Source organism: Streptomyces sp. WMMC500, from assembly GCF_027497195.1.
Taxonomy (GTDB): Bacteria; Actinomycetota; Actinomycetes; order Streptomycetales; family Streptomycetaceae; genus Streptomyces.
Genome location: NZ_CP114905.1, coordinates 4,165,001 through 4,221,229 on the forward strand (window position 1 = coordinate 4,165,001; position 56,229 = coordinate 4,221,229).

General features: G+C 74.7%; 53 protein-coding genes (1 of these 53 running past the window's edge). 23 read left to right on the forward strand and 30 right to left on the reverse strand.

All coding sequences use genetic code 11. The features are described from left to right. Positions 1–205 precede the first annotated feature (205 nt). Complete coding sequence (trpS, locus tag O7599_RS17755; RefSeq protein WP_281623127.1) at positions 206–1,267, forward strand: tryptophan--tRNA ligase; 1,062 nt, start codon at positions 206–208, stop codon at positions 1,265–1,267. Here the strand turns inward: trpS and O7599_RS17760 are convergent. Both O7599_RS17760 and O7599_RS17765 read right to left on the reverse strand, forming a co-directional pair. Continuing rightward, positions 1,245–2,063 carry a DUF4097 family beta strand repeat-containing protein gene (locus tag O7599_RS17760; RefSeq protein ID WP_281623128.1) on the reverse strand — a complete coding sequence of 273 codons (819 nt, stop codon included), beginning with the start codon at positions 2,061–2,063 and terminating at the stop codon, positions 1,245–1,247. The genes trpS and O7599_RS17760 overlap by 23 nt on opposite strands. A gap of 88 nt (positions 2,064–2,151) precedes the next feature. Then, entirely contained in the window at positions 2,152–4,002 is a 1,851-nt protein-coding gene (locus O7599_RS17765; protein ID WP_281623129.1) for a histidine kinase, read from the reverse strand. 109 nt (positions 4,003–4,111) lie between these two features. Between O7599_RS17765 and O7599_RS17770 the strand changes: the two genes are divergently transcribed. Beyond that, positions 4,112–4,927 carry a DedA family protein gene (locus O7599_RS17770; RefSeq protein WP_281623130.1) on the forward strand — a complete coding sequence of 272 codons (816 nt, stop codon included), beginning with the start codon at positions 4,112–4,114 and terminating at the stop codon, positions 4,925–4,927. Here the strand turns inward: O7599_RS17770 and O7599_RS17775 are convergent. The 8 genes from O7599_RS17775 to O7599_RS17810 form a co-directional block, all read right to left on the reverse strand. Next, the gene (locus O7599_RS17775; protein ID WP_281623131.1) at positions 4,861–5,598 is read right to left on the reverse strand and encodes a response regulator transcription factor; all 738 of its coding nucleotides are present in this window, start codon (positions 5,596–5,598) and stop codon (positions 4,861–4,863) included. The two genes, O7599_RS17770 and O7599_RS17775, sit on opposite strands and share 67 nt — an antisense overlap. An 11-nt stretch (positions 5,599–5,609) precedes the next feature. Continuing rightward, a complete protein-coding gene (gene proC, locus O7599_RS17780) occupies positions 5,610–6,437 on the reverse strand; it encodes a pyrroline-5-carboxylate reductase (protein WP_281623132.1) in 828 nt (275 codons plus the stop codon). A 113-nt stretch (positions 6,438–6,550) separates the two neighbouring features. Continuing rightward, positions 6,551–7,288 (reverse strand): ABC transporter permease, encoded by a 738-nt coding sequence (locus tag O7599_RS17785; RefSeq protein WP_281623133.1) that lies wholly within the window; start codon positions 7,286–7,288, stop codon positions 6,551–6,553. Beyond that, entirely contained in the window at positions 7,285–8,103 is an 819-nt protein-coding gene (locus O7599_RS17790) for an ABC transporter ATP-binding protein (protein WP_281623134.1), read from the reverse strand. Before O7599_RS17790 ends, O7599_RS17785 begins: the two co-directional genes overlap by 4 nt. Positions 8,104–8,198: 95 nt before the next feature. Next, entirely contained in the window at positions 8,199–10,331 is a 2,133-nt protein-coding gene (locus O7599_RS17795; protein WP_281623135.1) for an MMPL family transporter, read from the reverse strand. 159 nt (positions 10,332–10,490) lie between these two features. After that, entirely contained in the window at positions 10,491–10,784 is a 294-nt protein-coding gene (locus O7599_RS17800) for a hypothetical protein (protein ID WP_281623136.1), read from the reverse strand. Next, positions 10,781–11,185, reverse strand: coding sequence for a winged helix-turn-helix domain-containing protein (locus O7599_RS17805; protein WP_281623137.1), 405 nt, complete (start codon positions 11,183–11,185; stop codon positions 10,781–10,783). Before O7599_RS17805 ends, O7599_RS17800 begins: the two co-directional genes overlap by 4 nt. A 112-nt stretch (positions 11,186–11,297) precedes the next feature. After that, on the reverse strand, positions 11,298–12,506 hold the full coding sequence (locus O7599_RS17810) for an MFS transporter (RefSeq protein ID WP_281623138.1): 1,209 nt from the start codon (positions 12,504–12,506) through the stop codon (positions 11,298–11,300). Between the two features lie 118 nt (positions 12,507–12,624). Between O7599_RS17810 and O7599_RS17815 the strand changes: the two genes are divergently transcribed. Further along, on the forward strand, positions 12,625–13,224 hold the full coding sequence (locus O7599_RS17815) for a TetR/AcrR family transcriptional regulator (RefSeq protein ID WP_281623139.1): 600 nt from the start codon (positions 12,625–12,627) through the stop codon (positions 13,222–13,224). A gap of 22 nt (positions 13,225–13,246) precedes the next feature. Here O7599_RS17815 and O7599_RS17820 read toward each other — a convergent pair whose 3' ends face one another. Beyond that, positions 13,247–13,750, reverse strand: a complete 504-nt coding sequence (locus tag O7599_RS17820) for a hypothetical protein (protein WP_281623140.1) — start codon at positions 13,748–13,750, stop codon at positions 13,247–13,249. Positions 13,751–13,892: 142 nt separating this feature from the next. Beyond that, positions 13,893–15,746, reverse strand: coding sequence for a dihydroxy-acid dehydratase (ilvD, locus tag O7599_RS17825; RefSeq protein WP_281623141.1), 1,854 nt, complete (start codon positions 15,744–15,746; stop codon positions 13,893–13,895). Positions 15,747–15,940: 194 nt separating this feature from the next. On the opposite strand from ilvD, the gene radA reads away from it, so the two are divergent. Then, positions 15,941–17,395, forward strand: coding sequence for a DNA repair protein RadA (gene radA, locus O7599_RS17830; protein WP_281623142.1), 1,455 nt, complete (start codon positions 15,941–15,943; stop codon positions 17,393–17,395). A 108-nt stretch (positions 17,396–17,503) separates the two neighbouring features. Continuing rightward, positions 17,504–18,628 carry a DNA integrity scanning diadenylate cyclase DisA gene (disA, locus tag O7599_RS17835; protein ID WP_281623143.1) on the forward strand — a complete coding sequence of 375 codons (1,125 nt, stop codon included), beginning with the start codon at positions 17,504–17,506 and terminating at the stop codon, positions 18,626–18,628. A 165-nt stretch (positions 18,629–18,793) separates the two neighbouring features. Here the strand turns inward: disA and O7599_RS17840 are convergent, their stop codons facing one another. Then, the gene (locus O7599_RS17840) at positions 18,794–19,666 is read right to left on the reverse strand and encodes a hypothetical protein (RefSeq protein WP_281623144.1); all 873 of its coding nucleotides are present in this window, start codon (positions 19,664–19,666) and stop codon (positions 18,794–18,796) included. Positions 19,667–19,793: 127 nt separating this feature from the next. Here O7599_RS17840 and O7599_RS17845 point away from each other — a divergent pair, with 127 nt between their 5' ends. Both O7599_RS17845 and O7599_RS17850 read left to right on the forward strand, forming a co-directional pair. Further along, positions 19,794–20,372, forward strand: a complete 579-nt coding sequence (locus O7599_RS17845; RefSeq protein WP_281623145.1) for a phosphatase PAP2 family protein — start codon at positions 19,794–19,796, stop codon at positions 20,370–20,372. 73 nt (positions 20,373–20,445) lie between these two features. Then, positions 20,446–22,272: a sigma-70 family RNA polymerase sigma factor gene (locus O7599_RS17850; protein ID WP_281623146.1), complete on the forward strand. Its 1,827-nt coding sequence runs from the start codon at positions 20,446–20,448 to the stop codon at positions 22,270–22,272. Positions 22,273–22,278: 6 nt separating this feature from the next. Here the strand turns inward: O7599_RS17850 and O7599_RS17855 are convergent, their stop codons facing one another. Then, positions 22,279–23,124 (reverse strand): hypothetical protein, encoded by an 846-nt coding sequence (locus tag O7599_RS17855; protein ID WP_281623147.1) that lies wholly within the window; start codon positions 23,122–23,124, stop codon positions 22,279–22,281. A 19-nt stretch (positions 23,125–23,143) separates the two neighbouring features. Here O7599_RS17855 and O7599_RS17860 point away from each other — a divergent pair, with 19 nt between their 5' ends. The 3 genes from O7599_RS17860 to O7599_RS17870 all read left to right on the forward strand — a co-directional run bounded on the left by O7599_RS17860 (position 23,144) and on the right by O7599_RS17870 (position 25,747). Further along, positions 23,144–24,070: a Ppx/GppA phosphatase family protein gene (locus tag O7599_RS17860; RefSeq protein WP_281623148.1), complete on the forward strand. Its 927-nt coding sequence runs from the start codon at positions 23,144–23,146 to the stop codon at positions 24,068–24,070. A gap of 184 nt (positions 24,071–24,254) precedes the next feature. Beyond that, positions 24,255–25,061 (forward strand): sugar phosphate isomerase/epimerase, encoded by an 807-nt coding sequence (locus O7599_RS17865; protein WP_281623422.1) that lies wholly within the window; start codon positions 24,255–24,257, stop codon positions 25,059–25,061. Positions 25,062–25,099: 38 nt separating this feature from the next. Beyond that, entirely contained in the window at positions 25,100–25,747 is a 648-nt protein-coding gene (locus tag O7599_RS17870; RefSeq protein WP_281623149.1) for a TetR family transcriptional regulator, read from the forward strand. Between the two features lie 43 nt (positions 25,748–25,790). Here O7599_RS17870 and O7599_RS17875 read toward each other — a convergent pair whose 3' ends face one another. Further along, positions 25,791–26,708: a phosphoribosylaminoimidazolesuccinocarboxamide synthase gene (locus tag O7599_RS17875; RefSeq protein WP_281623150.1), complete on the reverse strand. Its 918-nt coding sequence runs from the start codon at positions 26,706–26,708 to the stop codon at positions 25,791–25,793. Between the two features lie 80 nt (positions 26,709–26,788). Beyond that, positions 26,789–27,904, reverse strand: coding sequence for an alkene reductase (locus O7599_RS17880; protein WP_281623151.1), 1,116 nt, complete (start codon positions 27,902–27,904; stop codon positions 26,789–26,791). Between the two features lie 104 nt (positions 27,905–28,008). On the opposite strand from O7599_RS17880, the gene O7599_RS17885 reads away from it, so the two are divergent. After that, positions 28,009–30,708, forward strand: coding sequence for a LuxR family transcriptional regulator (locus O7599_RS17885; protein WP_281623152.1), 2,700 nt, complete (start codon positions 28,009–28,011; stop codon positions 30,706–30,708). Between the two features lie 48 nt (positions 30,709–30,756). On the opposite strand, the gene O7599_RS17890 is transcribed toward O7599_RS17885, so the two are convergent. Together O7599_RS17890 and O7599_RS17895 are read right to left on the reverse strand one after the other, a co-directional pair. Further along, positions 30,757–32,007, reverse strand: a complete 1,251-nt coding sequence (locus tag O7599_RS17890) for a PQQ-binding-like beta-propeller repeat protein (protein WP_281623153.1) — start codon at positions 32,005–32,007, stop codon at positions 30,757–30,759. Positions 32,008–32,121: 114 nt separating this feature from the next. Next, positions 32,122–32,709: a TetR/AcrR family transcriptional regulator gene (locus O7599_RS17895; RefSeq protein ID WP_281623154.1), complete on the reverse strand. Its 588-nt coding sequence runs from the start codon at positions 32,707–32,709 to the stop codon at positions 32,122–32,124. Positions 32,710–32,852: 143 nt separating this feature from the next. Here O7599_RS17895 and O7599_RS17900 point away from each other — a divergent pair, with 143 nt between their 5' ends. Continuing rightward, complete coding sequence (locus O7599_RS17900; protein ID WP_281623155.1) at positions 32,853–33,635, forward strand: SDR family oxidoreductase; 783 nt, start codon at positions 32,853–32,855, stop codon at positions 33,633–33,635. On the opposite strand, the gene O7599_RS17905 is transcribed toward O7599_RS17900, so the two are convergent. Further along, positions 33,622–34,026, reverse strand: a complete 405-nt coding sequence (locus O7599_RS17905) for a nitroreductase family deazaflavin-dependent oxidoreductase (RefSeq protein ID WP_281623156.1) — start codon at positions 34,024–34,026, stop codon at positions 33,622–33,624. The genes O7599_RS17900 and O7599_RS17905 overlap by 14 nt on opposite strands. 102 nt (positions 34,027–34,128) lie before the next feature. Between O7599_RS17905 and O7599_RS17910 the strand changes: the two genes are divergently transcribed. The 3 genes from O7599_RS17910 to O7599_RS17920 are packed head-to-tail and all read left to right on the forward strand — an operon-like array spanning position 34,129 to position 35,397. Continuing rightward, entirely contained in the window at positions 34,129–34,725 is a 597-nt protein-coding gene (locus tag O7599_RS17910; RefSeq protein ID WP_281623157.1) for a TetR/AcrR family transcriptional regulator, read from the forward strand. A gap of 29 nt (positions 34,726–34,754) precedes the next feature. Continuing rightward, a complete protein-coding gene (locus O7599_RS17915; protein WP_281623158.1) occupies positions 34,755–35,180 on the forward strand; it encodes a hypothetical protein in 426 nt (141 codons plus the stop codon). A 22-nt stretch (positions 35,181–35,202) separates the two neighbouring features. Beyond that, positions 35,203–35,397 carry a hypothetical protein gene (locus O7599_RS17920; RefSeq protein ID WP_281623159.1) on the forward strand — a complete coding sequence of 65 codons (195 nt, stop codon included), beginning with the start codon at positions 35,203–35,205 and terminating at the stop codon, positions 35,395–35,397. A gap of 50 nt (positions 35,398–35,447) precedes the next feature. Here the strand turns inward: O7599_RS17920 and fxsT are convergent, their stop codons facing one another. From fxsT to O7599_RS17935, 3 genes are all read right to left on the reverse strand, one after another. Beyond that, positions 35,448–37,922: an FxSxx-COOH system tetratricopeptide repeat protein gene (gene fxsT / locus O7599_RS17925; protein WP_281623160.1), complete on the reverse strand. Its 2,475-nt coding sequence runs from the start codon at positions 37,920–37,922 to the stop codon at positions 35,448–35,450. Between the two features lie 184 nt (positions 37,923–38,106). Beyond that, complete coding sequence (locus O7599_RS17930; protein ID WP_281623161.1) at positions 38,107–38,346, reverse strand: DUF397 domain-containing protein; 240 nt, start codon at positions 38,344–38,346, stop codon at positions 38,107–38,109. A gap of 6 nt (positions 38,347–38,352) precedes the next feature. Then, positions 38,353–38,691, reverse strand: coding sequence for a DUF5753 domain-containing protein (locus O7599_RS17935; RefSeq protein WP_281623162.1), 339 nt, complete (start codon positions 38,689–38,691; stop codon positions 38,353–38,355). Between the two features lie 5 nt (positions 38,692–38,696). Between O7599_RS17935 and O7599_RS17940 the strand changes: the two genes are divergently transcribed. Further along, positions 38,697–39,131 carry an ATP-binding protein gene (locus O7599_RS17940; RefSeq protein WP_281623163.1) on the forward strand — a complete coding sequence of 145 codons (435 nt, stop codon included), beginning with the start codon at positions 38,697–38,699 and terminating at the stop codon, positions 39,129–39,131. Between the two features lie 33 nt (positions 39,132–39,164). On the opposite strand, the gene O7599_RS17945 is transcribed toward O7599_RS17940, so the two are convergent. From O7599_RS17945 to purD, 3 genes are all read right to left on the reverse strand, one after another. Further along, entirely contained in the window at positions 39,165–40,616 is a 1,452-nt protein-coding gene (locus tag O7599_RS17945) for a N,N-dimethylformamidase beta subunit family domain-containing protein (RefSeq protein ID WP_281623164.1), read from the reverse strand. Between the two features lie 136 nt (positions 40,617–40,752). Continuing rightward, positions 40,753–42,792 (reverse strand): hypothetical protein, encoded by a 2,040-nt coding sequence (locus tag O7599_RS17950; RefSeq protein ID WP_281623165.1) that lies wholly within the window; start codon positions 42,790–42,792, stop codon positions 40,753–40,755. 274 nt (positions 42,793–43,066) lie between these two features. Then, positions 43,067–44,338 carry a phosphoribosylamine--glycine ligase gene (purD, locus tag O7599_RS17955; protein ID WP_281623166.1) on the reverse strand — a complete coding sequence of 424 codons (1,272 nt, stop codon included), beginning with the start codon at positions 44,336–44,338 and terminating at the stop codon, positions 43,067–43,069. Positions 44,339–44,605: 267 nt separating this feature from the next. Between purD and O7599_RS17960 the strand changes: the two genes are divergently transcribed. Then, the gene (locus tag O7599_RS17960) at positions 44,606–45,328 is read left to right on the forward strand and encodes an SLATT domain-containing protein (RefSeq protein ID WP_281623167.1); all 723 of its coding nucleotides are present in this window, start codon (positions 44,606–44,608) and stop codon (positions 45,326–45,328) included. 47 nt (positions 45,329–45,375) lie between these two features. Here the strand turns inward: O7599_RS17960 and O7599_RS17965 are convergent, their stop codons facing one another. Together O7599_RS17965 and O7599_RS17970 are read right to left on the reverse strand one after the other, a co-directional pair. After that, entirely contained in the window at positions 45,376–46,026 is a 651-nt protein-coding gene (locus O7599_RS17965) for a hypothetical protein (RefSeq protein ID WP_281623168.1), read from the reverse strand. Positions 46,027–46,154: 128 nt separating this feature from the next. Then, on the reverse strand, positions 46,155–46,835 hold the full coding sequence (locus tag O7599_RS17970) for a GntR family transcriptional regulator (protein WP_281623169.1): 681 nt from the start codon (positions 46,833–46,835) through the stop codon (positions 46,155–46,157). A gap of 189 nt (positions 46,836–47,024) precedes the next feature. Between O7599_RS17970 and O7599_RS17975 the strand changes: the two genes are divergently transcribed. The 3 genes from O7599_RS17975 to O7599_RS17985 all read left to right on the forward strand — a co-directional run bounded on the left by O7599_RS17975 (position 47,025) and on the right by O7599_RS17985 (position 52,313). Continuing rightward, complete coding sequence (locus O7599_RS17975) at positions 47,025–47,546, forward strand: MarR family winged helix-turn-helix transcriptional regulator (RefSeq protein WP_281623170.1); 522 nt, start codon at positions 47,025–47,027, stop codon at positions 47,544–47,546. A gap of 208 nt (positions 47,547–47,754) precedes the next feature. Then, positions 47,755–50,415 (forward strand): serine/threonine-protein kinase, encoded by a 2,661-nt coding sequence (locus tag O7599_RS17980; RefSeq protein ID WP_281623171.1) that lies wholly within the window; start codon positions 47,755–47,757, stop codon positions 50,413–50,415. A gap of 29 nt (positions 50,416–50,444) precedes the next feature. Next, on the forward strand, positions 50,445–52,313 hold the full coding sequence (locus O7599_RS17985) for a DUF4328 domain-containing protein (protein WP_281623172.1): 1,869 nt from the start codon (positions 50,445–50,447) through the stop codon (positions 52,311–52,313). Between the two features lie 30 nt (positions 52,314–52,343). On the opposite strand, the gene O7599_RS17990 is transcribed toward O7599_RS17985, so the two are convergent. Further along, positions 52,344–53,627 carry an adenylosuccinate synthase gene (locus O7599_RS17990; protein WP_281623173.1) on the reverse strand — a complete coding sequence of 428 codons (1,284 nt, stop codon included), beginning with the start codon at positions 53,625–53,627 and terminating at the stop codon, positions 52,344–52,346. Positions 53,628–53,772: 145 nt separating this feature from the next. Between O7599_RS17990 and O7599_RS17995 the strand changes: the two genes are divergently transcribed. The 3 genes from O7599_RS17995 to O7599_RS18005 all read left to right on the forward strand — a co-directional run bounded on the left by O7599_RS17995 (position 53,773) and on the right by O7599_RS18005 (position 55,748). Next, entirely contained in the window at positions 53,773–55,032 is a 1,260-nt protein-coding gene (locus O7599_RS17995; protein WP_281623174.1) for a diacylglycerol kinase family protein, read from the forward strand. A gap of 72 nt (positions 55,033–55,104) precedes the next feature. Beyond that, positions 55,105–55,350, forward strand: coding sequence for a type II toxin-antitoxin system VapB family antitoxin (locus tag O7599_RS18000; protein ID WP_281623175.1), 246 nt, complete (start codon positions 55,105–55,107; stop codon positions 55,348–55,350). Next, positions 55,347–55,748 carry a PIN domain nuclease gene (locus O7599_RS18005; protein WP_281623176.1) on the forward strand — a complete coding sequence of 134 codons (402 nt, stop codon included), beginning with the start codon at positions 55,347–55,349 and terminating at the stop codon, positions 55,746–55,748. Before O7599_RS18000 ends, O7599_RS18005 begins: the two co-directional genes overlap by 4 nt. Positions 55,749–55,812: 64 nt before the next feature. Here the strand turns inward: O7599_RS18005 and O7599_RS18010 are convergent, their stop codons facing one another. Beyond that, a complete protein-coding gene (locus O7599_RS18010; RefSeq protein ID WP_281623177.1) occupies positions 55,813–56,052 on the reverse strand; it encodes a DUF397 domain-containing protein in 240 nt (79 codons plus the stop codon). Beyond that, positions 56,049–56,229 carry the end of a helix-turn-helix transcriptional regulator gene (locus O7599_RS18015; protein WP_348652614.1) on the reverse strand. Its footprint extends 908 nt past the window's final position, so 181 of the gene's 1,089 nt are visible here — the last part of the coding sequence; its start codon lies beyond the right edge, outside the window — the gene reads right to left on this strand; the stop codon is at positions 56,049–56,051. The genes O7599_RS18010 and O7599_RS18015 overlap by 4 nt, the downstream gene beginning before the upstream one ends.

Genomic DNA, 56,229 nt, shown 5'->3' on the forward strand with positions numbered 1-56,229 from the left:
ACCTCAGACGCGGGTCCACGGTACGGTGGGGCGCGTGACAGTACCTACGCGCACCCAGCAGTGGTGGGCCGCCTGACGGCGGCCGACCTCGGGTGCGCGGGTGCGCGCGACTTCAACGGCCGCCGGTTCGGCGGCCGTTTCGCGTGCTCTCTCGCTCGCCGGCCGTCGATGCGGCGGTCTCCGGCAGAGGACGAGAGGGACGACGATGACGGCGTACGGATCGCGGGGCTCGCGGGTACGGATCTTCAGCGGGGTGAAGCCCACCGGGCATCTGACGCTCGGGAACTACCTGGGTGCCGTGCGGCGCTGGGTCGAGGTGGATCAGCATCGGGCCGACGCGCTGTTCTGCGTCGTCGACCTGCACGCCATGACCGTGTCGTACGAGCCCGCGCGGCTGCGGCGGCTGAGTCGGCAGGCCGCGCAACTGCTGCTGGCCGCGGGGCTCGATCCCGCGGTGTGCACCGTCTACGTGCAGAGTCACGTGGACGAGCATGCGCGGCTGTCCTACCTGCTGGAGTGCACGGCCGCGGACGGCGAGATGCGGCGGATGATCCAGTACAAGGAGAAGGCGGCGCGCGAGCGGGCCAGGGGCGGGAGCGTGCGGCTGTCGCTGCTGACGTACCCGGTGCTCATGGCCGCCGACATCCTCGCCTTCGGCTCCGACGAGGTGCCGGTCGGCGACGACCAGGCGCAGCACGTGGAGCTGGCGCGGGATCTGGCGCAGCGGTTCAACCAGCGCTTCGGGCGGGTGTTCACCGTGCCGCGGGTCACCCGGCCGGCGGTCGCCGCGCGGGTCATGAACCTGCAGGACCCGGCGGCGAAGATGGGCAAGTCCGACGACGGCGCCGCGGCGCGGGCCGGGATCGTGCATCTCCTCGACGAGCCCGACACCGTGCGGCGGAAGGTGATGCGGGCCGTGACGGACAGCCGGGCTGAGGTGACGTACGACCGGGAGGCGCAGCCGGGGGTGGCGAACCTGCTGGAGATCCTGGCCGGGTGCGGCGGGCGGAAGCCGGCGGAGCTGGCGGGTGAGTACACGTCGTACGGGCGGCTCAAGCGGGACACCGCCGAGGCGGTGGTGGAGATGCTGCGGCCGGTGCGAGAGCGGCATGCGGAGCTGAGTGCCGATCCGGCGTACGTCGAGGGCGTGCTGGCGCGCGGGGCGGAGCGTGCGCGGGGGATGGCGCGGCCGCGGGTGGACGCGGCCTATGCCGCGGCCGGGTTGCTGCCCGCGTTCGGTGCGGTCAGCCCGTCGGGCGGATCGTGACGCTGCCGTCCGCGGTGGTGGCCTTGATGCGGTGCGGGCTGGCGGGGTCGCGCGGGACGGTGACGTCGGTGCTGCCGTCGCGTACGTCGGTGCTGACCCGGTACGGCCCCTTCGGCACCTCCACCGTCACGCTGCCGTCGCGGGAGTCGGCGGTGACCTCGTCCGGGGTGGCGGCGAAGCCCAGGTGGAGGCTGCCGTCGCCGAGCGCGGCGGTGACGCGGGGGGCGGTGAGGTCCGTGGCGCGGACGGAGCCGTCGCGGGCGTCGAGGTCGACGGGGCCCGCCGCGCCCTCGATGCTGACGGAGCCGTCGCGGGCCTCGATGTTCAGGGGGCCGCCGGCGTCGGCTACCGCCACCGCGCCGTCGCCGCTGGTGATGTCGAGGCGGGTGTCGAAGCCGTTCGCCTCGATGCGGCCGTCGCTGCCGTCGATCTCGACGGCGAGGTGGCGCGGGATCTCGACGCGGTAGCGGGAGTCGCAGCTCACGACGACGCCGCTGCATGTGGTGCGGAAGTGCAGGGTGTCGCCGTCGGCCGACCACTCGGTGCCGACGTCGCCGTTCCACTTCTCCGCCTCGAACCAGCGGGTGACGTCGACCTCGCCGCCCTCGCGGTCGACCGGCACCAGTTCCACCGCGGTGTCGTCGGCGTCGATCGTGAGGGTGGTGGCGTCGTCGCCGATGCTGAAGGTGCGGTGCTCGGCCTTGCCGTCGCCGACCGCCTGGGTGCAGGCGGTCGCGGCGGCGGCGAGGGCCAGTGCGAGCGCGGGGGCGGCGAGGGCCGCGGGCTTCGGCTTCATGTCGTACGACGCTACGGGCGCGGGCGTCCGCGCCCCATCCTGCGGGCCACCGGGCGCGGGTGGGGGTAACCCCCGGGTGGGCGGCGGGCTACGGGTCGGCGTCGACCTTGTCCTTGTGGGAGAGGCGGCCGTCGGTGAAGCAGAGGCGGTAGGACGGGTCGAGGGTGAAGGGGGTGGTGCGGTAGATGAGGCAGTCGTCGGTGCCGGGCGGGTCGGCGGGGGCGGCCGGGGGGCGGGTGTTGACGTCGGCCTCGTAGGCGGGGAGGCGGCGTTCGACGGTGTCGCGGGACTGGCCTATGCGCAGCGTGTCGTAGGTGTCGGCGTCGAGGACGGAGCGGTGGGAGGTGTAGAGGTCGACGCCGAAGAGGAGCACGCCGAGGACGACGGTGCCGACGACCGGGATCCAGATCGCGTCGAGGATGCCGCGGCGCACACGGCGGCGCGCGGCGGCCAGTTCGCGCCGGGCGGCGTACTCGCGCGGTGGGGCGGGGGCGGCGCCGGGGGCGAGGGGGAGGCGGGCGGTGACGGCGAAGCCGCCGTCCACAGGCTGTGCACGGAGGGTGCCGCCGGCGAGGCGGACGCGCTCGTCGAGGCCGACGAGGCCGTAGCCGCCGGAGGTTTGCTGCGCTTTGGCCTCTTTCGCGTCTTTCAGTGTGGTCCGTGGCGGTGGGCCGTTGACGACGGTGACCTCGGCGTGGTCGGCGTCGTGGCGGAGGCGCACGGTCACCGGGGCGCCGGGGGCGTGCTTGGCGGCGTTGGTCAGGGCCTCCTGGACGACGCGGTGGATCGCCCGGTCGGCCGCCGGCGGGAGGGGGGTGGGGGCGGGTGCCGGTGTTGTCGGCGCCGGCGTTGCCGGGGCCGGGTCTCCCCGGCCGCCCGGGGGTTGGTCTTCGGCCGTGCGCGCGTCACGTTCCGCGTCGCGGGCGCGGTCCTCGTCCCGTACGAGCCGCACCCGCATGCCCGACGCCGCCGCCCGCCTGACCAGCTCCTCCACCCTGTCGTCCGCCGGGTGCACCGGCGCGCCCTCGTCGTCCTCGCGCAGCACGCCGATCACCTCCCGCAGCTTCTCGGTGGCCGTCGCCGCGGCCTCGCGCAGTTCGGCGGCCTCCTTGCGGGCGGCGGCGTCGAGGCCCGGGGCGACCTGGAGGGCTGCGGCGCGTACGGCGATGAGGGTCAGTTCGTGGCCGAGCGAGTCGTGCATGTCCCCGGCGATGCGGGAGCGCTCGCGCAGCCGGGTGCGGTCGGCGGTCAGCTCCTGCTCGCGCTCCAGCCGCTCGGCCAGCTCCCAGCCGGTGCCGACGAGCGCGGCGTGCTGGCGCGCGTACCGGCCGAGCAGCCACGGGAGCACCATCGCGAAGAGCACGGTGAGCACCAGCGTCGCCCAGCCGGAGAACGTCGCGCCGGGGACGGTGCGGGCGAGCACGAGGCCGGCCGCGGCGACCGCGCCGAAGAGCAGGAGTGCGCTGCGCGGGCGGTCCGTGCGGCGGCCGAGGAGGAAGGAGAGGGCGACCTGGGCGAGGACGAACTGGTTGGTGAACAGCTCGGGCGTCGCGGACAGCGCCAGCGCGGCGGGGACCGCCGCGGCGAGCAGGGGGCGGTGGCGGCCGACGGCGACGGCCAGGGCGAGGAGGGGGACGGCGGCGGCGCGAATCCAGCTCAGGTCGAGGCCGGCCACCTGCTCGGCGCCGGGGAGACCGCCGGCGGTGACGACGGGGAGGGAGAGGACCAGCCAGAGGAGGAGGTCGGCGGCCCGTTCGCTGCGCAGGACGCGGCGGAGGGTCCCGGTCGTGGTGGGGCGACGCCGCCCGGGCGGTTCGCGGTCGTCGTGGGGGCGGTCGTCCGCGGGGCGGTCCTCGTCGGGGCGGTCGGGGCGGCCGGGGCGGAGCCGGTCGGGCAGGGTGCGACGCGGGGTGCCGGGCAGCCGGTCGGTGCCGGTCATGCGGCCACGGTACGGCGGGCGGGGGCGGCCGGGCACCTGACGAAAGTCAGGGGGAGGTGCTGACTTCCGTGCGCGGTGGCGCGCGGGCCGCGTTCCTAGCGTGAGCGGCATGAACGACGCGATCATTCACGCCGTCGAGGGCGTGGTCAGCACCCCGTGGGTGTACGTGGCGCTCTTCGGCATCGCCGCGCTGGACGGCTTCTTCCCGGTGGTGCCGAGCGAGACGCTGGTGATCACCCTGGGGGTGTTCGCCGCGGCCGACGGGCAGCCGGACGCGGTGGCGGTGGCGGTGGTGGCGGCCCTGGGGGCGCTGACCGGGGATCACCTCTCCTATCTCATCGGCCGCCGCGCCGGGCCGCGGGTCTTCGAGCGGCTGCGGCCGGGGAGCCGGGCGCAGCGGGCGTACGAGCGGGTGGGGCGGATGCTGGCGGAGCGGGGCGGGCTCGTGCTCGTCGTGGCGCGCTACATCCCGGGCGGCCGGACGGCGGCGACGCTCACGACGGGGGCGACGGGCTTTCCGCGCCGGACGTTCACCCGGTACGCGGTCCTCGCGGCGGTGACCTGGGCGGCGTACGGGACGACGCTCGGCTACGCGGGCGGCGCGGCCTTCGAGGACGAGCCGCTGCGGGGGGTGGCGCTGGGGCTGGGGCTCGCGTTCGGGATCACGCTGCTGCACGAGGGCGTGCGGGCCCTGCGGCTCCGGCGCGCGCGTGGCGCCGGAGCGGCGCACCCGGCGGGTGGCGGACCGGGCGGTGCGGATGCGGCCTTCACGACGAGCGGGTCCGCGGACCGGTCGGAGGCTGCCGGGGGTCGGCCCGGAGCGGCGCGGGGACCGGAGGCGGTCGGCGCCGAGGGTGCCTACCGCGAGCCCTGTCCCGGAGCGGGCGACCCGTCCCCTCCGGCGTCCACCAAGCCCGCCTCGTAGGCGAGGATGGCGGCCTGGACCCGGTTCCTCAGCTCCAGGCGCGCCAGCACCTGGCTGACGTACGCCTTCACCGTGCCCTCCACCAGGTGCAGCCGCCCGGCTATCTCCGCGTTCGACAGTCCGGCGCCGACGAGCGCCAGCACCTCGCGCTCCCGCGGGGTGAGCGCCGCGGCGCGCTCGCGCGCCTCCTTCTCGCGGGTCAGCCGGCCGCCGCTGACCCGCTGGATGACGCGGCGGGCGACGTGGGGCGAGAGGTACGAGGCGCCGGAGGCGGCGGCGCGGACGGCGGCCATCAGCTCGTACGGATCACCGGACTTGAGCAGGAAGCCGGCGGCGCCGCTGTCGAGGGCGCCGGCGATGTACTCGTCCTCGGAGAACGTCGTGAGCATCACGACCGCCGTGCCCGGCGCGGCCCGGCGCAGCTCGGCGGCGGCGCCCAGGCCGTCGAGCACCGGCATGCGGATGTCGAGCAGGGCGACGTCGGGGCGGTGCCGCCGGGTCAGCTCGACGGCCTCGCGGCCGTCGCCGGCCTCGGCGACGACCTCGATGTCGGCCGCGGCGGCGAGGATGGCCCGGACGCCGCCGCGGACCATGGCCTCGTCGTCGGCGAGCAGGACCCGGATCGCGCCGGGCCCGGAAGCGGTCGGCCCGGGCGGCGGCTGCGCTGTCATCCCCGGCTCCCCTACGTGCGCTTGGCGCCGGCGGCCGGGCCCGTGCCCAGCTCTCTGCTGCGGTCGCGGGCCGCTTCGATCGCCGCGATCAGGGCCGCCCGCACGCCGTGGTTCTCCAGCTCGCGGATCGCGTTGATCGTCGTCCCCGCCGGGGACGTGACCGCCTCGCGGAGCTTGACCGGGTGCTCGCCGCTGTCGCGCAGCATGACCGCCGCGCCGATGGCGGCCTGCACGATGAGGTCGTGGGCCTTCTCGCGCGGCAGGCCCAGGAGGATCCCGGCGTCGGTCATGGCCTCGACGAGGAAGTAGAAGTACGCCGGGCCGGAGCCGGACAGGGCCGTTGCGGCGTCCTGCTGCGCCTCGGGGACGCGCAGCGTCTTGCCGACGGGCTGGAAGATCTCCTCGGTCCTCACCAGGTGCTGCTCCGCGGCGTGCTTGCCCGCGGAGATGACGCACATGCCCTCGTCCACGAGCACCGGCGTGTTCGGCATGACGCGGACCACCGGCACGCCCTCCGGCAGCCGCTCCTCGAAGAAGCCCGTGGGGATGCCGGCCGCGGCGGAGACGACCAGGCGGTCCGCCGGCATGTGCGGCGCGAGGTCGTCCAGCAGCGTGCCCATGTCCTGCGGCTTGACGGTGAGGATGAGGGTGTCGGCGCGCTTGGCGGCGTCGCCGTTGGAGACGGGCTCCACGCCGTAGCGACCGCGGAGCTCCTCGGCGCGGTCGGGGCGGCGGGCGGTCACGAGCAGGTCGCCGGGCGACCAGCCGGCGCGGATCATGCCGGAGAGCAGCGCCTCGCCGATCTTTCCGGCGCCGAGTACGGCGACTTTCTGGGTCATGCCGTCCATCCTCGCACCGCGCCCCGACAGCCCGCGAAGTTATCCACAGGCCGGACCGCCGGCGGTCGAGCGGCGGCGGGTCGAGCGGCGGCCGGTCCTGGCCCGGCGCCCGCTCACGCCGTACGCCGCCGGAGCGTCGCCGCGCCGAGGCCCAGCACCAGCAGCGCGCACCCGCCGACGACCGCGAGGTCGCGGAAGAAGTCGGCGGTGACCCCGTCGCTCCGCAGCACCTCGTTCATCGCGTCCACGGCGTACGACATCGGCAGCACGTCGGAGATCGCCTCCAGCACCGGCTGCATCGAGTCGCGCGGCGCGAACAGCCCGCACAGCAGCACCTGCGGGAAGATCACCGCGGGCAGGAACTGCACCGCCTGGAACTCGGTCGCCGCGAACGCCGACACGAACAGCCCGAGCGCCGTGCCCAGCAGCGCGTCCAGCAGCGCGACGACGAGCAGCAGCCACGGCGACCCGGCGACGCCCAGGTCCAGGAACCACACCGCGAGCCCGGTGGCCAGCGCCGCCTGGACGGTGGCCAGGGCGCCGAAGGCGAGGGCGTAGCCGAGGATCATGTCGCCCTTGCCGAGGGGCATGGCCAGCAGCCGCTCCAGCGTGCCGGAGGTGCGTTCGCGCAGGGTGGCGATGGAGGTCACCAGGAACATGGTGATCAGCGGGAAGATGCCGAGCAGCGAGGCGCCGATGGAGTCGAAGGTGCGCTCGTCGCCTTCGAAGACCCAGTGGAGCAGCGCCATCATGACCGGTGGCACGCCCAGGATCAGGCCGATGGTGCGGCGGTCGTGGCCGAGCTGCCGCAGGACGCGGCGCGTGGTGGCGAGGGTGCGGGTGACGTTCACGGCGCGGCCTCCTCGCGCTCGCCGTGCCGCCTCTCCCGCTGCTCCTCCCGCCGCCGTTCCTCCTCCTGCTCCTTCTGCCGCTCCGCGTCCACGAGCCGCAGGAACGCCTCCTCCACGCTGTCCCTTCCGACCCGCTCACGCAGCCCGTCGGGGGTGTCGTCGGCGAGGATCCGCCCGGCGCGCATGAGCATCAGCCGCTCGCAGCGCTCCGCCTCGTCCATCACGTGCGACGAGACGAGCAGCGTGGCGCCCCGCGCGGCGATCTCGTGGAACAGCCGCCACAGGTCGCGCCGCAGGACGGGGTCGAGGCCGACGGTCGGCTCGTCGAGCACCAGCAGCTCCGGGCTGCCGAGGAGGGCGACGGCGAGGGAGACGCGGGAGAGCTGGCCGCCGGAGAGGCGGCCGGCGAGCCTGTCGCCGTGGTCGGTGAGGTCGACGTCGGCGAGGGCGCGCTCGACCTGGGCGCGGCGTTCGGCGTGGCCGGCGCGGGGTTCGAGGACGGCGGCGAAGTAGTCGAGGTTCTGCCGGGCGGTGAGGTCGCGGTAGACGGACGGCTCCTGGGTGAGGTAGCCGATGCGGTGGCGCAGGCCGGCGGCGCCGGCGGGTTCGCCGAGCACGTCGAGGGTGCCGGTGACGCGCGCCTGGGTGCCGACGACGGCGCGCATGAGGGTGGTCTTGCCGCAGCCGGAGGGGCCGAGGAGGCCGGTGACCTGGCCGCGCGGGACGTCGAAGTCGAGATCGTGGAGCACGGTGGTGCCGCCGCGGACCACGGTCAGCCCGCGGGCGTGGACGGCGCCAGGGCTCGTAGTGCTCATCTGCTGAACATCCGGTGGGTCGGGAGCGCTGTCAAGCGGGGCGGGGGGCGCCCGGTGGGCCGGGTGCCCCCTGCTTCCCGTACGAACCGCGCCCTTCAGGCCCGTACGCGGTCCGCCTCCGGCAACGCGGCCTCCGCACCGCCCGGCGCCGCCGCCCGCCGCGTCTCCTGTCGGAACAGCGCGCCCGGCCACCACGTCCACCGTCCCAGGTCGAGCGCCAGCGCCGGCACCATGACCGTACGGACGAGGAACGTGTCCAGCAGCACGCCCACCCCGACCAGCACGCCCAACTGCGCCATCGTCACCAGCGGCAGCCCGGCGAAGACCGAGAACGTCGCGGCCAGCACGATGCCCGCCGAGGTGATCACGCCGCCGGTCGACGTCAGGCCGGTGACGACGCCCTGCGCGTGGCCGTGGCGCGCGACCTCCTCCCTGACCCGGGTGACGAGGAAGATGTTGTAGTCGATGCCGAGCGCGGTCAGGAACACGAAGCCCATCAGGGGGATCGACCAGTCGACCGCGGCGAAGTCGAAGACGCGGTCGAAGAGCAGGTACGAGGCGCCCAGCGCGGCGACGTTCGACAGGACGGCGGTGGCGAGCAGCACCAGCGGGGCCACCAGCGCGCGGAGGAGCCCGATCAGCACCAGGAAGACCACCAGCAGCACGATCGGCACGACCACCCGCAGGTCGCGGCCGGCCGCCCGCTGGGTGTCGAGCGACTCCGCCGTCGTGCCGCCGACCAGCGCGTCCGCCCCCTCGACGGCGCCGACGGCGGCGCGCAGGGCGTCGACCGTGTCCTTGGCCGCGTCGGAGTCGGGTGCGTCGTCGAGGGTGACGCGCAGGGCGGCCAGGTCGCGGGTCGTCTCGCCGTCCGCCACCCCTGCCACGCCGTCGACCTTCGCGACCGCGGCCCGTACGGCGTCCTTCGCGGCGGCGTTCGTGACGATGTCGGCCGGGTCGGAGGCGCCGGAGGGGTAGTGCGCGGAGATGCGCTCCTGGGCGACGACCGACTCGGGCTTGTCCTGGAACAGCTCCGACTGCTTCAGCCCGAAGTCCATGCCCACGACGCCGAACGCGAGCAGAGCCGTCACGCCGAGCGACATCAGCCACGACCAGCGCGGCCGGCGCGCGACCGCGGCGCCGATCCGCGCCCACACCGTGCGGTGCCCGTGCGCGGGGGTGCCGTGGCGCGGCACGAACGGCCAGAAGACCCAGCGGCCGACGATCACCAGCAGCGCCGGCAGCACCGTGACCAGCGCGAGGAACGCGCACACCGCGCCGACCGCGCCGACCAGGCCGAGGGAGCGGGAGGAGCTGATGTCGGCGAAGTACAGGCAGGACAGGCCGACCGCGATGGTGGCGGCGGAGGCGAGGATCGCGGGGAAGCAGCGGCGCAGCGCCAGTTGCATGGCCTCGTGGCGGTCCTCGTGGCGGTGCAGCTCCTCGCGGTAGCGGGCGATGAGCAGCAGCGCGTAGTCCGTGCCGACGCCGAAGACGAGGACCATCAGGATCCCGGCGGCCTGCGGGTCGACCGGCAGGGAGGCGTGTTCGGCGAGGAGGTAGGTGCCGGCCTGGGTGAGGACGGCGGCGAAGCCGACCGCCAGCACGGGGAAGAGCCACAGCAGGGGGCTGCGGTACGTCAGCAGCAGGAGGACGGTGACGACGGCGAGGGTCGCGAGCATCAGCGTCGCGTCGAGGGAGTCGAAGACGGCGACGGAGTCGGCGAGGGAGGCCGCGGGGCCGCCCACCCGCACGTCGACTCCCGGCGGTGCGCCCTCGGCGGCCACGTCGCGGACGGCGTCGACGGTGTCGCCGAGGTCCTCCTCGTCGGTGAGCGGCACGACGGTCATCAGCGCGCCGCCGTCGTCGGACGGGACCGGCGGGGTCACGCGCTCGCCTTCGGCGACGTACGGCGCGAACGCCCGCACGTCGGCCGCCGCCTCGTCCCTCCCGGCCGCCGTCATCGCGCCGTCCGGCACGCTGTAGACGGCGACGGCGGGCATGATCTCGTCGTCGGGATCGCCGCGGAACTTCTCCAGCGCCGTGTTCAGCTCGGCGGACTCGGCGCTGCGCGGCAGGAAGGCGTTGGGGCCGGTGTCCTCGACGTCGCCGAGCTTGCCGGCCAGCGGGCCGAGCGCGACGAGGAGGAGTATCCAGGCGGCCAGTACGAGCCATTTCGTGCGGCGTCCTCCGGGGGCAGCCACGAGCTGCTTGATCCGAGCGGACATGGGATGGTCTCCTTCAACAGAAGTGAATCGGGCGCACGACGGGCCCGCACCGCGGCCGCTGTGGTTTGCCGACCAGGCCGTGGCGCGGGGGTGTGCCGGGGATTGCTTCGTCCTCGTACGGGCCGGAAGTTGCCGCTTCCGGCCCGTACGCGTCGCTCGCTACTCGATCTCGCGCATCATCTTCTCCATCGAGCTGATGGAGCGCCGCGCCTCGGTCAGCTCGTCGATGCTGCGGCGGTGCAGTTCGAGGTTGTCCTCCAGCAACTGCTGGTACTTGACGACCAGTTGCCGGTACTGCTCCTCGCGGGCGGCGAGCATCTTGGCCCGCCAGGTGGCGGCGATCTGCCAGACCACCACGATCAGCAGCGCGAAGAACCCGGCCGCGCCGACCGCGCCGACCACGGCACCGACCGTATCGCCGCTGTCGGCGAGGTGCACCGTCTGCTCGTTCATCTGGTTTCTTCCTTCACCGTCGGGGGCTTCCCGGTGCCGGTCTGGTCCTTCCCGGGCGGCGGGCCTTCCGGCTCACCGTCACCGTCGCCGAGGGTGCGGGCGGCCTCCCCGATCAGCCCGGGAGTCAGCTCGTACCGGAACGAGACCACCTCGTAGAACTTCATCGCCTTGCCGTCCTCGGACAGCTCCAGCGAGCCGGTGATCAGGCCCGCGGCCTCCAGCCGCTGCAGGTGCATGTGCAGCAGCGGGCGGCTCATGCCGATCTCGCGGGCCAGCCGGCTGACGTAGTTCCGGCCCTCGTGCAGCGCGGCGACGATCCGCAGGCGGTGCGGATTGCCGAGCGCCGCGAAGACCTTGAGGAGTTCGTCCCCGGTGGGGGCCGGAGCGGGCGTCCGTGCCATCTGCGGCCCCTTCGTGCGTCGGTGTGTCAGTCAAAGCTGACAGGTGTCGCGCACACCTGTCAAAGAAACCTGACACATGTCCGGGACCTCTGGGGGTGACCCCGGGCGGAGCTCAGGGTTTCCCCTGAGAAGCCCGGCGGGAGGCCAGGCCGAAGAGGGCGAGCGCCACGCCCTGCGCCGCCGCCGCGCCGGCCGGGAGCGCGCCGCTGCCGTAGGCGTCGAGGAGCACGCCGCCGACCGCGCCGCCGGCGGCGACGCCGAGGTAGACGGCGCTGCTGTTGAGCGCGAGGGCCTGCGCGCCGGCCGGGCCGGCGAGGCGGAGCAGCCGGGCGCTGGCGGCCGGGGGGATCCACCAGGCCGCCGCGGACCACAGCAGCAGCAGCGGCACGACCAGCACCAGCGGCGCGGGGCGCAGCGGCCAGCAGGCGAGGAGCCCGAGCATCACCAGTGCGAACGCCCCGCAGCCCATCAGCAGCGCGCGCTCCGCGCCCCATCTGTCGGCGGCAGGGCCACCGAGCTGGCTGCCCACGATGCCGGCGAGGCCGGCCAGCACGAAGACGACCCCGAGCCCCGTGGGGCCGATGCCGGCGAGGTCGCGGAGGTAGACGGCGAGGTAGGTGACCACCATCAGGTTGCCGAGGACGGCGACGGCGGTGGCGGCGAGGCCGACGAGCAGCGCGGGGCGGGCCAGCGGGGTCAGCCGGTCGGCCAGGCGCAGGGCCTGGCCGCGGGGCGGCTCGGGCAGGGTCGCGTACAGGGCGGCGAGGGAGGCGACGCCCAGGAGGCCGCCGAGCACGAACGCGCCCTGCCAGCCCGCGACCGCGCCGACCCAGGTGCCCAGCGGCACGCCGAGCAGCAGCGACGTGGTCAGTCCTGCGAAGACCGTGCCCATGTAGCGGCCCTGCCGCTCCGGCGGTGCGAGGGCCGCGGCGGCGCCGAGCGCGCCCGGGACCACGATGGCGGCGGCGAGCGCGGCGACCACGCGCAGCGCCATCAGGACGGGGAAGGAGGCGACGAGCGGCATGGCGAAGTTCGCGGCGGCGAACACCGCGAGGGCGACGGTGAACAGGGGCCGGCGGGGCCAGGTCGCGGTGACCACGGAGGCGACCGGGGCGGCGAGCGCGAGTACCAGGGAGAAGACGGTGACGAGTTGCCCGACCGCGGCCTCGGAGACGTCCAGGTCGTCGGCGATGCCGGGGAGTACGCCCGCGACCAGGTAGTCGTCGGTGGAGAATGTGAAGGTCGTCAGCGTGAGCGCGATCAGCCAGCCCGGCAGGGAGCGGCGGAGGAGGGTGTGCTGCGGGGAGGGATTCTCGTCCATGCCGTTAAGGTAACAGTCGTTACCCTAACGGCGTCCACCGGTTTCCCCGCCCTGCGCGTACGTGCCTGCCCGGGCGCGTGCGTACGCGGACGGCCGGACGACCCGTACCAGGAGAGCCATGCCCAGACCCGCCGACCCGGCCCGCAAGACCGCCCTGCTCGACTCGGTCGTCGACTACCTCGTGGACCACGGGCTCGCCACCCTCTCGATGCGGCCGCTGGCCAAGGAGCTGGGGCAGAGCACGCGCGTGCTCACGCACCACTTCGCCGACAAGGCCGACCTGCTGGCCGCCACGCTGACGCGGCTGGACGAGCGGCAGCGGGAGTGGCTGGCCGGGCTGCCGGGCGCGGACGGCGCGATGGGCATGGGCGAGGTCGTCCGGGCCACGTGGGAGTACCACCTCACGCCGGAGCACCTGCCGCTCACCCGGCTCATCCACGAGATCGAGGGGCTCGCCGCCGGCGACCGGCTCGGCGGCGCGACGTCGCGGCTGCTGGCGGACCGGGTGGAGTTCGTCGCGGGCTGGTTCCGCGACCGGGGCGTGCCGGCGGAGGCGGCGACGGGCTACGCGACGCTGCTCAACGCGGCCTTCGCGGGGCTGCAGATCGACATGCTCAACACCGGCGACCGGTTGCGCACCACGGCGGCGGTGCACCGGCTGGCGGACCTGGCGGACGGGTGGGTGGCCGCGTACGCGGGGGCGAGGGAGGGGGCGTAGAGCGCGGGCGCCGGTGCCGCGGTCAGCGGCGCTTCTTGCGCTTGCGCTTCGCCGGGTTGCCCGTACGGGACGAGCGCCGGCGCGCGTGCCGTTCCAGCCGGTCCTCGTAGTCCCTGCGCAGCATCCCCTCGCCCGGGGCCTCGACGAAGCTCCGCACCGTGTACGCCAGCAGCACGCCGACGAAGCCGATGACCCGGATCGGGCGGAACGAGCTGTCGGCAGGTCCCGCCTCGTGTGCGCGGCTGAAGCCGTTCAGGGTGCGGGTGAAGGCCAGCGAACTGCAGACCGCGAAGGCGACGAGCATCAGCAGTTGTATGAGGCCGCCGCTGTCGGCGAGCCGCAGTCCGTTGTACGACAGCGCCAGCACGAACGCGCCGCCGGCGGCCAGCGCGAGCGCCAGGACGGCGATGCCGACGCGGCGGGCCCAGTAGCCGCCCGAGCGGTCGACCCAGGTGGTGCCGAAGAACCGCAGGGGCTCGGGCAGGGGCGCGCCATCGGTGCTCTCGGGCTGCTGCTTGTCGGTCACGCACCCGATTATCGCGGAGCGTTCCGCGGCGCGTCTCCACCCCCCGTACCGAGGGCGGCGCGGGACGGACCGCGCGGCGCTACGGGCCGGCAGCCGCGCTGCGGCCCGGCCCGCCGCGCCGCGGACGGTGCCCGCGCCGCGCTCAGCCCTCCAGCTTGCTGACGTCCCGCACCGCGCCCTTGTCGGCGCTGGTCGCCATCGCCGCGTACGCCCGCAGGGCCGTGGACACCTTGCGCTCGCGGCTCTTCGGCACGTACCGCCCGCCGAGGGCCGCGCGGCGCTCGGCGAGCGTCTGCTCGTCGACCCGCAGCTCGATGCTGCGGTTCGGGATGTCGATACGGATCAGGTCACCGTCCTCGACCAGCGCGATCGCGCCGCCCGCCGCCGCCTCCGGGGAGGCGTGGCCGATGGACAGCCCCGACGTCCCGCCGGAGAAGCGGCCGTCGGTGACCAGCGCGCACGCCTTGCCCAGGCCGCGGCCCTTGAGGAACGACGTCGGGTACAGCATCTCCTGCATGCCGGGGCCGCCCTTGGGGCCCTCGTACCGGATGACGACGACGTCGCCCTCCTTGACCTGCTTGCCGAGGATCTTGTCGCACGCCTCCTCCTGCGACTCGCAGACGACGGCCGGGCCCTCGAAGGTGAGGATGGAGGCGTCGACGCCCGCGGTCTTCACCACGGCGCCGTCCGCCGCGATGTTGCCCTTGAGCACCGCCAGCCCGCCCTCCTTGGTGTACGCGTGCTCCAGGGAGCGGATGCAGCCGCCCTCGGCGTCGGTGTCCAAGGACTCCCAGCGCTCGGACTGCGAGAACGCCGTCGCCGACCGCTCGCAGCCGGGCGCCGCGTGCCACAGCTCGACGGCCTCGGGCGACGGGGAGCCGCCGCGGACGTCCCACCGCTTGAGCCAGTCCGCGAGCGAGTCAGCGTGCACGGCGTGCACGTCCTCGTTCAGCAGGCCGGCGCGGTACAGCTCGCCGAGGATGGCGGGGATGCCGCCGGCGCGGTGCACGTCCTCCATGTAGTACGTCCCGGAGGGCGCGACGTTCGGCGCCACCTTGGCCAGGCACGGCACCCGGCGGGAGACGGCGTCGATGTCCGCAAGACCGTAGTCGAGGCCGGCCTCCTGGGCGGCGGCCAGCAGGTGCAGGATCGTGTTCGTCGAGCCGCCCATGGCGATGTCGAGGGCCATGGCGTTCTCGAAGGCGCTGCGGCTCGCGACGTTGCGCGGGAGGACCGTCTCGTCGTCCTGCTCGTAGTACCGCGTGGTCAGCTCGACGACCGTGCGGCCCGCGGCCTCGTACAGCGCCCGGCGGGCGGTGTGCGTGGCGAGCACCGAGCCGTTGCCCGGCAGGGAGAGGCCCATGGCCTCGGTCAGGCAGTTCATCGAGTTGGCGGTGAACATGCCGGAACACGAGCCGCAGGTGGGACAGGCGTTCTCCTCGATGCGCAGCACGTCGGCGTCGGAGACGCTGTCGTTCGCCGCGTCCACCATGGCGTCGATCAGGTCGAGCTTGCGGACCGTGCCGTCCACGAGGGTGGCGCGGCCGGCCTCCATGGGGCCGCCGGAGACGAAGACCGTCGGGATGTTCAGCCGGAGGGCGGCCATCAGCATCCCGGGGGTGATCTTGTCGCAGTTGGAGATGCAGACCAGGGCGTCGGCGCAGTGCGCCTCCACCATGTACTCCACGGAGTCGGCGATGAGGTCGCGCGAGGGCAGGCTGTAGAGCATCCCGCCGTGGCCCATGGCGATGCCGTCGTCCACCGCGATCGTGTCGAACTCGCGCGGCACCGCGCCGGCGGCCTTGACCGCCTCGGAGACGATGCGGCCGACGGGCGCCAGGTGCGTGTGGCCGGGGACGAACTCGGTGAAGCTGTTGGCGACCGCGACGACCGGCTTCCCGATGTCCTCGTTCGCTACGCCCGAGGCGCGCATGAGGGCGCGGGCACCCGCCATGTTGCGACCGTGGGTGACGGTACGGGACCTCAGCGCGGGCATGTTTCCCTCCCGGGGAGCGGCACATCTGAGCCTCCGAGCCTACGCCCCCGCGCCCACGTTCCGGACCGGTTGTCCACAGTCCGGGACGGGCCGGGGTGCGCGGGACCCCCGGCCGGAGGCCGTGCGGCGAGGGGCGGGCGGGCCGCCTGTGGACAACTCCCGGCGGTGTCAGTACGTCCCGCTACGTTAGGCGCATGGCTTCCCGTAAGAGCGGCGGCAGGGACCGCCCCGCGTACCGCTGCGCCGAGTGCGGCTGGTCGACCGTGAAGTGGCTCGGCCGCTGCCCCGAGTGCCAGGCGTGGGGCACGATCGAGGAGGTCGGCGCACCCGCGGTCAAGACCACGGCGGCCGGCCGGGTCACGACGTCCGCGCTGCCCATCGCGCAGGTCGACGCCCGCCAGGTCGAGGCCCGCGGCACCGGCGTGCCGGAGCTGGACCGGGTGCTCGGCGGCGGGCTGGTGCCCGGCGCCGTGGTGCTGATGGCCGGCGAGCCCGGGGTGGGGAAGTCGACGCTGCTGCTCGACGTCGCCGCGAAGGCCGCGGTCGGCGGGGAGCGCACGCTGTACGTGACGGGGGAGGAGTCCGCCGGCCAGGTCCGGCTGCGCGCCGACCGCATCGGGGCGCTGAGCGACGGGCTGTATCTGGCCGCCGAGACCGACCTCGCCGCGGTCCTCGCCCATCTCGACGAGGTCAAGCCCGCCCTGCTCGTGCTGGACTCCGTGCAGACCGTCGCCTCCGGCGAGATCGACGGGGCGCCCGGCGGCATGGCCCAGGTGCGGGAGGTCGCCGGCGCGCTGATCCGGGCCTCCAAGGAGCGCGGGATGGCCACCATCCTCGTCGGGCACGTGACCAAGGACGGCGCCATCGCCGGCCCCCGTCTGCTGGAGCACCTGGTGGACGTCGTGCTGCACATCGAGGGCGACCGGCACGCCCGCCTGCGGCTGGTCCGCGGCATGAAGAACAGATACGGCGCGACCGACGAGGTCGGCTGCTTCGAGCTGCACGACGAGGGCATCATCGGCCTCGCCGACCCCAGCGGCCTGTTCCTGACCCGGCGGGACGACCCCGTGCCGGGCACCTGTCTGACGGTGACCCTGGAGGGGCGCCGGCCGCTGGTCGCGGAGGTGCAGGCGCTGACGGTCGACTCGCAGATCCCCTCCCCCCGGCGCACCACGTCCGGTCTGGAGACGTCCCGGGTCTCGATGATGCTGGCCGTGCTGGAGCAGCGCGGCGACATCCGCGCGCTGTCCAAGCGGGACATCTACAGCGCCACCGTCGGCGGGGTGAAGCTCTCCGAGCCGGCCGCCGACCTGGCCGTCGCGCTCGCGCTGGCCAGCGCCGCGAGCGACACCCCGCTGCCGAAGAACCTGGTCGCGATCGGGGAGGTCGGCCTGGCCGGCGAGGTGCGGCGGGTGACGGGGGTGGCCCGGCGGCTGGCGGAGGCGGCCCGGCTCGGGTTCACGCAGGCGCTCGTGCCGGCGGATCCGGGCAAGGTGCCCGCGGGCATGAAAGTACGGGAAGTCGGGGACATAGCGGACGCGTTGCGCGCGCTGCCGGCCGGCCGGCGGCGCGGGGGCGGCGGGTCCCGGGAGCCGGGTGGGGAGAGAGAGCCGAGGGAGTCCCGGCAGCCCGAGGAGGCTCGCCGGTAGACTTTGCCCCGGTCTCTTCCGTGCGGGGGAGCGCAGGGGGCTCGTGCGTGCGCCGCCCGGCGCGCGTGGAGCACCGAAACGACGACCGGAGGACTCCGGAGGGTTCCAGTGGCAGCAGGCGACCGGGCGGGCGCCCCGGGCAGAGCCGGCGGCAGTTCCGGCTCCGATGCCGCGGTGAGGGCCGCGCTGAGCGCGGTCGCGCCCGGCACGGGGCTGCGCGACGGCCTGGAGCGGGTCCTGCGCGGCAACACCGGCGGGCTCATCGTGCTCGGCACGGACAAGATCATCGAGTCCATCTGCACCGGCGGCTTCGTGCTGGACGTCGAGTTCACCGCGACCCGGCTGCGTGAGCTGTGCAAGCTCGACGGCGCCGTGGTCCTCGACCGCGACATCACCCGCATCGAGCGCGCGGGCGTGCAGTTGCTGCCCGACGCCTCGATCCCCACCGAGGAGACGGGCACCCGCCACCGCACCGCGCAGCGGGTGTCGATCCAGAGCGGCTTCCCCGTCGTCTCCGTCAGCCAGTCGATGCGGCTCATCGCGCTGTACGTCGACGGCCAGCGGCGCGTGCTGGAGGACTCCGCCGCGATCCTCTCCCGGGCGAACCAGGCGCTGGCCACCCTGGAGCGGTACAAGCTGCGGCTGGACGAGGTCGCCGGCACCCTCTCCGCACTTGAGATCGAGGACCTGGTGACGGTGCGGGACGTCTCCGCCGTCGCGCAGCGGCTGGAGATGGTGCGCCGGATCGCCACCGAGATCGCGGAGTACGTGGTCGAGCTGGGCACGGACGGCAGGCTGCTGTCCCTCCAGCTCGACGAGCTGATCGCCGGCGTCGAGCCGGAACGCCAGCTCGTCGTCCGGGACTACGTCCCGGAGCGCACCGGCCGCCGTCCGTACACGGTGGACCGCGCGCTCACCGAGCTGGACCGGCTCTCCCACGGCGAGCTGCTCGAACTGCCCATCGTGGCCCGCTCGCTGGGCTACACGGGAGTGCCCGAGACCCTGGACGCCGCGGTCTCGCCGCGCGGTTACCGGCTGCTGGCCAAGGTGCCGCGGATCCCCAGCGCCGTCATCGACCGGCTGGTCGAGCACTTCGGCGGCCTGCAGAAGCTGCTCGCGGCCAGCGTGGACGACCTGCAGACGGTCGACGGCGTCGGCGAGGCCCGGGCCCGGTCCGTGCGCGAGGGGCTGTCGCGGCTGGCGGAGTCGTCGATCCTGGAGCGCTACGTCTGACGCGGCGGGCGCGGGACGCGGAACACGGGATTCGTCAACGCCCGTACCCGAGCGCCCTCGTGGGACGTGCGGCCGTCAACGCCCCGCACCCCGGTGCCGCCGGAGAACACACGGCCGCCCACACCCGTACGCGGACGCCCGCGGGAGAGGCAGCCCGCCGGGCCGTTACGCCTTCTCCAGCACGAACGGCGCCGTGGCCGTCCCGAAGCCGTCCGCGCTGACCTCGGCCTCGTAGCTCCCCGCCCCGGCCGTCGACGCCTTCGGCGTCGCGCAGCCCGGCTCGCTCGCCCGCATGTCCCACTCGTACGTCCGTGAGACCTCGCTGCCCGCCGGCACCGCCAGCAGGATCGGGTCGGTCGTCCACGGGCAGTCGTCCGACGCCCACCAGCGGCTCTCGCCGCCGGACGCCGTCGAGATCGTGAGCACCGCCGAGGTCGGCGAGAAGTCCAGCTTGCAGTCCTCGCCGCCGGAGTTGACGGCGGTCAGCTCGAACACCGGCCGCTCCCCCGGCGCGTACGAGCGCTCCTCGCTGCGCAGCGTCAGCTCCACGTCGCCCGCGTCGCACGCGGCCATGGAGGAGCCGGCCGGCACGCCGTCCGAGCCCACGCCGAAGCCGCCCGCGGAGCCGGAACCGCCGTCGGAGCCGCCACCGCCCGCGGAGCCGCCGTCCTCGCCGTCGCCGGAGCCGCCGCCGTCGGAGGTGCCGCCGTCGGAGCCGCCGGAGCCGTCCGAGCCCTCGGAGTCGCCCGTGCCGCCGCCGTTCTCGTCGTCGGAGCCGCCGGAGCCCGCGGAGCCGCCGCCGTCCTCGTCGCGACCCCCGGGCGGGTTGTCGATCACCGACGAGTCGTCCGTCGGTCCCGGAGTGATCGACTCCGCCGGGTTCTTGCCCTCGTCGGCGGTGTTCTCGCTACCGCCCCCGAGGTTGATGACCAGGACGGCGAAGATCGCGAGCACGGCGAGCAGGCCGAGCAGAACCGCCCGGCGCCGCCAGTAGATGGCGGACGGCAGCGGACCGACAGGTCGGCGGAAAGATCCCACGCGGAAACCTTACGAGACTTGGGGCGCCAGACGGTCCCGTACCCGCCGCGCAGTCTGACTTTCGTCAGGGGAGCGTACTGACTTTCGCCGGAAGTGGTGAACCGAACACGCTTCGTACCGTCCGGGCATGAACGACGAGTTGTACCGGGACGTCACTTCGCTCGCCCGCCGGACCCCCGAGTGGCTGCACGCACTCTTCGAGTTCGGCACGGACGCCGGGCTGCTGCTGCTGGCCGCGCTCTTCGCCGCCGCGTGGTGGGCGGCGCCGCGGCGCGCGCCGGTGGTCGCGGGGGCGGCGGGCACGGTGGCGGCGTACGGGATCAGCGAGTTGCTGAAGGTGTGGGTCGAGCGGGAGCGGCCGTGCCGGGCGGTGCGCGGCGCGGCGGCGCCGCTGGCGGACTGCCCGCCGCCGGGCGACTGGTCGTTCCCCAGCAACCACGCGACGATCGCCGGCGCCGCGGCCGTCGCGCTGGCGGTGGCGTGGCCGCGGATCACGGCGTGGGTGCTGCCGTTCGGCGTACTGCTGGCGGTGTCGCGGGTCTTCGTCGGCGTGCACTACCCGCTCGACGTCGCGGCGGGTCTCGCCCTGGGCGCGGCGGTCGCGGGGGCCTGCGCGGGCTCTGCGCGGATACGGACCGGGAGTGCCGGCGGACGCCCTCGACGGGCCGCGGTGACGGAGCCGCCCCAGACGTCCCCCATTGAGTGACAACGTCACCCGTCGGAGTGAGAAGCGCCGAACTACCCCGATCCGTACGCGACTATGCGCCTACGTTCGCGGGGTGACGAGCAGCCCCGACCCCGAACCCGCCCGGCAGCCGCCGCCACAGCACCCGCCCGAGCAGTACGAGCCCTATCTGGACGGCCTGTTCACCTACTGCATGTCGGTGCTGTGCGACCACGACGACGCCGTCGCCGCCCTCGGCGACGTGCTCGCGATCGCCGAACGCCAGCCGCGGCGGCGGCCCGCGACGCCCGCCGAGTGGCGGCCCTGGTTGTACTCGCTGGCCCGCTGGGCCTGTGTGCGCCGCCTGGATCAGAAGCCGGCGCACAAGCAGGCGCAGAAGCCGGCCCAGCGACCGGCCCACCGGTCGGAGCGGTCCGCGCACCGCCTGACCCACCGGCCGGCCCTCCGGTCGGCGCAGCGGCGGCCCGCCGCCCCGGCCGAGGAGAAGCGATCCTCCGCCGTGGAACCCGTACCGGAGGCGGCGGCCCCGGAGTCCCTGGAAGCCGCGGAAGCCGCCGCCCGCCTGCACCGCCGCGAACTGACCGCGCTCGCCTGGCCCGAGGCCGCCGGCACGACGCCCGAGCAGCGCGAGGCCTTGGAGCTCGCCGTACGCCACCGGCTGCCCGCCGACGAGGTCGCCACCGTGCTCGGCCGGCACCCGGACGCCGCCCGCGTGCTGCTGTCCACCGCCGCCGCCGAGGTCGAGAGGACCCGGGCCGCGCTCGCCGTCGTCGACCAGCACGGCTGCCCCGCCATCGCCCGGCTCGCCGGCGACAGCCGGCTGTTCCTCAGCGCCGCCCTCAGCCGCGAGCTGGTCCGGCACGTGGACGACTGCGCCGAGTGCCGCCGCGCCGCCGAGCGCGCGGGCGCCGGCTGGGCCTGGCCGGGCACGCTGCGGGCCGCGCGGCCCGAGGGCCCGCTGCCGGTGCTCCGGGCGCCCCGCGCGGCTGCGTACACGGCGATGCTGCACGCCCAGCGCACCCGCTTCGCGCACCCGCCGAGCTTCGACCGCCGCGGCTACCCCCGCGACCCCCGGCACCGGGCCGCCCGCCGCGGCCGGCTGCGCTCCCGGGCCGTGACGTCGACCGTCGTGGCCACCGTCCTCGCGGCGCCGGTGCTGGCGCTGTGGGCCGCGAACCGGGGCGCGCAGGCGCCGGGCGAGGCGCAGTCCGGCTGGCCGCCGCCGAGCGCGGGCGCGGACGACCCGGAGAAGCTGGACGGCCGCCCGGTGGAGAAGGCCGGCAGCGCGCACGACGACGCGCCGCGGTCGTCCGATCGCCGCGGCAACCGCCCGGACGTGTCGGTGGAGGTCGTCGACCACGGCGGCCCGACCCCGGGCCGGCCGGGCATCGGGCCCGGCAGGCTGACGGTGGAGGCGTGGCCGGCCGGGGAGACCACCTATCTGCGGCTGCGGGCGTCCGGCGGTGCGCCGGTCGACTGGCGGATCGGCACGGACGGCGGGTGGCTGCGGTTCAGCGCGACCTACGGGACCCTGCGGCCCGGCGAGGCCACGACGGTCGCGGTGACGGTGGCGAAGGCGAGCGAGCCGCGCGGTGCCTGGCAGGCGCGGGTGTACGTGTCCCCGGGCGGCGCGGCGATCCTGATCACCGGCTCGGGCGCGGGCCGTACGGGCCCGCAGTCGCCGGCCCGCCCGCCGGCGCCGGACCGGCCGCACTCCCCGTCACCGCCGGGGTCACCGGACCCGTCGGACCCGGCGCCGTCGCCCTCCGACCCGGACCCCTCCCCGTCGGACCCGGATCCGTCGACGTCCGACCCCGGCCCGAGCCCCTCGGACCCCGGCCCCACGCCGACGCCGTCCGCCCCGGACCCGAGCGCGCCGGGCTCGTCGTCCCCGGCGCGGGTGCCGTCGCGGGCGGGCTGAGGGCCCTCAGTCCGCCGGGTGGGGCGCCGGCAGGGCCCCGTTCCGTGCCCCCTGCAGGCGCTCCTCGCAGAGGGCCGCCAGGCGGTCGTAGGCCCGCTCGCCCATCAGTTCCACCAGCTCCGGCCGGTACGACACGTACACCGGCCGCCCGCCGCCGTGGGCCGAGGGGGCCGACGTGCACCACCAGTGGAGGTCGTGCCCGCCCGGACCCCAGCCGCGGCGGTCGTACTCGCCGATCGAGATCATCAGGATCTTGGTGTCGTCGGGGCGCGTGATCCACTCGTAGGACCGGCGCACCGGCAACTGCCAGCACACGTCCGGCTTGGTCTCCAGCGGTTCGCGCCCCTCGCGGAGGGCCAGCAGGTGCAGGGCGCAGCCCGTGCCGCCGGAAAAGCCGGCGCGGTTGTGGAAGACGCAGGCGCCGTCCACGCGGCGGGTCTTGCGTTCGCCGTCCTCGTCGGTCTCGATCCAGCCGTCCGGGCCCCGGCCCTCCGCGTGGTACTGCCACAGCTCGGGGGTGAGCCGCCGCACGTGGCCGGCGACCCGTTTCTCGTCGTCCTTGTCGGAGAAGTGCGCGCCCAGCGTGCAGCAGCCGTCGTCGGGTCCCGCGGCGTCGATGCCCTGGCAGCCGCGGCCGAAGATGCACGACCAGCGTGACGTCAGCCACGTCAGGTCGCAGCGGAAGACCTGTTCGTCGTCGGCGGGGTCCGGAAACTCCACCCACGCGCGGGCGAAGTCGAGCCCGACCTCCTCCGACCGCGCGGCATTCTCGCGTACGACGACCGAACCGGCTTGCGTTTTGCCCTGTTTCTTCCTCTTGCTCACGTGACCCAGCGTACGTCCGCGGGGCAAGGCGCTAGCGTTTCCCGTTATGCGACTCGGCGTTCTGGATGTGGGCTCGAACACGGTGCACCTGCTGGTGGTGGACGCGCACCCCGGTGCCCGCCCCCTGCCCGCGTACTCGCACAAGGCGGAACTGCGACTCGCCGAGCTTCTCGACGAGGAGGGCGCCATAAGCGACGACGGGGTCGAGCGGCTGATCGCCACGATCCATGAGGCGCTGCAGGTTTCGGAGGACAAGGGCGCAGAAGACGTGCTGCCGTTCGCCACCTCCGCGGTCCGCGAGGCGGCCAACGCCGAGTCCGTCCTCGCGCGGGTCGCCGACGAGACGGGCGTGAAGCTCACCGTGCTCACCGGCGAGGAGGAGGCGCGGCTGACGTTCCTGGCCGCGCGCCGCTGGTTCGGGTGGTCGGCCGGGAAGCTGCTGGTCCTGGACATCGGCGGCGGGTCGCTGGAGATCGCGTACGGGATCGACGAGGACCCCGACAAGGCCGTGTCGCTGCCGCTCGGCGCCGGCCGGCTGACCACCGCCTGGCTGCCGGGGGACCCGCCCGCCACCGATGACGTACGGGCGCTGCGGCGGTACGTGCGCGCGCAGATCGCGCGGGTCGTCAGCGAGTTCAGCCGGCTCGGTGAGCCGGATCACGTGGTGGCGACGTCGAAGACGTACCGGCAGCTCGCGCGGATCGCGGGCGCCGCACGGTCGGCGGAGGGGCTGTACGTGCACCGGGCGCTGACGGCGGCGTCGCTGGAGGAGTGGGTGCCGCGGCTGGCGGAGATGACCGCGGAGGCGCGGGCGGAGCTGCCCGGGGTGTCGGAGGGCAGGGCGCGGCAGTTGCTCGCGGGGGCGCTGGTGGCGGAGGGGGCGATGGATCTGTTCGGGGTGGACACCGTGGAGATCTGCCCGTGGGCACTGCGCGAGGGCGTGATCCTCAAGCGGCTGGACCAATTGCCCTGACGGGACGGGGGCGCGCACGAGGCCCGCGTACGCTGTCTCCGTGGCTGGAGCTTCCCGTTACCGGACCGACGAGCAGGACGAAACCGGCGAGACCGACAAAACGGACGCGCGCGGCGGGGCCGGTGTGGCCGGGGCCGGGCGCGCGGACCGCGCCGGGGCCGAAAGCGCCGCCCGCGGTGTCTCGGTGCCCGACGCGCGGGTGACCCTGTCCACCGCCTCCGTCTACCCCGAGTCGACCGCCACCGCCTTCGAGACCGCCGCCCGCCTCGGCTACGACGGCGTGGAAGTCATGGTCTGGACCGACCCCGTCAGCCAGGACGTCGAGGCGCTGCGCCGCCTCTCCGACCACCACGGCGTGCCCGTGCTCGCCATCCACGCGCCGTGCCTGCTGATCACGCAGCGCGTCTGGTCGCGGGACCCGTGGGAGAAGCTGCGCCGCGCGCAGTCGGCCGCCGAGAAGCTGGGCGCCGAGACCGTCGTGGTGCACCCGCCGTTCCGCTGGCAGCGCTCGTACGCGCGCGAGTTCGTGCGCGGCGTCTGGCGCATGGCCGACGAGACGGCGGTGCAGTTCGCTGTGGAGAACATGTACCCGTGGCGCTACCGCGAGAAGGAGATGCTCGCGTACGCGCCCGACTGGGACGTCACCAACGAGGACTACCGCCACCACACCCTGGACCTCTCGCACACCGCCACCGCCCGCAACGACGCGCTGGAGATGGCCGACCGCATGGGCGACCGGCTGTGCCACGTGCACCTGGCCGACGGCTCCGGCTCCGGCAAGGACGAGCACCTGGTGCCCGGGCGCGGCAGCCAGCCGTGCGCGGAGATGCTGGAGCGGCTGGCGGCGCGCGGGTTCGGCGGGCAGGTGGTCGTGGAGATCAACACCCGGCGGGCGATGTCGGCGGCCGAGCGCGAGTCGGACCTCGCGGAGTCGCTGGCGTTCACCCGGCTCAACCTCGCGGCACCGGTCCCGCGGGGCACGCCGTCGTAAGTCCGGGCACAGGTAAGACCGGGGAAAGGCACAACGTCGTGACGCACGAGAACACCGCCGACGCTCCGAAACGGGGCCGGGGCCGCCCCCGGCGCGGCGCCGCCGCCGACGGGCCCGGCACGAGAGACCGAATACTGGCGGCGGCCCGCTCGGAGTTCGCCGAGTGGGGCTACGAGAAGACGTCCATCCGCGGCATCGCGAAGACCGCGGACGTGGACCCGGCGCTGGTCCACCACTACTACGGCACCAAGGAACACGTCTTCGAAGCGGCGCTGGAGAGCACCTTCGCGCCGACGGTGGCGGTGCACGACGCCGTCGTCGGCGGTCCGATCGACAGCGCGGGCGAGCGCGTGACCCGCTTCTTCTTCAGCGTCTGGGAGGACCCGCGCTCGCGCGAGCCGCTGCTCGCCGTCGTCCGCTCCGCCGTCAGCAACGAGACGGCCGCCGCCATCTTCCGCGGCATCGTCACGCGCAACGTGCTGCACAGGATCGCGCCGATGATGCCGCAGCCGGACGGCGCGATGCACGCGGAGATGGCCGTGGCGCAGCTCGTGGGAACCGCGATGCTGCGCTACATCGTCCGGCTCGACCCGATGGCCTCGGCCGACCCGGAGGAGCTGATCGGCTGGCTGGCGCCGATCGTGCAGTACCACCTGACGGGCGTGCCGCCGCCGCCCACCGTCTGACGCCGCGGCCCGGCCGGGGCGGTGCCGCGCCGCCCCGGCCGGGTCAGGAGTCCCAGCGCTCCCCCGTCAGCCGCTCGTACGCCTCCACGTACTTCTCGCGCGTACGCTCCACCACCTCCGCCGGCAGCTCCGGCGGCGGCTCCTCGCCGTGCCGGTCCCAGCCGGACTCGGCGGAGGTCAGCCAGTCGCGGACGTACTGCTTGTCGAAGGACGGCTGCGGCCGGCCCGGACGCCAGTCGTCGATGCCCCAGTAACGCGAGGAGTCGGGAGTGAGCACCTCGTCGCCGAGGACCAGCTCGCCCTCGCCGACCGCGTCGCCGGTGTAGCCGAACTCGAACTTCGTGTCCGCCAGGATCAGCCCCCGCTCGCGCGCGAGGTCCCGCCCGCGCCCGTACAACTCCAGCGTCACCCGCCGCAGCTCCGCCGCGACGAGCGGACCGACGCGGCGGACCACGTCCTCGTACGTGACGTTCTCGTCGTGCTCCCCCACCTCCGCCTTCGTCGCCGGCGTGAAGACCGGCGCGGGCAGCGCGGAGGCGTCGGTCAGCCCCGGCGGCAGGTCGACCCCGCAGACGGCGCCGGTCTCGGCGTACTCCACGAGCCCCGAGCCCGTCAGATAGCCGCGGGCCACGCACTCCACCGGGACCATCCGCAGCGGGCGGCACACCAGGGCGCGCCCCGCCCAGTCGGCGGGGGCGCCCTCGGGCAGCTCCGTGGACAGCACGTGGTGCGGCACGATGTCGGCGATCCGCTCGAACCACCACAGCGACAGCCGGGTCAGCATCCGGCCCTTGTCGGGGATCTCGGTGGGGAGCACCCAGTCGTACGCGGAGATCCGGTCGCCGGCCACCATCACCAGGCGGCCGTCGGCGTCCTCGTACAGGTCCCGGACCTTGCCGGTGTGCAGGTGCACGAGGCCGGGCACGTCTACGGGCTGGGGCTTCTCCACGAAACCGGGCACGGATCCCTCCGGGGGCTCTGCCGATGCGACAGTCGAATTGTCTCGCATCGCCGCACCGGCACCCCGGCCAGGCGGCCCCCTCAGCCGGCGGCGGAGGCGGGGGCCGGGGCCAGGGGCGTGAGCGAGGGGTAGTCCGTGTACCCGCGGTGGTCGCCGCCGTAGTACGTCGCCTCGTCGGCCTCGTTGTACGGACCGCCGGCCCGGGCCCGGTCGAGCAGGTCGGGGTTGGCCAGCCAGCGCGCCCCGAGGGCCACCAGGTCCGCGGTGCCCGCGGCGACCAGCTCCGCCGCGTCCGCGACCGGGTCGCCGCCGCCGTGGTGCGCGGAGTTCAGCATCAGCGGGCCCGCCCACCCGCGCCGTACCTGCTCGGTCACGCCGCGCAGCCCCGGGTGGGCCTCCAGGGTGTGCAGATAGGCCAGCGGGTACGGGGCCAGCGCCGCGAGCAGCGCCGCGTACAGCTCGGCCGTGTCGGTCTCGGCCACGCCGTTGGCCTCGTTGCCGGGCGAGATGCGCAGCGCGGTACGGTCCGCGCCGATGGCCTCGCTCACCGCCCGTACGGACTCGACGGCGAAGCGCACGCGGTTCTCCACCGGGCCGCCGTAGGCGTCGGTGCGGTGGTTGGAGTTGCCGGAGAGGAACTGGTGGATGAGGTAGCCGTTGGCGCCGTGCAGCTCAACGCCGTCGAAGCCCGCCTCGATCGCGTTGCGCGCGCCGGCCGCGAAGTCCCGGACGATCTCGCCGATGTCGTCGGCGGTCAGCTCGCGCGGCACGGGATGCGGCAGCATCCCCCGGTCGAGGGTGAACAGCGACTCCCCGGAGACGAGGGCCGACGGCGCCTCCGGCAGCCCGCCGTCCGGGTAGAGGTAGGGGTGGCCGACGCGGCCGGAGTGCAGGAGCTGGAGGAAGATCCGCCCGTCCGCGGCGTGCACCCGGTCGGTCACCTTCCGCCAGGCGTCGATCTGCGCGGCGGTGTGGATGCCGGGCGTCTGGATATAGCCCTGGGCGCGCACGCTGGGCTGGGTGCCCTCGCTGACGATCAGCGCCGCCGTGGCCCGCTGGGCGTAGTACTCGGCGGTCAGCTCGGACACCAGGCCGCCGTCCGCGGTGGCCCGGGAGCGGGTCATCGGGGCCATCGCGAGCCGGTTCGGGAGGTCGAGGCGGCCGATCCGTACGGGTGCGAAGATCTCGTTCATCATGTCTTCGACGCTAGATACGGGGGAATGCCCGCCGGATCCGTAGCGCTTCGGTACTGGGATACGTGAACCGTGCCGCCGACCCGCCCCACGGAGAGTGTGACTGGATGACTTTGTACGGGCGTCAGAAGGAGCTCGCCGCACTCGACACGCTGATCGGCGCCGCCGCGGACGGACGCGGGCAGAGCCTCGTGCTCCGCGGCGAGGCCGGCATCGGCAAGTCGTCGCTGCTCGCGTACGCCGAGGGCGAGGCCCACCGGCGCGGCTTCACCGTGCTGCGCGCGGTGGGCTGGGAGGCCGAGCGGGGGCTTGCGTTCGCGGCGCTGCACCAACTGCTGCGCCCCGTGCTCGACCGCGCCGCCGGGCTGCCGCAGCCGCAGGCCGACGCGCTGGGCGCCGCGGTCGGCACCGGCGCCGCCGACGGGCACGACCGGTTCCTCGTCGGGCTCGCGGTGCTGTCGCTGCTCGCCGAGGTCGCCGAGGACGCGCCGGTGCTGTGCCTGGTGGACGACGCCCAGTGGATCGACGAGCCGTCCGCCGACGCGCTGCTGTTCGCCGCCCGCCGGCTGGGCGTGGAGCGCGTCGCCCTGCTCTTCGCCGCCCGTGGTGCGCAGCCGGGCGAGGACGCCGGCTTCCCGGCCGCCGGGCTGCCGCAGTCGGCGCTCTCCCGCCTCGGCCGCGACGACGCGCTGGCCCTGCTCGCCGGGCTCGACGTGCCCGCGGCGGTACGGAACCGGGTGCTGGCCGAGTCCCTCGGCAACCCGCTCGCGCTGCGCGAGTTCGGCGCCTCGGGACCGGCCGCCGCCGGCCGCCCGCAGGCCGCCGGGCAGCCGTTGCCCGCCGCGGACCGGGTGCTCGCCGCGTACCGCGACCGGGTGCGGGAGCTGCCGGAGCCGACCCGGCTGATCCTGCTCATCGCCGCCGCCGACTCCCGCAGCACCCTGCGGTACGTGGTCGCCGCCGCCGAGCGCATGGGCGTCGGGCTCGCCGACCTGGCCGCGGCGGAGCAGCGGGACTTGGTGGCCGTGGTGGGTGAGTTCGTCGAGTTCCGCCACCCCCTGATCCGTACCGCCGCCTACACCGCCGCCCCGCTCGCCCGCCGACTCGCCGTGCACGAGGCGCTGGCCGCCGCCTCCGGCGACCCCGACTGCCGGGCCCGGCACATGGCGTCGGCCGCGACGGGGCCCGACGAGGAGGTCGCCGCCGAGCTGGAGGAGTGCGGGCGGCGGGCGCTGGCCCGCGGCGGCCCGGCGGCGGCGGCGGACACGTACGCGGAAGCCGCCCGCCTCACCCCGGACGCGGCGCCGCGCGTGCGGCGGCTGACGGCGGCGGCGTGGGCGGCGCAGCAGGCCGGGCACGCGGAGCAGGCGGCGGAGCTGGCGGAGGAGGCGTACAAGCAGACCCGGGACCCGGACCAGCGCGCGGAGCTGGCGTACGTGCGCTCGTTCTGGCTCTTCGAGAAGGACGCCGCGGCGGAGGCCGGCGCGCTGCTCCTCGCGCACGCGCGGGATTCGCGCACGTACGGGCGGGAGATGCTGCGTGCGGCGGCGACGTACGCGTGGTTCGGCGGGGACGTCGCGGCGCTGCACCGGGCGGCGGCCCTGCTGGAGGAGTACGGGGACGCGGCCGGCGCCGACGACCGGCGGGCGGACCGCGCGGTGCGGGGACTCGCGCACCTGGCGGCCGGCGACTTCGCGCGCGGGCTGCCGACGGTCACCGACCTGCTCGACGACGCCCCCGTGGGCACCCCGCCCCGCCTGCAGGCACTGTCGTCCGGCTCCCTGCTCCCCGACGACGTCCAACTGTCCGTGATCACCGAGGAGATCGACTTCGCCCGCGGCGACGGCCTCATCGGCCGGCTCCCCTACCTGCTGCACGTGCTGGCGCGCCAGCAGCTCTACGCGGGCGACCACCGCGAGGCGGAGCGCACGGTGACCGAAGCCGCCGCCATCGCCCGCGACACCGGGCTCGCGGTGCGCATCGGGCGGCTGCACAACCTGCTGGCGCGCGTCCCGGCGATCGAGGGCGACGAGGAGCGCGTACGGACCCTCGTGACCCCCGGCATGAACGCGGGCGGCAACTACGGCATCACCGCCCTGGCCCTCCTCGACCTGGGCCTCGGCCGCTACGAGGCCGCGCTGACCCGGCTGGCCGAGGCCGGCGCGGGCGCGGCGCGGTACAGCGCGGCGCTGCTGTTCGCGACGGCGGACGAGGTGGAGGCGGCCGTCCGGCTCGGTGCCCCGGACCGGGCCGCGGCTCCGGCCCGCCGCTTCGACGCCTGGGCGGCGGCGAGCGGGCAGCCGTGGGCGCAGGCGGTGGCGCTGCGCAACGAGGCGCTGCTGGCCGCCGAGCCGGGCGCGGCGGAGACCGCGTACGCGGAGGCGGTACGCCTGCACGCGGAGCCGAGGGGCCGGCCCTTCGAACGGGCCCGCACGGAGCTGCTGTTCGGCGAGCACCTGCGCCGCGAACGCCGCCGCGGGGACGCCCGTACGCACCTGCGCACCGCGCTCGGGCTCTTCGACGGGCTGGCCGCCGCCCCCTGGTCGGACCGCGCACGCGCGGAGCTCCGCGCGGCGGGCGACGCCCAGGCGACGGCCCGCGCCACCGCCCCGGACCCGGCGGACCGCCTGACCCCGCAGGAACTCCAGGTCGTCCGCCTCGCGGCGGAGGGCACGAGCAGCCGCGACATCGCGGCCCGGCTCTTCCTCTCCCCGCGGACGGTGGAGTACCACCTGTACAAGGCGTATCCGAAGCTGGGCGTCACGTCCCGCCGCGAACTCCCCGCGGCCCTGGCGGCGATGACGTAGCGCCGAGAGCCGCGAACCGCGGCGGCATGACCGTCGGGCCCGGGCGCGCTACCGCTCGTACGCCTCGATCCGCAGCGCTTCCCCGCCGACCTCGGGCTCGGCCAGGACGTACAGCGTGCCGTCGTCGGGGCTGGTGGCCACCGCCTGGGGGGAGCCCGTGTCCTCGGGCAGCACGCCCTTCGTCGCCGGCTCGCCGCCCTTCCGCGCGTTCCACAGCGCCAGGTGCTCGGACAGGGCGTTCTCCTCCTCGATCACGCGGTCCTGGAGCCCGACCAGCTCCCCGTCCGGCCCGTTCCCGGCCGCCAGCGGGTGGGGAGGAGAGTCGAACTCCTGCTTCCACAGCTCCTTGCCCGTGGCCAGGTCGATGCCCACGTAGTCGTTGGTGGCGTCGTCGTAGGAGGTCACCAGCACCGACTCCTGGATGGTGAAGTCCCCCGGGTCGAGGTGCAGATACCCGTCGGGCCGGTCGAGCGGCAGGTCGGCCAGCGGCTTGCCGTCCTCGTCGAACGACACCAGCTTCTCCTGCGTCGCGACGGTCAGCGGCTCGTCGGCGAGGATCTCGACCCGGGCCGGCTGGTCCTCGTCGGTGAAGTCCGGCGCGTTCCACAGCTCTTCGCCGCTGCCGGAGTCGTACGCGGCTATGTAGTTCTCGGCGCCGGTCAGGTCGGGGCAGTCGACGACGGCGACCAGGTGCTCGGCGCTGTGCCGCCAGTCGACGTAGAAGTCGTCACACTCCTGTCCCACCGTCACCTCGGGGGTGGGCAGTTCCCCGCCGTCGATCGAGAAGCGGTGCAGGCCGTCCTCGAGCAACTCGACCGTGACCGACTCCTCGCCGATGCTGACGGGCATGACGTCGGCGGTGGGGTACGAGTCCTCGCCGGCGGTCAGATCCTTGCTCCACAGCAGATCGCCGCTGGCGGTGTCGACGACCCCCAGCACCGAGCAGGCGTCCCCGCCGCCCTGCGCACCGGCCGGGGCGAACAGGACGGCGCCGACGCCCTTGCCGTTGACGGTCGGCGAGGCGGCACACGGCGCGCCGGCGCCCTCCGGGGCGGGCAGTTCCCACGCGGCCTTGCCGGTGGCGGCGTCGTGGCCGGTGACCCCGCTGGTGGTGATGCTGACGACCACGTCACCGGCGACCCACATCGGCGGCAGCCACACGTCCTCCGGCCGGTGGTCCACGCTCTCGGTCCGCCACCGCTCCGCCAGCTCGGCCCCGCCGTCGGCGGCATCGCCGCCCTCGCCGCCGTCGTCGCCGCAGCCCGCGGCGGCCAACATCACGGCCGCCGTACCCAGCAACGCCCAATTCCTTGCGCTCGCGCCCATACCCTCGTCCACGTCCTTCTCGTCTGTGCAATGAACTCGGCTTCTTCGGACGCGAGTTCAGAGTGGACGGTTCCGCCCCGGGCCGGCTCAGGGGGTGGCCGGCCCGCCGAACCCCCGCAGCAGGGTGTCGACGAGGCGCGTGGCGAGCGCGTCCACGGCGGCGTCGGTGGCCGGCGCCTCGGCCGCCGCCTCGTGGATGAGCGCGTAGTAGACACGTCGCGCCCAGCCCAGGTCGGTGTCCGGCCGGAGCAGGCCGGCGTCCCGGGCGCGGGCGAACAGCCGCTCGCACCCGGCAAGTACCTCGGCGTGGACGCGGGCGACCTCGGGGTCGTCGGTGGCGATGGCGCCCATGGCGAAGCCCCAGCCGATCTTCACGCGCAGCACGTTCGCGGTGACCTGGTAGAGCGCGACGGCGGGCGGGGCGGTCTCCGGCCGGGCGGCCTCCACCGCTTCCTGGAACCGCCGGGTCGCCCACGCGGCCAGCGCGGTGATCAGGGCGTCGCGCGAGGCGAACCGCCGGTGGACGGTGGTCCGCGCGACCCCGGCGGCCTCGGCGATCTGCTCCATGGTCGCGGCCGGGTTCGCGGACAGCACCCGCTCGGCGGCTTCGAGGATCGCGCGTACGGTCCGCTCGGTGTCGGCGCGCAGCGGCTTGGCGGAGGCGGGGATCGCCATGGGTCCGGGTTTCCTTCCAGCGGTGTTCGTTCCCCCTTGAGCGTACGCCCATGTGGCAGCTCCTCCATGATTTGCAACATCGATGACGCATGTTATAGCTTTGACGCATCGACACTGACGCACCAATGCAGCGGAGGATCTCCATGGACCTGCACCTGAACGGCAAGACAGCCCTGGTCACGGGCGCCGGCCGGGGAATCGGACTGGCCGTCGTCCGAGCCCTGACCGCCGAGGGCGTCCGCGTCGTCGCGGCGGCCCGCACCCCCACCCCCGACCTGACGGCGACCGGAGCCGTGCCGGTCGCGGTCGACCTGTCAGACCCCGCCGGCGCCGGCCGCCTCGTCGACGAGGCCGTGGCCGAGCTGGGCGGCATCGACATCCTGGTGAACAACGTCGGCGGCGGCGACGGCGACCTGACCGGCGGCTTCCTCGACCTGACCGACGAGCAGTGGGCGGAGGTGGCCGACCTCAACTTCTTCGCCACCGTCCGCGTCACCCGCGCCGCCCTCCCGGCTCTCCTGGCCGCGCGGGGCGCGATCGTCAACGTGTCCTCGATCGGCGCCCGCGTCCCGCACGGCGGACCCGTCCCGTACACGACGGCCAAAGCCGCGCTCACCGCGTTCGGCAAGGCGCTCGTCCACGAATTCGGCCCGCGGGGGGTGCGGGTGAACACCGTCTCGCCCGGGCCGGTCCGTACGGCGATGTGGGAGAGCCCGACCGGCTACGGGGCGAAGCTGGCCGCGTCCATGGGGATCCCCCACGCCGACCTCGTGGCCGGGCTCCCCACCGCGATGGGCATGCTCACCGACCGGCTCGTGGAGCCGGAGGAGGTCGCCACCCTGGTCACCTACCTCGCCTCCCCGCTGGCAGCCTCGACGACCGGCGCCGACCACGTCATCGACGGCGGAGCGGTCAAGACCGCTTGACCGGAGGCTCGGGTTCGGCAGCCGTGAAGGTGGCGTAGTCGCGGACCCGGACCAGCGCCATGAGCGCACGCGCCCAGGGCGGCAGCAGCCGCCGCCCGGGGTCGCCGTGGACGCGCGCGGGCCGGGTGAGCGTGTACCGCCGGCCGCGGCGGACCAAATGGCCACCGCCGGCCGCGAGCATGTTCTGGATCCAGTGGACGTCCGCGCCGTACGCCAGGGCGATGACCCAGCCGGTCTCCGTACGGAACGCCTGCACCGGCGTCTGGTACCGCTTCGCGCTGCGGCGCCCGACGTGTTCGACCACGGCGAGGGGCGGCATGCGGCGGGCGAGCGGGAGCACGGCGGGGTTGACAGTACGGCCGATCCGGCGGAAGGCGCGCGGCATGGTCATGTCGGGATCTCCTCGTACACGTGCAATAAGAAACTCGAAGTATCTTAAAGTCCGGCCACGGGCGAGCACAATAAGAAACCCGGCGAACCTTGAGGAGAGGGAATGACCGAACCGCCGCCCGCGACCCGGCGTCGCGGCAAGGCGCTTGAGACGGCCCTCATGCAGGCGGTGTGGGAAGAACTCGCCGAGGTCGGCTACGCGGCCTTGACGGTGAAGGACGTGGCCGCCCGCGCCCGTACGAGCAAGGCCGTGCTCTACCGGCGCTGGCCCAGCCGCGCCGAACTCGTCTTCGCCGCGATCGTCCACGGAGTCCCGACCGCGGACGACCTGCCCGACACGGGCACCCTCCGGTCGGACACCGTCCAGTTGCTCCGGCAGATCGCCGGCAGATTCGCCGCCGTCGACACCGACGTGCTGTGGGGCCTGCTCGCCGAAAGCGCCCGCGACCCCGAACTCCTCGGCCTGATCCGCTCCGAACTCCTCAGCGACGTCCACCGCGGCCCCACGGCGACACTCGTCGCCCGCGCGGTGGCCCGCGGCGAGGTCGACCCGGCGCGGCTGACCGAACGACGGATCGCCCTGCCGCTGGACCTCCTGCGCAACGAGATACTCGTACGGGGCTCGATCACCCCGGAGGCCATCGCCGAAATCGTCGACGAGGTCTTCCTCCCCCTGGTCCGCCCGGCCCCGGCAGACTGAGAACCTGCCCGATCGACGGGAGGGTGGCGGTGGACGAGTACTACTGGGAACCGACGGGGCGGCCGGGAGACTTCGGCCCGCTCAGCCCGTGGACCCTGGAGCAGACCGAGTACCGGGCCTGCACGGATACGGCCGTTCGCTGCCTGCCGGTCGTCCTGGACGGCCGCGTGATCGGCTACGTGTGGGCCTCGGAGACCGAGGACGCCGCCGGCTACGTCGGCAGGGCCGGCACGGGAGCGGTCGGCTTCAAGGCCGGCGGACGGTGGTACCGGCGGTTGAGGGAAGCCCGGGACGCCGGGTTCACGGCCTGCGAGGCGCTGGAACTGTGGGTCGGCGAGCCGGAGGACCCGGTCGGGGGTGCGCTCCCCGCCGACGCCGAGGACCTGCACCTGCCGAACTCGGAAGCCGCCCGCGGTCTCGCCAGCCGCCCGGACGGCTACGAACGACGGGGATGAGAGGCGCTGCTGGAGGCCGGCGGTGGACCTGATCTCTCCCGCGCAGCGTGTCGAGTTGTTCAACAGCTTCGAGCGGGACGCGTTCCGCCTGGAGCTGATCGACGACTACGGATCTCCGATCGAGAACACTCCGTACGCCCCGCTGGCAGCGCGGCGAGGCCGACGACTACGCGTGGCTGGTCCCGTGGATATAGATGATCAGGCGGGCCACGGCTGAGGGAAGGCAGGTCCGCTGGGTCCGCGCTCTGGGTGTGGCCTGCGGTCCGGTCAGGGACGGGTGCGCTGCCAGGGCCATCGACGCCGTTGGGTACGCGCGGCTGCGGCCCGTATCTCCGCGAGGTTGTTGCGGATGGTGAGGGTGTGGGGGTGGTCCGGGCCCAGGAGGCGCTCGCAGTCGGTGAGGGTCTGCTGATGGAGCTCGGCGGCCTCCTGGTGACGGCCGAGCGCGTTCAGGGCGATGGCGAGGTTGTGGCGGCTGATGAGGGTGTCGGGGTGATCCGGGCCCAGAATGCGTTCGCGGTCGGTGAGGCTCTGCTGATGGAGCTCGGCGGCCTCCCGGTGACGGCCGAGCGCGTTCAGGACGGCGGCGAAATTGCTGCGGCTGATGAGGGTGTCGGGGTGATCCGGGCCCAGAATGCGTTCGGAGTCGGTGAGGCTCTGCTGGTGCAGGTCGGCGGCCTCCCGGTGACGGCCGAGCGCGTTCAGGGCGTTGGCGAGGTTGTGGCGGCTGGCGAGGGTGTCGGGGTGATCCGGGCCCAGGACGCGTTCGCGGTCGGTGAGGCTCTGCTGATGGAGCTCGGCGGCCTCCTGGTGACGGCCGAGCGCGTTCAGGGCGATGGCGAGGTTGTGGCGGCTGATGAGGGTGTCGGGGTGATCCGGGCCCAGGACGCGTTCGCGGTCGGTGAGGCTCTGCTGGTGCAGGTCGGCGGCCTCCTCGTAGCGGCCGAGCGCGTCCAGGGCGCTAGCGAGGCTGTTGCGGCCGCTGAGGGTGTCGGGGTGATCCGGGCCCTGGATGCGTTCGCGGTCGGTGAGGTTCTGCTGATGGAGGTCCGCGGCCTCCCGGTGACGGCCGAGCCTGCGCAGGGCGTTGGCGAGGTTGTGGCGGCTGGCGAGGATGTCGGGGTGATCCGGGCCGAGGTAGTGGGTCTCGGTGTCCAGGACGCACTGGTGCAGGAGGTGTTCCTCAGTTGCGGCACCCGCGTTGTGGAGGGTGTGGGCGAGGCTGTCGAGCAGGTGGCGGGTGGTGAAGTCGGCGTCTGATGTGCGGTGGAGGAGGGGTGGGAGGTGTGCGGCGAGGAGACGTGCGGTGGGCCACCCGGCGCGGCCCGCGCTGACGGTGTCGTGAACCGTTTGGGCGAGGTGAGTGTCGAGGGCGGTGTAGCAGGTGGTGCGGTCGGTGCCGGGGGGAGCGGTGAGCGCGATGACGTCGTGTACCACGGGGTGCAGCACGACCTGCCCGACCGCCAGGGCTTCCCCGCCGCCGCCAGCGGACGGCAGCAGGTCCGGGGTGTTGATCAGGCCGAACTGGTGGAGCGCGGCGAGGGCGGCGTCGAGTTCGGCTGCGGTGGCGGTGCGTCCGGTGGCGTCGGTGAGCAGGGCGGGGGTGAGAAGAGCACGAGGAACGGGTGCGGGCGCCAGGAGCGCGAGGAGGAACAGGGTGGGGCGGGCGAGGGTAAAGCCGTCGGTGTGGAGTTGGGTGAGGGAGAGGTCGAAGGTGTGTCGCACCACTGTGCGGGCGACGTCCGCATCGGCGGCCTGCGGATGTTCCGCGCCGACGAGGTCACCGAACTCGGTGGCAAGGGCGTGCCGGTAGGCAGTGAAGGTGCGGTAGCGGCTGGTGGGGTTGGCCAGGTAGCGGCCCGCGGTCTCCAGAGCGAGGGGCAGCCCGCCGAGCCGTTGCCCGAGCGCGGCGGCCTCCTGCGCAGTGCCGGCGCCGGGTGCGGCGTCACGCAGCACCCGGCCCGAGGGGTCGTCGGCCAGGGGTTCGAGGGGGACCAGGCGGGCTCTCGGCCCCCAGGTCTCCCGCGCGCCGTCACGGGTGGTGACCAGCAGGAGTCCGCCGCCGTCGGGGCGCACCCACCCCCGGTAGGCACCGGGCAGCTCGCTGCCGGGGCCGAGGCTGCGGGGGGTGTCGACGTTGTCGATCACGATCATCCACCCCCGCACCGCCGCCAGGTGCTCCCACACCACGTCGACGAGCGCGGCCTGACCGCTCTGGGCCTCCTGAAGGCGGGAATCGGCGAGTCCCAGTTCCTTCACGACGCGGGTGAGGTCATGGGCAAGGCGGGCGGCATCATCCTGCCAGCGCACCCAGAACACCGCCCGCCCCTGCGCCTCGGCCTGCCGGGCGGCTTGGGCGGCAAGGGTGGTCTTGCCCAGCCCGCCCGTCCCGCAGACCACCACAAGCCCGCCGTTCCGGCCTGCCGCCAGACGCTCGATGTCGGCGAGTTGACTGTCACGGCCGCGGACGGGGGCCGGGACGGCAGGAGCGCGGCAGGAGGCGTGAGCGGCGGCCTCCCGCACCCAACGCCCACCCGCCCCACCGTCACCCGCAGCGGGTGGAAGGGCAGGAGCGGGAGAGCGCAGGGCGAGCAGCGAGACGGCGAGACCGAGCAGGCCGGCGACCCCGCCGATCACACTGGAAAGCTGATCCGCAGTCTCCAGCCCGACCCGTACGACCGCCCACGCAATCCCACCCGCCACAACCCCGCAGAACGGCACCCACAGCAGCCGGGCACGCATCCACCGCCACCGACCCCGCCCCACATGCCCACCCACGCCCACAGCCCCATCCACCCCTCGCCCGTCCCGTACGCCGAGGATGCCCTCCGCCCAAGATCAGCGCGCATGACCGAGGGCTTCGGTACGCAGCCGTGACAGCACCACCCGCAGCACGCCGGCCCGGATGTCGGGGGAGAGTCGCCTGTTACGTCAGTAGGTGGTCGAACTCGCCGCACTTGGCGCCGTCGAGGAACGCGGCGAGTTCGGTGCGCGTGTACAGCAGCGGGGGGACGTCGGGGTTCTTGCTGTCCCGCAGGGCGATCCAGCCGTCGCCTGCCGGGGCGAGTTCGACGCAGGCGCCGTTCTCGCCGGATGCCGTCGCCTTTATCCACGTCAGGTCGTCGGAGTTCACGGCCGGGGGTGTGGGTCGGGTGGCTTGGGTCATGGTCATCTACTCCTTTGCGGCGAGTTCGGCCAGGAGCGCCGCGGAATCGCCGGGGTCGAGAGCACCCGCTCTCAAGCGGTCGAAGGTGTGGACAAGCATGCGAGTCTGCCTGTCGCGCTCCAGGAAGTTGTTCCCGGCAGGGGATTCGACGTAGCCCACGACCGGTTCGGAGTCGCCGAAGTTCAGCAGGGTGAACGCCCCCAGCATGCCCGCGTGCGCGTTTGCGTCCAAAGGGTGGATCTGCAGGGTGACGTTCGGCAACTCGACTCTGCTGAGCAGGTGGGCGAGCTGATCGCGCATGACCGCCCGGCCCCCTACGGGCCGTAGGCAGGGGGCGACAGGCATGGGTGGTGCTGCCGGGTCGCTCTCCGGGCACCCCCGCCTGTGCTCGGAGGATCATCCGGCCCTGGCTGGTCGCCTGGCAGATCCCGGCCTCGCGGGCGCAGGACACCCTCGTGGTCGCCAGTGAGCTGACGACCAACGCACTGGTCCACACGAACAGTTCGCAGATCATCGTGGCCGTACAGCTCACCGGCCGGGAGCTGCGGCGGCTGACGGTCAGGGTGATCGACCAGGGTCCGTCCCGGGCGGGCTGGATCGATCGCCGGAGCGACCGGGAGGGCCGGAGTGACCCGGAGGGCCCGAGTGACGACCTCGCGCTCTCCGGCCGCGGGCTGGCCATGGTCGAGGCGCTCGCGGACCGGTGGGGCGCGGTGCGCAGACTCGCCGGCACCAGCGTGTGGGCGCAACTGGCCGTTCCCGCCTCCGGTACGTCGTTCGCGTAGCCGGATCACACCCCCGAAGGGAACGAACGACGGTCAGTCCCGTTTGCAGATGCGGTCCAGGAGGTTCGCCGTCGCGCGCTGGATCACGCTGTTCACGTGGTCCGGCCGGTCCAGTGCCGGGGACCACGCGAACGTGCCCGCCGCGAACACCAGTCCGCCCGCCGGCGTCTCGTACAGCGACGTCTCCTGGTAGCGCCGCATGCCGCGGCCGTCCGTGTACGGGGAGTGGGCCAGCAGCTTGCGCGCGGTGTGCTTCGGGAGCGGGGCGCGCGGGAAGTAACGGTCCGCCTCGCCCGCGACCAGGCCGGGGAGTTCGTCGCCCTCGCGGGCGCCCGTCGCCTCCCAGAGCCAGTGGTCCGCGTTCCGTACGACCAGCGGGCTCGGCTCCGGCACCCGGCCCACGTACTGGACGCCCAGCATCTCCTGCTCCGGCGCGCCCTGGTCGCGCCAGAGCGCCGGGCGGCCCGGGCCCTGGCGCTTCGTGCAGCGCAGCAGGCGGTCCGGCTCGCCGGCCGCGGAGGGGGCGAGGGCGACCTGCCAGTACATGGTGTTGGCGGAGAGGAACACCAGCGACGTGCCCGCGTCCCTGGCCCGTTCCGCGGCCCGGCGCATCTGCACCGACCAGTACTCGTCGTGGCCGGGGAAGACGATGCCGCGGTAGCGCGTCGGGTCGACCCGGCCCGCGTGCAGGTCGCGGGCGTCCGCGTACGCCAGGTCGTAGCCGTAGCGTTCGGCCCAGCGGATGAAGTCGTAGGCGTGGCCGGCGTGCAGCGGCAGGCCGGCGCCCGCGTAGGGGCGGTCGAAGGAGACCGTCGTCGCCGCCTCCGGCTCGCCGAGGAGGCGGCCCGCCCCGTCCCAGGCGTGGTAGAGGCTGGCGCCCGTACGGCCGTCCTCGGGGTAGAGGTTGTACGCCTGCCACGTGACGTCCGGCAGCAGCAGGAGCAGGTCGGCGGGTTCGGTGGAGCGTACGGTGAACGGCGCGTGCGAACGGTGGCCGTCGGCGGTGGTGAGCACCGCGACGTACGCGCCCGGGGAGAAGTGCGACGGGATCTGCAGCCGCCAGGACAGCCACCAGTGGTGGCAGGAGACCGTGCGCCCGGCGGCCAGCGGCGGCGGCTGCACGATGCCCGCGAGCCGCGGGCTGCTCGTGATCTTCGCGGCGCCGTCGCCGGCGTAGTGGCCGATGCGGTAGACGTCGATGCCGAACTCCTGCGGCGGGTCGACGGAGACGCGGAAGTCGAGGGACTCGCCGGGCTCGGCGCACGAGGGCGCGGCGAAGCCCTTGATCTGCTGGAGTACGTCGTTCGCGAGGTGGACGCCGCCGTCGCCGGTGGTGGCGGCGTCGACGTACCAGGGGACGAGGCGGCCGTCCTCGAAGGACTCCTCCCCGGCGTGCAGCCACGGCAGCGGCCCCGCCGCGAACGGGTCGGAGACGGCGTGCGCGAGCGCCCCGGACTCCCACCGCCGGATGCTGTCGTGAACCACGGGCCGATTCCCTCCCTCGCCCCCGCGCGGGTCGGCGAGTCCAGGGACATCACATAACGCGAACGGTCCCTCACGGAACGCCGACATTCGTTCGACATGACGCCCGTACGAGGGCGGCGGTTCCCGAACGCCTACGTCAGACCAGCAGAACGGGCTTCTCGGCCCGTACCCCCGCGGTCGTCAGCCAGGAGCGCAACTGGCTGTCGTCGCGGGTCTCGACCAGGGTGCGGACCGCCGCCGCCGGGCTGCCGCCGCGGCGGGTGCGGAGCACGGGGCCGTCCAGCCAGTCGAGTCCGGGGGCGGCGCCCGCGGTGTCGACGGCGGCGCAGCAGACCATCGCGAGGACGTGGTCCACGAGGAGTTCGCGGCCCGTACGGGGCGGCGTCAGCGGCGCCGCGGCGCCGGCGGGGGCCTGCTGCGCGCGGGTGAGGGCGGCGCCGATCCGGTCGGTCTCGTCCGGGCCCGCGGTGAGCCGGTCCACGACGCGGGCGAGCGTGCCGCGGTCGGGGCGGCCGGCGGGCTCCGGGCAGTCTTCGAGGCGGTCGAGCACGGCGTGCAGCCGGGCGGCCTCCAGCCGCCACTTGCGGTCCACGACCTCGTCGGGGTACTGCTCCCAGCTCACCCCCGCGAACCCCGCCGCCGGCTCGCCGCCGACCACGGCGCCGGCCGCCGCGCCGCCGGGGCCGCTGAACAGCTCGGCGGCCAGCAGCGACGCCGCCTCGTCCACCATGCCGGGCTCCTCCAGCAGGTCACAGGCCGGGCGCTCGCCGAGCCGGGTGGCGAAGCCCTCGGCGAGGCGGTCGCGGCGGGACAGCTCGGTGAGGGCGGAGACCACGCCGGCGTTGAGCCGGGAGGGCCAGCGGCCCATGCGCCAGGCGGGCAGCGCGACCCGGGTCAGCAGCCGGTCCCAGCCGGCGTACGCGAGCCCCACCTGCTCCTGCGCGACGATCCGCAGGCCGTAGTCCACGGCCTGGGCGCGCTCGGCCGCCGCGGCGGCGACGGCGCGCTCCATCTCGACGGGGTGGTCGCCGCAGGCGCGTAGCAGCAGCCGCGCGACGCCGCCGGTCAACCGCTGCCAGAGGCGGGCCGCGCGGGCGCGGCGGTCCGGGCGCGCGGGGCCGGGGGCCGGGGGCGAGTCGGTGGCGTACGGGCCGGGTGTGCCGGGTGTGCCGGGCAATCCGAGCGCCGCGCCCGGCCCCGTCCCGTACGGCCCCTGGCCCGCGTCGTACGTCCCGGCGCCCGTCGCGTACGGGCCCGACTCGGACGTCCCCGGGGTCTCGCCGCTTCCCGGCGCCGCGCGCGACGGCAGCGCCGCCGCCGCGTCCAGGGCCCGTACGAAGCGGCGCGCCGCGGCGATGTCCGGCTGGGCCGAGGCCGCCGTGCCGGCGACGACGGGGGCGAGGACCGCGCGCAGTTCGCCGACGCGCATCCACCACAGGAACGGCGAGCCGATGACGAGCACGGGGCCGTCCGGGTCGGCGGTGGCGCGCTCGACGACCTCGCGCCAGTTCGGCGCGTACGACGCCTCGGCCGACGCCTGCCGCCGGGCCGCCGCCGCGGCGGCGTGGCTCTCCGCGGCGGGCCCGCGCGCCGCGCCGTGCCCGTCGCCGGCACCCGCGCCGTACGCACCCGGCCCGCCCGCGCCCGTACCGGAACCGGCAGCGGCGCCGAAGCCCGAACCCGAGCCGCCCGCGCCGTCCCGCCCGCCGCGCCGCAGCGCCCGGCCCGCCCGCGCCGCCAGGCGCCGCAACCAGCTCCGCACCCCCGTCGGCGCGGGGCCGGGGTCCTCCAGCCAACTGTCGCAGTCCGGCGTCAGCGCCACCGCCGCCGGCACCGGCACGCCCAGCCGCTCCGCGAGGTCGCCGACGAGGCGGTACAGGTCGGGGGCGGCCCGGCGCGGGACGGGGACGGTCAGCGTGGCCGCGGGCTCCGCGCGGGAGATGGACCGCGCGACGGCGGCGGCCAGTGCGGGCACCAGGACGGCGAGCGCGACGACGGGCCACACCAGCGCCGCGAGCACCCCGTCCACCCGCCCCATCGCCGAGCCGGCCAGCAGCACGACGGCCGCAGCCGCCGGCAGCAGGACGACGCCGAGGGCCGCTCCCCGCACGCGCAGGACCGCCAGAGCGCGGGAGCGGGCGGCATGCGCACCCGCCTCCGTACCGGTCGTGGACACGTCCGTACCTCACCCCCTCAACCGCCGACGGGTAGGGCAACGGCCGCAACGAGGCGAAACGGCCGTACTCCACCACTGTCGCACCGGCCACCGCCAGTGCAATGCCGGTAGGCCAGTTGGCCCGCTCAGGCCCCCACCGCCCGGACGCGACCGACCGGACGGCCGGTACGTCGGGCAGGTGCACCATAGTTGCGGGGCGTGGCCACGTCAGCAGGACCGCGGCCCGGTCACCCGATGGTATGGCCCTGGGCAAAGGTCGGAATGCCCTGCAATTTCAGTCGGCGGCGGCCTCCGCGGCGCGCGCGGCGATGTCTCCGCGGTAGTGCGAACCCTCCAGCCCGATCCGCCGAATCGCCTCGTAGGCGCGGTCGCGGGCGGCGGCGAGGTCCGCGCCGACGGCGGTGACGGACAGCACCCGGCCGCCGGCGCTGAGAACGCGGCCGGAGTCATCGAGCTCGGTACCGGCGTGCAGCACGTAGGCGTCCGGGGCGTCCTGCGCCTCGACCGCGTCCAGACCCGTGATGACGTCGCCGGTACGCGGCTTCGCCGGGTAGTCCCGGGCGGCGAGGACGACCGTGACGGCCGCGTCGTCGCTCCACACCAGCGGCGGGAACGCGGCGAGCCGGCCCTGCGCGGCGGCGCGCAGCAGCCCGGCGAGCGGGGTGCGCAGCCGGGCGAGCACGGCCTGGGTCTCGGGGTCGCCGAAGCGGGCGTTGAACTCCACGACCCGTACCCCGCGCGAGGTCAGCGCGAGACCCGCGTACAGCAGGCCGGCGAAGGGCGTGCCGCGGCGGCGCATCTCGTCGACGGTCGGCTGGAGGACGGTCTCGACGACCTCGTCGACGAGCTTCGGGTCGGCCCACGGCAGCGGCGTGTACGCGCCCATGCCGCCGGTGTTCGGGCCGGCGTCGCCGTCGTACGCGCGCTTGAAGTCCTGCGCGGGCGACAGCGGCACGACGCTCTCGCCGTCGGTGACCGCGAAGAGGGACACCTCGGGCCCGTCGAGGAACTCCTCGATCACCACCTGCCCGGCGGCGGTGCAGGCGCGCGCGTGCGCGCGTGCCGCCTCGACGTCCTCGGTGACCACGACGCCCTTGCCGGCGGCGAGCCCGTCGTCCTTGACGACGTACGGCGGGCCGAAGGCGTCGAGCGCCGTGTCGGCCTCCTCGGCGGTGGTGCAGACGTAGGCGCGGGCGGTGGGCACGTCGGCCTCGGCCATCACGTCCTTCGCGAACGCCTTCGACCCCTCCAGCCGGGCCGCCTCGGCGCCCGGTCCGAAGCAGTCGATGCCCCGCGCCCGTACGGCGTCGGCGACACCGGCGACGAGGGGCGCCTCCGGGCCGACGACGACGAGGTCCGCGCCGAGGCCGGCGGCGAGCGCGGCGACGGCTTCGCCGTCGAGCACGTCGACGGCGTGCAGCCGGGCGACGGCGGCGATGCCGGCGTTGCCGGGCGCGCAGTGGAGCTCGCGGACGTCGGGATCGAGGGAGAGGGCGCGGCACAGGGCGTGTTCGCGGGCGCCGCCGCCGATGACGAGGACCTTCACGGGGTCAGCCTAGCGGTCGGCCGGGAGGCCACCGGTCCGGGTGACGGCGGTTCGCCCCCATACCCGATCAACCACTCCTTACGAGGGTAAATAACGCGTTTTTCGGCTCGTGTCCCCTCGTTCGGCGGTAGGAAGGCCGCCGCGGGCGCACCATCCGATTGCCCAGTCATCACACGGCACATCCGCCCCACACGCCACACGGAACACGCAGGTCCCAGAGGTCAGAGAGCAGAAGAAGCAGGCGAGTTCGAGAACGAGGAGTCCCGTATGAACCACTCGGAGGAGACCCGGACGACCGGCACCCTGGCGCAGCCCGGCGAGCTGCTCGCCCGGCCGTTCCCGCTCGGCGACTGGGGCGACCCGGCCAAGCGGCTGGACGAGCTGTACCTGTGGGCGGAGGAGGGCGCGCTGCACACCGCGCACGCGTACCTCGCCGCCCGCCGGGTCAAGCGCCGCGCGGCGCGGGCGCTGCGCGCCTCGGCGGCGGTGTGCGCGGCGGCGGGCGCGGCGCTTCCGGTGCTCGACCTGACGGAGACGCTGCCGGACCGGTTCGCCGGCTGGGCGTTCGTGGCGCTCTTCGCGGCGCTGGCGTGCCTGGCGGCCGACCGTTTCTTCGGGCTCACGGCGGGCTGGATGCGCGACGTGGCGACGGCGCAGGCGGTGCAGCGGCGGCTGGAGGCGCTGCAGTTCGACTGGGCGGCGGAGTCGGTACGGGAGGTGCTGGGCCCGACGGAGGGCACGGCGAGCGAGGCGGCGGAGCGGTGCCTGGTGGTGCTGCGGCGCTTCACGGAGGACGTGACCGAGCTGGTACGGGCCGAGACGGCGGACTGGATGGTGGCGTTCGGCGGAGGCCGCGCGGCGCTCGCCACGCAGTCGCTCGCCTGGGCCCGCTGCCCCGAGACCCAGCCCCAGGCCCGCGCCCCGCTCCCCCCGGCGGGCCTGCGCCCCACGATGCCCCGCCAACGCCCCCCGGAACCCCCGGGCCGGTAGCCCGTCACCCGGCCACGGGGCCAGCCGGCCCCCGGCCACCCGGCCCGTCAACTGAAGACGATCATCGACCCCTGCGCCAGGCTCCGCGTCGCCGCCGCGTGCAGCCCCAGCCACACGTGCCGCTCCTGCGCGAACTCCCCGCCCTCCGCCGGCGCCGTCGCCGCCGGCTCCGACAGCTCCGTCGGCCCCGGCGGCGGGGCCGGGGCGGGCGGCGGGTTGTCCGGGTCGATGCCGATCGCCGGGCCGACGGCGACGAGTTCGCGGACGAGCCCCTGCGCCGAGCCCAGCGGCCCGCCGCCCGCCAGCAGCTCCTCCGTCACCAGCGGATGCGGGAAGTCGACGGGGACGTACGCGCCGGCGTGGTCGTAGTGCCAGACCAGGTGCGACTGCTGCGCCGTGGACTCGAACATCTCCAGCAACTGCTCGTAGTCCCCGCCCAGCTCGCCGACCGGCGTGACCTCAAGACCGCACAACTGCAGGAGATACGCGCGGCGCAGGAAGTGCAGCGCGTCGTAGTCGAAGCCGGCGACGGGGGCGACATCCCCGGAGAGACCCGGCATGTAGCTCTGCACGGGCACCGGCGGCAGCCCCGCCTGCGCCAGCGCGGCGTCGTAGGCGGCGATCTCCTCGGCGAAGGGGTTGTCGGGGCTGTGGCACAGCACGTCGACGAGGGGCACCAGCCACAGGTCGCAGGCCAAGCGGTACGCTCCTTAACTGCGCGGTCCGGCTCAGCGTAGCCGCTGACCGCGGCCCGGCAGCACCCCCCGAGCGGGTAGCGCGCCCGCCTCCGCCGGGTCTCGGCCACGGGCCGCGCGGGATCGGGCCGTCAGCCGCCCGCGAGCCGTTCGATGAGTTCGAGCGAGTGCCGGTTGTACGTGCGTACGAGCTCCTCCGCGGCGGCCAGGTCGCGCCGCTCGATGGCCTCGACGAGCTGCATGTGCCCCTGCCAGAACGTGCCGGGCACGGAGTTCTCGCTCTCCCCGCGCAGATACGGCACCGCGAAGACCCAGCAGTGGATCCGTACCCGCTCCAGGAACTCGGTGAGGTAGTCGTTGCCGATCAGGCTGGTGATCTCGCGCCAGAAGCGCAGGTCGTAGTGGACGAGCACGTCGAGATCCCCGGCCTTCGCGGCCCGTTCGGCCTCCTCGCCGCGGCGGCGCATCGCGGTCAGCGCACGCGCCGGGGGGTCGACGGTGCGCGGCGGGCCGAGGCGGAAGACGCCCATCTCGACGACGGTGCGGGCGTCGGCCATGGCGCGGAAGTCGGCGAGGGTGAAGGCGTGCACGCGGTAGCCGCGGTGCTGCTCGACGTCGAGGAGCCCCTGGGCGGACAGGTCGACCAGGGCCTCGCGTACGGGGGTGGCGGAGACCCCGTACTGCTCCGCTATCTCGCCGACCGTGATGTGCTGCCCGGCCGCGAGCCGGCCGGCCAGGATCTCGTCGCGCAGGGCGTCGGCGATCTGCGCACGCAGCGTCTCGCGCCGGACCACGGCGCCTGCGGGGGTCATGCGGTGGGCCTTCCTGATGGGGGATGCCCCCACACGATAAGCGCACCGGGCGACGGTGATCGACAGCACGCTGTCCTTTTGACAGCATGCTGTCGCGGCGGCGGTGCGGGCGCCGGGCCCGCGGAAACCCTTCACCTGGCGGTCTGCGCGTAAGCGGCCGAAAAGCGACGGAGCGGAAGGCGGCGGACCATGCGCGAGGGCACCGGCGGGGGCGTGGCGGACGAGGGCGACCCGGCCGGCCCCGGCGCCGCCGCGCTGCTCGACGCCGTCGCGACCGCGTCGTTCCGCGTCGGCGGCCAGTTCCTCGCGCGCGGGGACCGGCTGGCCGCCCCCGCCGGGCTGACCGCGGCGCGCTGGCAGGTGCTGTACGCGGTCCGCCACGAGCCGCTGTCCGTCGCCGGTGTCGCACGCGGCATGGGGGTGGCCAGGCAGAGCGTGCAGCGGATCGCGGACGTGCTGGTGGAGGGCGGGCTCGCGGCGTACGAACCAAACCCGGCGCACCGCCGCGCCAAGCTCCTGCGGCCCACGCCCGCGGGGCGGCGGGCGTTGGCGCGGCTGGGTCCTGCGCACGCGGAGTTCGCCGCGCGGCTGGCGCACCGGCTGGGCGGCCAGGAGCGGTTCGGGGAGACGCTGACGGCGCTGCGGCGGCTGTCGGCGGCGCTGGAGGCGCTGCGGGCGGAGGACGCGGAGGCGGCGGAGGAGCGGGCGTAGGCGGAGCCGCGCACCGCCCTGCGTGCCGCCCTACGCACCGCCCTACGCACCGCCCTGCGTGCCGCCCTGCGTGCCGCCGATCCGCCCCGCGCCGAGATCACCGCCCCACGACGATGGTGTGACAGCCCCGCAACGACAATCGCCGCCCCCCTCATCCCCGTGCCCGGTCACCGCCTACGCTCTCGGGGTAGACCACGGGGGTAGGGGAATGGAGAGCGTGGAACCGCTGGCGCCGCAGGATCCGCAGCAGATCGGCGCGTACCGGCTGCTCGGCAGGCTCGGCAGCGGCGGTATGGGCCGGGTCTACCTCGGCCGGACCGCGGGCGGCAGGACGGTGGCCGTCAAGCTGGTCAAGCCGGAGCTGGCCGCCGAGGAGGAGTTCCGCGCCCGCTTCCGTACCGAGGTGCGGGCCGCGGCGCGCGTCGGCGGCGAGTGGACGGCGCCCGTGCTCGACGCCGACACCGAGGCACCGGTCCCGTGGGTGGCCACCGGGTACGTCGCGGGCCCGACGCTCCAAGAGGTCGTCGAACGGTACGGGCCGCTGCCGCCGGAGTCGCTGTTCACGCTCGCGTACGGGCTGGCCTCGGCGCTTCGCGACGTGCACGCCGCCGGGCTCGTGCACCGCGACCTCAAGCCGTCGAACGTGCTGGTCACCATCGAGGGCCCGCGCGTCATCGACTTCGGCATCGCCCGCGCGCTGGACTCGCTGTCCGACGGCACGGTGACGCGCACCGGCATCGTCGTCGGCTCGCCGAGCTTCATGTCCCCGGAGCAGATCATCGGGGAGGACGTGTCGGCGGCGAGCGACGTGTTCTGCGTGGGCGGGCTGCTGGCGTACGCGGCGACCGGGCGGGCGCCGTTCGGATCGAGCTCGTCCGGGATGCACGCGGTGATGTTCCGCGTGGTCCAGGAGGAGCCGGATCTGGCGGGGGTGACGGACCCGGCGCTGCACGGCCTCATCTCCGGCTGCCTGGCCAAGCTCCCGGCGGAGCGCCACGGCACGGAGCAACTCGCCAGGCTGGCGGGCCCCCCGGCCCCGGAGGCGGCCTGGCTGCCGGCCCCTCTGATAGCCGAGCTGGGCCGCCAGGCGGTCCGCCTGCTCGACACGGACACGCCTCCGGCGGGCGACCGCGACACGAGCCCGCTACGGACGGTGCCCCCGGCGGACCAGGAGCCGCCGACGTGGGGCGGCGCGGCGCCGGGTGCGGGGGCGGCGGGCGCGGGCGCCGGGTTCGCGGGCGCCGGGTTCGCGGGCGCCGGGTTCGCGGGCGCCGGCCCGAACGGCGACGTCGCCGCGGGCGAACCGGCGGACCAGGAGCGCCGAGTTCGGGGTGCCGAGGCGACAGACGGTGCGGGCGTGCACGCGACGGAGACCGACTGGGCCCACGGGTCGGCGGCGGACAGGGAGTCCGGCGGGCAGCGCCGGGTTTCGGACGCCGGGACGACGAACGGGGCGGGCAGCTACGCGGCAGGGACCGCGGCGGCCCACGGGCCGACCGCGGGCCACGCGCCCGGCGCGGGCACCGGTGCGGCGGGCGGACCAACCCACGCCGCGCCCGGCGCAGGCGCCGCGGCGGGACGGGAATCCGGCGCCCGGCATCGGGCCCCGGACGCCCGGATGACAGACGGGGCCGGCAGCAACTCGGCAGGGACCGCGGCGGCCTACGGACCGACCGCAGGCCGCGCGCCCGGCGCGGAGCGGCCGGGCGCGGGTGGCGGCGCCGCTGCCGCCTCGGCCGGGGCGTGGCCCCGCGCCGCGGGAAGCGAGGATGCCACCGCCCGGCACACCGCCGCCGGCGCCCCGGCCGCGGTTCGGGGTCCCGGGGCGGAGCCCCGGGTTTCGGGAAGGGGCGGGGACGGGGAGAACTCCGGCTCCGGACCGCGGCTACGCACCGACCCCACCCGTCCGTACGAGACCTCCGCCGCCTACGGCTCCGCGACCGGCCCCGCCGACGACACCCCCGCCGCGGCCACGGCGCCCCCCCGCCGCCGCCCCCGCCGGGCCCGGCTCCTCGCCGCCGTCGCCCTCCTCGTCGCCGTCGGCGTCGCCGTGCCCGTCGCCCTCGCCGCCCTGCGCGACGACGACACCGCCGCCGCCAGCGGCTCCGACGTCCCCGCCCGGTACCTCGGCACCTGGCACGGCACCCAGCTCCACGACGGCGAACCCACCGACACCTACCGGCAGTTCACGATCCGCCCCGGCCGCAAGGGCGAGGTCGTGGCCACGAGCATCGTGCTCACCGGCAAGTCGCAGTGCACCAGCGAGGGCAAGCTGACGTCCGCCGGCAAGGCGCTGCGCTTCGACACCGCGGTCGTCGAGGCCGCCCCCGCCGGCGAGTGCACGGCGGTCGGCGGGCACACGCTCACGTACGCGGACGGCGCCCTACGCTGGCGCGCGGCCGACGGCCGCACCGCCGAGCTGACGGAGGTCGAGGCCCGCGACCGCCGCGTGCCGCGCGAGTTGCTGGGCCGCTGGCAGCGCCCCGCGGGCTCCGGTACGCAGGTGATGCGGGTCGTACAGGCCGCGCCGGGGCAGGCCGCCGTGCACTTCACGACCCGTACCGACGACGGCAACACGTGCCAGGCCAGGGCCGACTTCGTCGGCGTCGACCAGCGCGACGACCGCGTGCTGCTCGGCCCCTCCGAGATCACCTCGGTCGCGGGCCCCGAGGACCCCGCGGACCCGGAAGACCCGGACGACCCCGCCGCCGGTGAGGGCCGGCTCGGCGGCCCCTGCGTGCCCGGGTACTCCTCCGCGGTGCAGGCCACCGCCGACGGCTCCGTACTGGACCGCCAGTTCCTCGGCGGCGAGCAGCGCACCCGGCACTACACGCGGGCGGACGGCTCGCCCGCCGACCCGACACAATAGGCTCGCCCGACGAGGGGGAAGGGGGCAGCATGGACAGCCTCGGACCGGACGATCCGCGCCGCGTCGGCTCGTACCAACTGCTCGGACGGCTCGGCGAGGGCGGCATGGGACGCGTCTATCTCGCCCGTTCCGAGCGCGGCAGGACCGCCGCGGTGAAGCTGGTCAGGGCCGAGTTGGCCCGCGCGCCGGAGTTTCGGCGCCGTTTCACTCAGGAGATCACCGCCGCGCGCCGGGTCGGCGGCGAGTGGACCGCGCCCGTGCTCGACGCCGACACGCACGCCGCGACGCCGTGGGTCGCCACCGGGTACGTCGCAGGACCCTCGCTGCACGAGGTCGTCGCCAGGGACCACGGCCCGCTGCCCGACGCCTCCGTGCGCGCGCTCGCCGGCGGGCTGGCGCGCGCGTTGCAGGCGATCCACGCCGCCGGGCTCGTGCACCGCGACCTCAAGCCGTCCAACATCCTGGTCACCATCGACGGGCCGCGCGTCATCGACTTCGGCATCGCCCGCGCGCTGGACTCGGTCACCGCGGCCGGCGACGGGCTCACCCGTACCGGCGCGGTCATAGGCTCGCCCGGCTTCATGTCGCCGGAGCAGGTGCGCGGCGAGCGGGTCACGGCGGCGAGCGACGTGTTCTGCCTGGGCACGGTGCTGGCGTTCGCGGCGACCGGGCGGATGCCGTTCGGTACGGACGACAGCGGCGCGCACGCGCTGATGTTCCGGATCGCCGCGGAGGAGCCGGACCTGTCGGGCATCGGCGGGGAGCTGCGCACGCTGATCGAGCGCTGTCTCACCAAGGAGCCGGACGCGCGGCCGCAGGTCGGGGAGCTGGTGGCGCTGACGGAGCAGGCGGCGCAGCTCAAGCCGTGGCTGCCGGGGGCGCTGCTGGAGCTGCTGGCGCGGCGGGCGGTGGAGCTGCTGGACGCGGAGACGCCGCAGACCGCGACCGGCGGGCCCGGGGGCGCCCCGGCGTACGGGCCGCCGCCCACGGGCGCCGCCCCCGGCCCGTACGGGCAGACCGGCCTGCAGCCCCGGCCGCACCAGCCGTACGGCACCCCGCCCCAGGCGCACCCGCAGCACACCCCGCCGCAGCAGCACACGCCACCCCAGCAGCACACGCCACCCCAGCAGCACCGCCCCGCCTACGGCACCGCGCCCACCGCGCACCCGGCGCCCTACCGCGCTCCCGCTCCCCCCTACGGCCAGACCGGCTGGCAGACCCCGCACCCGCCGCTGCCGGGCCGCCCGCGCGCGGTGCGGCCCCTCGCGACGGCGCTCCAGGTGCTGCTCGGCGTGTACGCGGCGTACGTCTGCCTCCAGGTCATCAAGGAGATCAACCTCCTGGTCCTGTTCAGCGAGGACGGCGCCAGCACCTGGTACATGGCAGGCCACCTCGACCAGATGGAGAACTTCACCGCCGGCAACTTCCTCCTCTTCGCGGTCTGCGCCGTGCTGTGGTCGGTCTGGTTCTACCGGCTGCGGACGAACGCCGAGGCGTTCGCGCCCGGCCAGGTGCGCTACTCCTCCGGGCTGGCCATCGGCTCCTGGTTCATCCCGATCGCGCAGTTCTGGTTCCCCATGCAGATCGTCAACGACCTGTTCCGCGTCAGCAGCCCGTTCCCGCAGCACGGGCGCCCGCCCGTCGGCTACGGCCCGCGGCCCGTGTCGTACGGGAAGGGCGTGCTGAACTTCTGGTGGGCCTGCTGGGTCGCCACCATGGTGCTCGCCGTCGCCACCGCGGAGGACTGGGAGGTCGGCATGGCGATCGGCTCGGCGGTCCGGATCGTGCTGTTCGACCTGCTGTTCTCGTTCGTGCTGATCGTGACGAGCATCATGGCGCTGCTCGCGGTGCAGCAACTGACGACGCTCCAGGACCAGCGCCTCAAGGGAACGGTCTGACGGCTGACCGGCTTACGCGGACGAAGAGGCTCAGAGGAACGAGTTGATCTGGATCGTCTCGTCCCGCCCCGGACCGACGCCGATCGCCGAGACCGGCGCGCCCGACATCTCCTCCAGCGCCTTGACGTAGCCCTGCGCGTTCTTCGGCAGCTCCTCGAAGGTCGTGGCCTTCGAGATGTCCTCGGACCAGCCGGGCAGCATCTCGTACACGGGTGTGGCGTGGTGGAAGTCCGTCTGGCTGTACGGCAGTTCCGTGACGCGCCGGCCGTCGATGTCGTACGCGACGCAGACCGGGATGCGCTCCCAGCCGGTGAGCACGTCGAGCTTGGTGAGGAAGAAGTCCGTCAGGCCGTTGACGCGGGTCGCGTAGCGGGCGATCACGGCGTCGAACCAGCCGCAGCGCCGGTCCCGGCCGGTCGTCACGCCGCGCTCGCCGCCGACGGTGCGCAGCCGGTCGCCGTCCTCGTCGAGCAGTTCGGTCGGGAACGGTCCGGCGCCGACGCGCGTTGTGTACGCCTTGAGGATGCCGATGACCCGGCTGATCCGCGTGGGGCCGACGCCGGCTCCCGTGCAGGCGCCCCCCGCGGTCGGGTTGGACGAGGTGACGAAGGGGTACGTGCCGTGGTCGACGTCGAGGAGCGTGCCCTGCCCGCCCTCGAAGAGGACGACCTTCCCGGCGTCGATGGCGTCGTTGAGCAGGAGGGTGGTGTCGGCGACGTACGGGCGCAACTGCCCGGCGTAGCCGAGGAGCTGCTCGACGACGGCGTCGGGGCGGATGGCGCGGCGGTTGTAGAGCTTGGCGAGGATCTGGTTCTTCTGGTCCAGCGCCGCGTCGACCTTCTGCCGCAGGATCGACTCGTCGAAGAGGTCCTGCACCCGGATCCCGACGCGGTTGATCTTGTCGGCGTAGGCCGGGCCGATGCCGCGGCCGGTGGTGCCGATCTTGCGCGTGCCGAGGAACCGTTCCGTCACCTTGTCGAGGTCGGTGTGGTACGGGGTGATGAGGTGCGCGTTGCCGCTGAGCAGCAGCTTCGACGTGTCCACGCCCCGCGCCTGCAGCGCGCTCAGCTCCCCGAGCAGCACCTCGGGGTCCACGACCACGCCGTTGCCGATCACCGGCGTGCAGCCCGGCGACAGGATGCCCGACGGCAGCAGGTGCAGCGCGTACTTCTGGTCGCCGACCACCACCGTGTGCCCGGCGTTGTTCCCGCCCTGGAAGCGCACCACGTAGTCCACCGAGCCGCCGAGCAGATCGGTGGCCTTCCCCTTGCCTTCGTCACCCCACTGAGCACCGAGCAGCACAAGTGCGGGCACAGGCGTACACCCCTTCCGGGCGGGGCATGTCCAACGTGCGGTGCGCCGTGCACCGGGGATCGGACCGGGCCCCGGATAGACGAAGCCCCTGGCACAAGTGCGACAGGGGCTCTTGCACCGAGAGATTACCTGAGGAAGGACCGTGGTGTCGGCTCCAGACCCCACCGGGCGCTCACTGCTCGTGCTCATCGACCCCGCTGCACGGCGGGCGGACGGGGAAGCCGTAAGGATCGCGAGGGACGTGCTCTCCGCGGCGGCGGCCACGAAGATCTGCCTGCCGGAGAGCGCGCCGGAACTGGCCCGCGCCCTGGCCCGCCGGGGCGCCCGGCGGCCGGTGGTCATCGGTGACGACCGGGCGTTCCTGAGGGTGGTGGGCGAGCTGCGCCGCCAGGAGACGCTGGCGGACGCCCCGTTGGCGCTGGTCCCGGTCGGCACCGCGCGGACGCTGGCGGCGACGCTGGGGGTGCCGACGGGCACGGTGGACGCGGCCCGGACGGTGCTGGACGGCGAGGAGCGGCGGCTGGGGCTGCTCGTGGACGACCGCGGCGGGGTGGTGCTCGACGCGTTGCGCCTGCCGGCGCAGGGCCTGCCGGCGGAGGAGGCGGCCCCGGGCGGCCCGGGTGGCCCGGGCGCGCCCGAACCCGCGGGCGCACCGGGACCGGCGGATGCCCACAGGCCGGCGGACGACCACCGGACAGGACCCGGCCCCCGGACGCCGGGCGGTGCCGGACTGCCGGAAGGCGCCGGTACGCCGGGCGGGGCACCGGGCGGCACCCCGCTCGGCGGCCTCGCGGGGCTGACGCAGCGGGTGGGCCCGGCGGCGGGCGGCGGCGCCCGCAAGTGGACCCCGGCGGCGGGCCTGCGCGCGCTCGCGGCGCGGGCCGTGGCGGCGCGGGCGGCGGGCCAGCGGAACGAGGGCGTGCGCGAGCCGGCCCCGCCGCCGGTGGTCACCCAGTGGGGCGCGGAGGACGCGACGGGCGGCTGGGAGTCGGGCGGCGCGGACGGAACGGCGCGGACGCCGCCGGGCGGTCACGGCACGGAGGAGGCCGACGGCGCGGGGTGGGCGCCGGCCCCGTACGACGAGGACACCGCGGAGGACGAAGCCGACCCGGCCCCGGAGAACGGCTTCCGCCTGCGCGTCGAGGCGGACGGTGTGCTGCTGGCGGACCTGGACGGCCGGGCGGCGCAGGTCAGGGTCGTCACCGACCCGACGAGCGGGCTGGCCCGGGTGGTGATCCGCCCCCGCGGCCCCGGCGACCCGCTGCACACGGAGGCCCGGAGCGTACGGGTCTGGGGCAGCGACTTCCGCTACCGCGCCGACGCCCTCCTCAGCCCCCCGGTCCGCCAGCGCACCTGGACCGCCCACCCCAACGCCTGGAGCCTGATCACCGCCCCGACCCGGTGACCACGGAAGCACTCCGCAGGCTTGACATCCTGAATACCAAAGTATATATCCCGCACGCGGAGGGTGACGCCCATGACTCGGACCGTGATCGACGTCGATGACGAGGCCCTTACCGAGGCCGCGCGTTACCTGGGAACGAGCACGAAGAAGGACACCGTCAACGCCGCACTTCGGGAGATCAACGACCGGCGGCGGCGTGCCGCAGCGATCGAACGCATGCGGCAGATGGTCGCTGACGGCAGGGTCGACCTCGACCTCATCGACGAGAACGCCACCACCTCGGACCCGACTGGTCAGGACCCGGCGGACGCAGCGTGAGGGAGGGGTTCCTCGCCGACACGTCCGCACTCGTCCGCTTCTACCGTCGCCAGACCTCGCCCGGGTGGGACGAGACGGTCACGGCGGGGCTGGTCGGCTTGTGCGAGCCGGTTCGCCAGGAGTATCTGCGCGCTGTCGGTGGCCGACCCGACTTCTACGACGCCGACGCTGTGCTGCACGAGACCTTTCCCTACTACAGCGTGCCCGACGACGCCTGGCAGCAGTCCGCCCGGGTACAGCGGCACCTGGCCGATCGCGGTTGGCACCAGTCGGCCAGCCCGGTGGACCTGATCGTGGCGGTGACCGCCGCACACCACACACTCACCGTTCTGCACGCCGACCGCGACGTCGAGTGCATCATCCGCATCATCGGCCAGACTGCCCGCCGAATCGACTGACCGCCCACAGTGCCGTCCCCCACTTCCCGCGGGGGACGGCGATATCAGGGGTGGTGCGGCGGTGTCAGATGTCGAACCGGCCGTCCCGCAGGTCGGCGACGAAGGAGGCGAACGCCTCCGGCGTGAACAGCAGCGCCGGGCCGTCGGGGTCCTTGGAGTCCCGGACGGCGACGCCGTTGTGGAGGGTCCGGGTCAGGTCGGCGGCCTCGACGCAGTTGGTGCCGTTGTCGCTGTAGGAGGACTTGACCCAGACGGCAACCCCGGCGAGTACAGGTGCGGTCATGTTGGGCATGTCTTCGCTCATTCCGTGATCTCTCGTGATAGTCGGTGCAGGAACTTCGGGGTGTCCTCCGGAGGCAGCGCAGATCGTGACAGCGCCTCGAACTGCCTTGAGAACCGCCCGACTTCTCGGCGCTTGTCTGAGATGGACGATGTCCCGAATGCGGTGTCCACCTGGACCGTCGTCGGCAGGTTGTCACCG

Coding starts and splice junctions, on each gene's coding strand:
- O7599_RS17910 (WP_281623157.1), top strand. CDS start 34,129: ATGACCGAACCGCCGCCCGCGACCCGGCGTCGCGGCAAGGCGCTTGAG.
- O7599_RS18010 (WP_281623177.1), bottom strand. CDS start 56,052: ATGAGCGAAGACATGCCCAACATGACCGCACCTGTACTCGCCGGGGTT.
- O7599_RS17885 (WP_281623152.1), top strand. CDS start 28,009: ATGACTTTGTACGGGCGTCAGAAGGAGCTCGCCGCACTCGACACGCTG.
- O7599_RS17960 (WP_281623167.1), top strand. CDS start 44,606: ATGAACCACTCGGAGGAGACCCGGACGACCGGCACCCTGGCGCAGCCC.
- radA (WP_281623142.1), top strand. CDS start 15,941: ATGGCTTCCCGTAAGAGCGGCGGCAGGGACCGCCCCGCGTACCGCTGC.
- O7599_RS17935 (WP_281623162.1), bottom strand. CDS start 38,691: ATGCCTGTCGCCCCCTGCCTACGGCCCGTAGGGGGCCGGGCGGTCATG.
- O7599_RS17815 (WP_281623139.1), top strand. CDS start 12,625: ATGCCCAGACCCGCCGACCCGGCCCGCAAGACCGCCCTGCTCGACTCG.
- O7599_RS18000 (WP_281623175.1), top strand. CDS start 55,105: ATGACTCGGACCGTGATCGACGTCGATGACGAGGCCCTTACCGAGGCC.
- trpS (WP_281623127.1), top strand. CDS start 206: ATGACGGCGTACGGATCGCGGGGCTCGCGGGTACGGATCTTCAGCGGG.
- O7599_RS17775 (WP_281623131.1), bottom strand. CDS start 5,598: ATGACAGCGCAGCCGCCGCCCGGGCCGACCGCTTCCGGGCCCGGCGCG.
- O7599_RS17975 (WP_281623170.1), top strand. CDS start 47,025: ATGCGCGAGGGCACCGGCGGGGGCGTGGCGGACGAGGGCGACCCGGCC.
- O7599_RS17970 (WP_281623169.1), bottom strand. CDS start 46,835: ATGACCCCCGCAGGCGCCGTGGTCCGGCGCGAGACGCTGCGTGCGCAG.
- O7599_RS17930 (WP_281623161.1), bottom strand. CDS start 38,346: ATGACCCAAGCCACCCGACCCACACCCCCGGCCGTGAACTCCGACGAC.
- O7599_RS17895 (WP_281623154.1), bottom strand. CDS start 32,709: ATGGCGATCCCCGCCTCCGCCAAGCCGCTGCGCGCCGACACCGAGCGG.
- O7599_RS17860 (WP_281623148.1), top strand. CDS start 23,144: ATGCGACTCGGCGTTCTGGATGTGGGCTCGAACACGGTGCACCTGCTG.
- O7599_RS17765 (WP_281623129.1), bottom strand. CDS start 4,002: ATGACCGGCACCGACCGGCTGCCCGGCACCCCGCGTCGCACCCTGCCC.
- O7599_RS17900 (WP_281623155.1), top strand. CDS start 32,853: ATGGACCTGCACCTGAACGGCAAGACAGCCCTGGTCACGGGCGCCGGC.
- O7599_RS17985 (WP_281623172.1), top strand. CDS start 50,445: ATGGACAGCCTCGGACCGGACGATCCGCGCCGCGTCGGCTCGTACCAA.
- O7599_RS17760 (WP_281623128.1), bottom strand. CDS start 2,063: ATGAAGCCGAAGCCCGCGGCCCTCGCCGCCCCCGCGCTCGCACTGGCC.
- O7599_RS17810 (WP_281623138.1), bottom strand. CDS start 12,506: ATGGACGAGAATCCCTCCCCGCAGCACACCCTCCTCCGCCGCTCCCTG.
- ilvD (WP_281623141.1), bottom strand. CDS start 15,746: ATGCCCGCGCTGAGGTCCCGTACCGTCACCCACGGTCGCAACATGGCG.
- O7599_RS17905 (WP_281623156.1), bottom strand. CDS start 34,026: ATGACCATGCCGCGCGCCTTCCGCCGGATCGGCCGTACTGTCAACCCC.
- O7599_RS17795 (WP_281623135.1), bottom strand. CDS start 10,331: ATGTCCGCTCGGATCAAGCAGCTCGTGGCTGCCCCCGGAGGACGCCGC.
- O7599_RS17770 (WP_281623130.1), top strand. CDS start 4,112: ATGAACGACGCGATCATTCACGCCGTCGAGGGCGTGGTCAGCACCCCG.
- O7599_RS17845 (WP_281623145.1), top strand. CDS start 19,794: ATGAACGACGAGTTGTACCGGGACGTCACTTCGCTCGCCCGCCGGACC.
- O7599_RS17790 (WP_281623134.1), bottom strand. CDS start 8,103: ATGAGCACTACGAGCCCTGGCGCCGTCCACGCCCGCGGGCTGACCGTG.
- O7599_RS17980 (WP_281623171.1), top strand. CDS start 47,755: ATGGAGAGCGTGGAACCGCTGGCGCCGCAGGATCCGCAGCAGATCGGC.
- fxsT (WP_281623160.1), bottom strand. CDS start 37,922: ATGCGTGCCCGGCTGCTGTGGGTGCCGTTCTGCGGGGTTGTGGCGGGT.
- O7599_RS17805 (WP_281623137.1), bottom strand. CDS start 11,185: ATGGCACGGACGCCCGCTCCGGCCCCCACCGGGGACGAACTCCTCAAG.
- O7599_RS17880 (WP_281623151.1), bottom strand. CDS start 27,904: ATGATGAACGAGATCTTCGCACCCGTACGGATCGGCCGCCTCGACCTC.
- proC (WP_281623132.1), bottom strand. CDS start 6,437: ATGACCCAGAAAGTCGCCGTACTCGGCGCCGGAAAGATCGGCGAGGCG.
- O7599_RS17800 (WP_281623136.1), bottom strand. CDS start 10,784: ATGAACGAGCAGACGGTGCACCTCGCCGACAGCGGCGATACGGTCGGT.